At 54.1% G+C, this 46,679-nt stretch carries 38 protein-coding genes and 1 pseudogene; 25 read left to right on the forward strand and 14 right to left on the reverse strand.

Translation table 11 applies throughout. The features are described from left to right. Positions 1-114 precede the first annotated feature (114 nt). From G461_RS0105475 to G461_RS0105490, 4 genes are all read left to right on the forward strand, one after another. Entirely contained in the window at positions 115-1,398 is a 1,284-nt protein-coding gene (locus G461_RS0105475) for a carbohydrate porin (protein ID WP_026971068.1), read from the forward strand. Between the two features lie 425 nt (positions 1,399-1,823). Beyond that, positions 1,824-3,170 (forward strand): carbohydrate porin, encoded by a 1,347-nt coding sequence (locus tag G461_RS0105480; protein ID WP_026971069.1) that lies wholly within the window; start codon positions 1,824-1,826, stop codon positions 3,168-3,170. Between the two features lie 411 nt (positions 3,171-3,581). Then, entirely contained in the window at positions 3,582-4,901 is a 1,320-nt protein-coding gene (locus tag G461_RS0105485; RefSeq protein WP_026971070.1) for a carbohydrate porin, read from the forward strand. 249 nt (positions 4,902-5,150) lie between these two features. Then, positions 5,151-6,101, forward strand: coding sequence for a MalM family protein (locus G461_RS0105490; RefSeq protein ID WP_157360243.1), 951 nt, complete (start codon positions 5,151-5,153; stop codon positions 6,099-6,101). 62 nt (positions 6,102-6,163) lie between these two features. Here the strand turns inward: G461_RS0105490 and G461_RS23410 are convergent, their stop codons facing one another. Next, positions 6,164-7,354 (reverse strand): ROK family protein, encoded by a 1,191-nt coding sequence (locus tag G461_RS23410; RefSeq protein ID WP_035479463.1) that lies wholly within the window; start codon positions 7,352-7,354, stop codon positions 6,164-6,166. Between the two features lie 375 nt (positions 7,355-7,729). Further along, the gene (locus G461_RS23415) at positions 7,730-8,977 is read right to left on the reverse strand and encodes a family 43 glycosylhydrolase (protein WP_157360244.1); all 1,248 of its coding nucleotides are present in this window, start codon (positions 8,975-8,977) and stop codon (positions 7,730-7,732) included. 490 nt (positions 8,978-9,467) lie between these two features. Here G461_RS23415 and G461_RS0105505 point away from each other — a divergent pair, with 490 nt between their 5' ends. Next, complete coding sequence (locus tag G461_RS0105505) at positions 9,468-10,199, forward strand: type 2 periplasmic-binding domain-containing protein (RefSeq protein WP_084429028.1); 732 nt, start codon at positions 9,468-9,470, stop codon at positions 10,197-10,199. Here the strand turns inward: G461_RS0105505 and G461_RS0105510 are convergent. Both G461_RS0105510 and rep read right to left on the reverse strand, forming a co-directional pair. Beyond that, a complete protein-coding gene (locus tag G461_RS0105510; protein WP_026971073.1) occupies positions 10,189-11,292 on the reverse strand; it encodes a protein kinase family protein in 1,104 nt (367 codons plus the stop codon). The two genes, G461_RS0105505 and G461_RS0105510, sit on opposite strands and share 11 nt — an antisense overlap. Before the next feature lie 307 nt (positions 11,293-11,599). Then, positions 11,600-13,624 carry a DNA helicase Rep gene (rep, locus tag G461_RS0105515; protein ID WP_026971074.1) on the reverse strand — a complete coding sequence of 675 codons (2,025 nt, stop codon included), beginning with the start codon at positions 13,622-13,624 and terminating at the stop codon, positions 11,600-11,602. 296 nt (positions 13,625-13,920) lie between these two features. On the opposite strand from rep, the gene G461_RS0105520 reads away from it, so the two are divergent. From G461_RS0105520 to arfB, 4 genes are all read left to right on the forward strand, one after another. Beyond that, positions 13,921-15,036 carry an efflux RND transporter periplasmic adaptor subunit gene (locus G461_RS0105520; protein ID WP_026971075.1) on the forward strand — a complete coding sequence of 372 codons (1,116 nt, stop codon included), beginning with the start codon at positions 13,921-13,923 and terminating at the stop codon, positions 15,034-15,036. 9 nt (positions 15,037-15,045) lie between these two features. After that, a complete protein-coding gene (locus G461_RS0105525) occupies positions 15,046-18,114 on the forward strand; it encodes an efflux RND transporter permease subunit (RefSeq protein ID WP_026971076.1) in 3,069 nt (1,022 codons plus the stop codon). A 72-nt stretch (positions 18,115-18,186) separates the two neighbouring features. Next, positions 18,187-18,579, forward strand: coding sequence for a DUF2750 domain-containing protein (locus G461_RS0105530; protein WP_026971077.1), 393 nt, complete (start codon positions 18,187-18,189; stop codon positions 18,577-18,579). Between the two features lie 3 nt (positions 18,580-18,582). Continuing rightward, on the forward strand, positions 18,583-18,993 hold the full coding sequence (gene arfB, locus G461_RS0105535; RefSeq protein ID WP_026971078.1) for an alternative ribosome rescue aminoacyl-tRNA hydrolase ArfB: 411 nt from the start codon (positions 18,583-18,585) through the stop codon (positions 18,991-18,993). A gap of 16 nt (positions 18,994-19,009) precedes the next feature. Here the strand turns inward: arfB and G461_RS0105540 are convergent, their stop codons facing one another. Together G461_RS0105540 and tcdA are read right to left on the reverse strand one after the other, a co-directional pair. Further along, positions 19,010-20,647, reverse strand: coding sequence for a methyl-accepting chemotaxis protein (locus G461_RS0105540; protein WP_026971079.1), 1,638 nt, complete (start codon positions 20,645-20,647; stop codon positions 19,010-19,012). A gap of 80 nt (positions 20,648-20,727) precedes the next feature. After that, positions 20,728-21,516 (reverse strand): tRNA cyclic N6-threonylcarbamoyladenosine(37) synthase TcdA, encoded by a 789-nt coding sequence (tcdA, locus tag G461_RS0105545; protein ID WP_026971080.1) that lies wholly within the window; start codon positions 21,514-21,516, stop codon positions 20,728-20,730. 353 nt (positions 21,517-21,869) lie between these two features. Here tcdA and G461_RS0105550 point away from each other — a divergent pair, with 353 nt between their 5' ends. The 4 genes from G461_RS0105550 (at position 21,870) to G461_RS0105565 (ending at position 27,471) form a co-directional block, all read left to right on the forward strand. Beyond that, complete coding sequence (locus G461_RS0105550; RefSeq protein WP_026971081.1) at positions 21,870-22,400, forward strand: DUF4136 domain-containing protein; 531 nt, start codon at positions 21,870-21,872, stop codon at positions 22,398-22,400. A 96-nt stretch (positions 22,401-22,496) separates the two neighbouring features. After that, a complete protein-coding gene (locus tag G461_RS0105555) occupies positions 22,497-23,525 on the forward strand; it encodes an acyltransferase (protein WP_026971082.1) in 1,029 nt (342 codons plus the stop codon). A 144-nt stretch (positions 23,526-23,669) separates the two neighbouring features. Continuing rightward, the gene (gene putA / locus G461_RS0105560; RefSeq protein ID WP_026971083.1) at positions 23,670-26,783 is read left to right on the forward strand and encodes a bifunctional proline dehydrogenase/L-glutamate gamma-semialdehyde dehydrogenase PutA; all 3,114 of its coding nucleotides are present in this window, start codon (positions 23,670-23,672) and stop codon (positions 26,781-26,783) included. Between the two features lies 1 nt (position 26,784). Continuing rightward, the gene (locus G461_RS0105565) at positions 26,785-27,471 is read left to right on the forward strand and encodes a hypothetical protein (RefSeq protein ID WP_026971084.1); all 687 of its coding nucleotides are present in this window, start codon (positions 26,785-26,787) and stop codon (positions 27,469-27,471) included. Here G461_RS0105565 and G461_RS0105570 read toward each other — a convergent pair. Beyond that, positions 27,468-28,331 (reverse strand): transporter substrate-binding domain-containing protein, encoded by an 864-nt coding sequence (locus tag G461_RS0105570; RefSeq protein WP_026971085.1) that lies wholly within the window; start codon positions 28,329-28,331, stop codon positions 27,468-27,470. The two genes, G461_RS0105565 and G461_RS0105570, sit on opposite strands and share 4 nt — an antisense overlap. 518 nt (positions 28,332-28,849) lie before the next feature. Here G461_RS0105570 and putP point away from each other — a divergent pair. The 3 genes from putP to G461_RS23420 all read left to right on the forward strand — a co-directional run bounded on the left by putP (position 28,850) and on the right by G461_RS23420 (position 33,437). After that, a complete protein-coding gene (gene putP, locus G461_RS0105575) occupies positions 28,850-30,352 on the forward strand; it encodes a sodium/proline symporter PutP (RefSeq protein WP_026971086.1) in 1,503 nt (500 codons plus the stop codon). 395 nt (positions 30,353-30,747) lie between these two features. Continuing rightward, a complete protein-coding gene (locus G461_RS0105580; protein WP_026971087.1) occupies positions 30,748-32,868 on the forward strand; it encodes a metallophosphoesterase family protein in 2,121 nt (706 codons plus the stop codon). Positions 32,869-32,912: 44 nt separating this feature from the next. Beyond that, positions 32,913-33,437 carry a DUF3299 domain-containing protein gene (locus G461_RS23420; RefSeq protein WP_084429029.1) on the forward strand — a complete coding sequence of 175 codons (525 nt, stop codon included), beginning with the start codon at positions 32,913-32,915 and terminating at the stop codon, positions 33,435-33,437. A gap of 38 nt (positions 33,438-33,475) precedes the next feature. Here the strand turns inward: G461_RS23420 and trxC are convergent, their stop codons facing one another. Continuing rightward, positions 33,476-33,907 (reverse strand): thioredoxin TrxC, encoded by a 432-nt coding sequence (trxC, locus tag G461_RS0105590; protein ID WP_026971088.1) that lies wholly within the window; start codon positions 33,905-33,907, stop codon positions 33,476-33,478. A gap of 146 nt (positions 33,908-34,053) precedes the next feature. On the opposite strand from trxC, the gene G461_RS0105595 reads away from it, so the two are divergent. Together G461_RS0105595 and G461_RS0105600 are read left to right on the forward strand one after the other, a co-directional pair. Beyond that, positions 34,054-35,043 (forward strand): succinylglutamate desuccinylase/aspartoacylase family protein, encoded by a 990-nt coding sequence (locus G461_RS0105595; protein ID WP_035479520.1) that lies wholly within the window; start codon positions 34,054-34,056, stop codon positions 35,041-35,043. Between the two features lie 94 nt (positions 35,044-35,137). Then, positions 35,138-35,992: a helix-turn-helix domain-containing protein gene (locus G461_RS0105600; RefSeq protein WP_026971090.1), complete on the forward strand. Its 855-nt coding sequence runs from the start codon at positions 35,138-35,140 to the stop codon at positions 35,990-35,992. 43 nt (positions 35,993-36,035) lie between these two features. Here G461_RS0105600 and G461_RS0105605 read toward each other — a convergent pair whose 3' ends face one another. After that, positions 36,036-36,872: a substrate-binding periplasmic protein gene (locus tag G461_RS0105605; protein WP_169727232.1), complete on the reverse strand. Its 837-nt coding sequence runs from the start codon at positions 36,870-36,872 to the stop codon at positions 36,036-36,038. 214 nt (positions 36,873-37,086) lie between these two features. Then, the gene (gene ilvC, locus G461_RS0105610) at positions 37,087-38,568 is read right to left on the reverse strand and encodes a ketol-acid reductoisomerase (RefSeq protein ID WP_026971092.1); all 1,482 of its coding nucleotides are present in this window, start codon (positions 38,566-38,568) and stop codon (positions 37,087-37,089) included. A 204-nt stretch (positions 38,569-38,772) separates the two neighbouring features. Here ilvC and G461_RS23425 point away from each other — a divergent pair, with 204 nt between their 5' ends. The 6 genes from G461_RS23425 (at position 38,773) to G461_RS0105640 (ending at position 43,270) form a co-directional block, all read left to right on the forward strand. Continuing rightward, positions 38,773-39,273 carry a GNAT family N-acetyltransferase gene (locus tag G461_RS23425; protein WP_245587155.1) on the forward strand — a complete coding sequence of 167 codons (501 nt, stop codon included), beginning with the start codon at positions 38,773-38,775 and terminating at the stop codon, positions 39,271-39,273. Then, positions 39,260-40,141, forward strand: a complete 882-nt coding sequence (gene ilvY / locus G461_RS0105620; RefSeq protein ID WP_026958435.1) for an HTH-type transcriptional activator IlvY — start codon at positions 39,260-39,262, stop codon at positions 40,139-40,141. The genes G461_RS23425 and ilvY overlap by 14 nt, the downstream gene beginning before the upstream one ends. Before the next feature lie 13 nt (positions 40,142-40,154). Continuing rightward, complete coding sequence (gene ybaK, locus G461_RS0105625; RefSeq protein WP_026971093.1) at positions 40,155-40,634, forward strand: Cys-tRNA(Pro) deacylase; 480 nt, start codon at positions 40,155-40,157, stop codon at positions 40,632-40,634. A gap of 10 nt (positions 40,635-40,644) precedes the next feature. After that, entirely contained in the window at positions 40,645-41,376 is a 732-nt protein-coding gene (locus G461_RS0105630; RefSeq protein ID WP_026971094.1) for a substrate-binding periplasmic protein, read from the forward strand. An 87-nt stretch (positions 41,377-41,463) separates the two neighbouring features. Further along, complete coding sequence (ubiK, locus tag G461_RS0105635) at positions 41,464-41,718, forward strand: ubiquinone biosynthesis accessory factor UbiK (RefSeq protein WP_026971095.1); 255 nt, start codon at positions 41,464-41,466, stop codon at positions 41,716-41,718. 205 nt (positions 41,719-41,923) lie between these two features. Further along, positions 41,924-43,270: a class II 3-deoxy-7-phosphoheptulonate synthase gene (locus G461_RS0105640; RefSeq protein ID WP_026971096.1), complete on the forward strand. Its 1,347-nt coding sequence runs from the start codon at positions 41,924-41,926 to the stop codon at positions 43,268-43,270. A gap of 112 nt (positions 43,271-43,382) precedes the next feature. On the opposite strand, the gene G461_RS0105645 is transcribed toward G461_RS0105640, so the two are convergent. The 4 genes from G461_RS0105645 to G461_RS0105660 all read right to left on the reverse strand — a co-directional run bounded on the left by G461_RS0105645 (position 43,383) and on the right by G461_RS0105660 (position 45,659). Then, a complete protein-coding gene (locus G461_RS0105645) occupies positions 43,383-43,577 on the reverse strand; it encodes a hypothetical protein (protein WP_026971097.1) in 195 nt (64 codons plus the stop codon). 60 nt (positions 43,578-43,637) lie between these two features. After that, positions 43,638-44,861 carry a sodium/glutamate symporter gene (gene gltS / locus G461_RS0105650; protein ID WP_026971098.1) on the reverse strand — a complete coding sequence of 408 codons (1,224 nt, stop codon included), beginning with the start codon at positions 44,859-44,861 and terminating at the stop codon, positions 43,638-43,640. A gap of 41 nt (positions 44,862-44,902) precedes the next feature. Beyond that, entirely contained in the window at positions 44,903-45,223 is a 321-nt protein-coding gene (locus G461_RS0105655) for a heavy metal-binding domain-containing protein (protein ID WP_026958428.1), read from the reverse strand. A 79-nt stretch (positions 45,224-45,302) separates the two neighbouring features. After that, positions 45,303-45,659, reverse strand: a complete 357-nt coding sequence (locus G461_RS0105660; RefSeq protein ID WP_026971099.1) for a hypothetical protein — start codon at positions 45,657-45,659, stop codon at positions 45,303-45,305. Between the two features lie 313 nt (positions 45,660-45,972). On the opposite strand from G461_RS0105660, the pseudogene G461_RS26605 reads away from it, so the two are divergent. Continuing rightward, positions 45,973-46,679, forward strand: a pseudogene (locus G461_RS26605) (hypothetical protein); the annotation flags it as partial.

Raw genomic sequence — 46,679 nt, forward strand, 5'->3', positions numbered from 1 at the left:
TCAAAATAAAACCGGTTTCAAGTTCCTATAATGCCAACTGTTCCCCACTTCCAAGGAAGCGCTGTATTGGAGAAATCGGGGGATCTATAAGGATATAATTAGGGAGCTAAAAAAATGAAATTGAAAGCACTATCAATTGCCTGCTCAGCTGCACTCGTTGCAGGTACATTCGCGCCTTCTGCAATGGCCTTAGAAGGTTTTGAATTCCACGGCTACTTCCGCTCAGGTACTTTATTCAGCGTTGAAAATGACCTTAACCAAGCTGCATTCCCGGGTTCTAAAGAAACCTTGGGTCGCTTGGGCCTTGAATCTGATGACTTCTACGAGCTAGCTTTCAACAAAGGCTGGGAACTGGAAGATGGCAAGAAAATCACCATCAAAACCCGCCTAGGTGAAAACAACGTATTTGGTCAGCAAGAGCACCTCGATGCTATGTTGGGCTACTCGATCGATGCTAAACCAACCGGTCTGATTGAAGCTTACGTTGAGTTTGAAGGCCTGACGTCTTCTGGCGTTATGTGGGGTGGTCAGCGTTTCTATGGTCGTGATAACTACAACTTCCTAACTGACTTTTTCTATACTGACTGGTCTGGTACTGGTTTAGGTGTGCAGAAAGTTGAGATGGGCTCGGGCCAGTGGGATTTTGCTTATCTAGCGTCAAACCGTTCTAACAACGGTTGGTATGGCACTTCAACCAACGCGCCAATGCACATGCTACATACTCGCGGACAGTTCGGTAAGTTCCGCATTGATGTGGTAGGTAAGTACATGGCAGAAAACTTTGTTGATGGCGATGACTCTGGCAACGAATATGCAACTTCTGGTTTTGAAACAGCCCTTAGCTACGCGCCTTCAGGCTTCTTCGGTATCAGCGATAGCGGCTTCTCAAACGTGATGCTGCAAGCCGGTAAAGGCTTGGGTGGCGGTACCATGCTGGGCCGTGGATTCTCTAACTACAACGTGTTCGCGCCAGGCGGTTCAGGCTCACAAGCCACCATGGCTGCCGTTGATGATGGCACTACTTCGTTCCGTTTGAACGCTTGGGGTGGCTGGTTCGGTGATGGCTTCCTGGTATTGCCTTGGGCTCAGTACGAGTACAGCAGCTTTGACGGCTTGAACGGTGATGACAGCAACTACTTCTGGTCTGTTGGTGCGCGTCCGGTGTTTACCTTGCCATCTATCGAGGGCTTCGCGATTGCCACTGAGTTGAGTTATGCAGATGCGAAGGGTGATGACAACGACAACTTCAAGCTGACGTTTGCGCCAACTTGGTCGCTGGCTACTGGTACTGGACCGGCACCTGAGATCCGTGTGATGGCGAGCTATCTTGATAAGTCAGGCACCAATGCTGGTGATGACGACATCTTGTTCGGTATTCAGGCAGACATGTGGTGGTAGGCTAAGCCGCTACTTGCACAAAGGTATGCATCTTAGGGTGGAGCGAACTATTTAGTTTCACCTGCGGCAAGCAAAACAGTAAAAGCACCTCTATTGAGGTGCTTTTTTGTGCGGATAGGAAGAGCAAGCAAAGATTATCGTGGTTATTTTTGAGTTGGCAATATGTAACCGGTTACTTGAGGGTGGCGGGTGATATGAGTCATTTAAATGTGATTATTATAAACTGCACATAAAATTATAATAAAAGTTCAACAGCCATGGCGTAAAAGTGTGACTTCTGTTTCATTGCGGCTGAAGAATTTTGAGCGGCCTCACAATGATACCGGTTTCAGATCCCTATAATCGCGAATGTCCCCAATCCAAGGATGAGAAGTATTGGACGCAACATGGGGACCTATAAGGATATAATTAGGGAGCTAAAAATAATGAAACTGAAAGCACTTTCGATTGCGTGCTCAGCGGCCTTTGCTGCTTGCGCAATTTCACCTTCTGCAATGGCCTTAGATGGCTTCGAATTCCACGGTTACTTCCGTACAGGTACTCTATTCAGTGTAGAAAATGATCTTAACCAAGCCGCTTTCCCTGGCTCGAAAGAGAACATGGGTCGCCTTGGTCTGGAGTCAGATGATTTCTATGAACTGGCCTTCAACAAAGGTTGGGAGCTGGAAGACGGTAAGAAGATCACCATTAAAACTCGCCTGGGTGAGAACAACGTTTTCGGTGATAACGAGCACAACTACGCTATGCAAGGTTACTCCATCGATGCGAAACCTGCTGGTTTGCTGGAAGCGTACGTAGAGTTTGAAGGCCTCACTTCTACTGGTGTTATGTGGGGCGGTCAGCGTTACTACGGTCGTGACAACTACAACTTCTTGACTGATTTCTTCTACACTGACTGGTCCGGTACTGGTTTGGGTGTGCAACGCATCGAAGCGGGCGGTGGTCACTGGGACTTCGCTTACTTAGCATCCAACCACTCGAACAACCCAAGTACCCCAAGCTGGAATGGTGGCGAGGACTTCAATATCTTCGGCTTGGAGTGGAATGCTCCACTGCATATGGCACATGTTCGTGCTGAATATGGTGCATGGCGTATCGACTTGGTCGGTAAGTACATGTCTGATAACGAGCTATATGATGGAGACTGGGATTACGTTGAAGGCACTAACTTTGCCACTTCTGGTTTTGAAACAGCCATCACTTACACGCCAAAAGGCTTCTTCGGTATCAGTGATTCGGGCTTCTCTAATGTACGCTTCCAAGCTGGCCAAGGCCTAGGTGGTGGTACCATGCTGGGACGTTCGTTCACCAACTACAACCTGTTCTCTCCGGGTGGCGCGGGCGGCTTTGGCGGTGGTCAGGGTGCGATGTCTCTTGTTGACAGCAGCACTTACTCCTACCGCGTAAACGCAATGGGTGGTTGGTTCGGCAGTAACATGGTTGTACTTCCATGGTTGCAGTACGAGTACCAAGACTTTGGTGATGACTCAGCGTTCTTGCCGGGTGAGAGCACTTACTTCTGGTCTGTTGGTGTTCGCCCTGTGTTCACCTTGCCATCTATCGAAGGCTTTGCTGTTGCAACAGAGCTGAGCTACTTCGATGCTAAAGGTTCTGACCGAGATGATTTCAAACTTACCATCGCACCGACTTGGTCGCTGGCGACTGGTACCGGCCCTGCACCTGAAATTCGCGTGATGGCCACCTACCTGGATAGTGCAGACGGTGGTGACGGTGATGTGTTCCTAGGTGTTCAAGCCGACATGTGGTGGTAACCACCAACACGCGGAAAGCGGGCAAGTTTATCTTGCTTAGCTGAAAGCTCGATTGGTTTTTTGAAAGCACAACCTTTGGGTTGTGCTTTTTTGATCTCTGCGTTTGGCGCTCCAGTGTTTAGCTCTGCTGTTAACTTCAGATTAGTTCGTTGAAACTGATAAATAGTTTATTTTTCTGTTGGTTATATAAACTGTATAAGTTTGTTTTTACGATATTTAATATCGCTTTTCTTAGCTTTGGCAATGTATTGATAGTGTGATCAAGGCACGCTGAAACCGGTATCAACTGTGATTGCTTTCAAGTTATTTCTGAAACCGGATTCATATAATCCTTTTCACCAACCATTTAGTAGTGGTTTGCACGGATGCTTAAGGAATTTTCAGGGAAATATAATTAAGGAGTTAAAAATAATGAAACTGAAAGCGTTATCCCTTGCATGCGCCACCGCTATGGCCACCGGTGCATTCACGAATGTTGCAGCCGCTGAAGAAAGCTTTGGCTTCCACGGTTACTTCCGCTCTGGCACCCTGTTCAGCGTTGAAAACGACTTAAACCAAGCGCCCTTTCCTGGCTCAAAAGAAAACATGGGTCGCCTGGGTCTGGAGTCTGATGACTTCTTCGAGCTGGCTTTTGATAAAGGCTGGGCTCTGGAAGATGGCAAAACCATTACCATCAAAACCCGCTTAGGTGCTAACAACGTATTTGGTGACCAAGAGCATACTTGGGCCATGCAAGGTTACACCGTTGATGCTAAACCAACTGGCCTGATTGAAGCCTTTGTTGAGTTTGAAGGTATCACCTCTACCGGCAAAATGTGGGGCGGTCAGCGCTACTACGGTCGTGATAACTACAACTTCCTAACCGATTTCTTCTACACCGATTGGTCCGGCACTGGCTTGGGTGTTCAGCAAGTTGAGCTTGGCGGCGGTAAGTGGGATTTCGCTTACTTAGCATCAAACCGCTCAAACAATGGTTGGTGGGGCACTGAGACCAATGCACCTTTGCACATGGCACACATGCGTGCAGAGTACGGTGCGTGGCGTCTGGACTTTGCCGGTAAGTACATGTCAGACAACTACATCGACTTGGATGGCGACGGCGATCTGAGCCGAGAGTACGCAACTTCAGGTATTGAAACCGCGATTACCTTCACCCCAAGTGGTTTCTTTGGTATCAGCGATTCTGGCTTCTCCAACGTACGTGTTCAAGCCGGTAAGGGCTTGGGGGCTGGCACCATGCTGGGCCGTTCATTTACTAACTACAACGTATTTTCTCCGGGTGGTGCTGATTGGGCTGGTCAAGCTGCCATGTCTGGTGTAGATAGCAGCGACACCTCGCTGCGCCTAAATGCGATGGGTGGGTGGTTTGGCGACGGTATCTTGCTATTCCCTTGGATTCAGTATGAGTACAACGATCGTGATGCAAACTCTTACTTTGTAGAGCACCATGACTTCGATAAGAAAGACTACTTCTGGTCTGTCGGTGTGCGCCCAGTGTTCACCCTGCCATCGGTTGAGGGCTTCGCCATTGCGACCGAGATGAGCTACATGGACGGTAAAGGCGATGACCGTGACAACTTTAAGTTCACGGTTGCGCCGACCTGGTCACTGGCTACCGGTACCGGTCCAGCTCCTGAAATCCGCGTAATGGCGACCTACCTGGATCGTTCTGGCACCAATGATATGAAGAGCGATGTGCTGGTTGGCGTTCAAGCTGACATGTGGTGGTAAGCGCTTAGCCTGATAAGTCAGACTAAATGCAATAGATAAAGAGCGTCCTGTGACGCTCTTTTTACTTTTTGAACTTTTCCCTTGAATTAGTGCGCGTGAGCGTACTTAATAACAGCCTGTGGAACCGGTTTCTTGGCCAGCTTTAATATTACGCAGCGGGTGCAATAAGGAGTATGTGTGAGAGTTTTAAGTAGTGTTTGCTTATTGAGTGTTGCTTTACTGGCAGGCTGTAGCTCTGCGAGCAAGACCATGGATGTTTTCAGTAAGGATGCCCAGCGAGCGCAGCCGTCTAGCCCTGAGGTGGCATATGCCCAACTGGATTCTGCTCCGCTATGTTGCAGAGATTTGAGAGAGTTGGACTATCAACTGATCACTGAGGCGGGTTCGGTGAAAGTGACCATGGGCCCTAATATGCAAGCCTTTCGTTTTGCTACCGGCAAGAGCTTTGTAAAAGGCTTTGAGTTGCCGGAGTTTGCCAAAGATAAGATGAAAGTGTCGGTCGAAAGTCCGGTTCTAGAGATGGTGTTTATGCCGAACGTATTGTTGCTGGATGAGAACTACCAGCCTGTGCGTGTCTATGGCAATGATGAGCTTCGCTTTAGCAAGCGCGGTGTTGCATCTGCCAACCGATACACCTTAGATATCAGGATTGATGTGGACCGAGAGCAAGCCTTGGAGGCCCGTTACTTGGTGCTGTTTACTACCGATGAGCAAATGCAATCGGCGACCAAGCTAGATAAGAAACTCGATACCGAGTCTGCAGAACGTCTGGGCAGTGAGATGCAGATGATTAAGGCCATGCGTGGCGAGTATGCCGCTCACGTGCCTGCAGGTTTAGTGAAGTTTAACTTCCAATATGAGCCATCAGATAAGCAGAGTGCCACTAAGGCGCGTCAGGTTCTGGCTGAGACAAGCACTGAGCAAAATAAAGCGGCCAGTGTGTTAGTGGCCACTGAGGCGGCGACTGTTACCCCCGCGCCTCAGACTGTGGTTGTGGACAATAAACAGCCCGTTTCACAAAACGTGTCTCGTACCGGGCGGACCATCCAACCGGAAACTGAAGCGATGTTTATCAGCCTGATTGAGCAAGCGGTTGCCAACGATGACCTGGATACCGCCCTGCAGTTCGTTGAAGAGGCGGAGCGTTTGGGCTCAACCAAGGTGCGTGGTGCATTTATCGACGCGTTTAAAAGTCGGTAATTGAGCAATCGACAACTGAAAACGGGGGCTGATGCCCCCGTTTTGCTATACACAATTAACGACTAATCACTCATCTTCTGCAGCATGGCGATAATGCCTTTACCGGTCAGATCTTCATTCCAGTGATGGGTCTCTACGCAGTCGGTGTCGCGCAGATAAGGCAGCAGGCTCTCTTGCAGTGCCTCTTGGATCGGGTCTTGGGAGAGTGGTGCTGCTCGCACACCCGGCCCGGAGATGACTATTTTCTCTGGGTTATATAAGGCCATCAAATTCGATAGCCCCAGACCCAGCATGCGCCCAGCCTGCTGGTAGATATGCAGGATATTCTCATTGCCCAACGAGGCCTGTTTTTGAATGTACTGCATCTGCTCTTCGCTGGGGTGCATTGGATCGCCGGGCGGCAAGGTGACAAAAGCGGATGCGTCGCGCAGCAAGGCATAATCACCTAGATAGGCTTCCAAACAACCGCGTGCGCCACAGCGACACAGCGGGCCATCAAGGCTTACCTTGGTATGACCAAACTCGGCGATTGCGCCGCGACTGCCCAAGTAGAGCTGGCCATTTTGAATCAGCCCCATGCCGACCCCGTAGCCGAGCTGGATGGCGATAAGATCCTTGGTGTCGCGATAGCGAGGCTGAGTGTGTAGCGCCAGTGCCAGACAGTCGGCATCGTTGGCGATTAATGCTGGTAGGTTAAAGCGCTGACTTAAAGCCTCGGCCAACCCCGGCTGAGCTTGGCGAAACGCTGGGCTCCACAGGATACCGCCGTGTTGCTGGTCGACCACGCCCTGTACCGCCAAGCCAATCCCTTTTAGCTCTGCCATCTGTAGGTGGTGCTTATCGATAAACCGTTGCACTTCACCGCTAAGCTCATGCACCAACTGCTGAGGACTGAGTGCGCTGGTGTTGAGCTGCACGGAGAACTGCTTGGTGACCTCACCGGCGTAGTTGCCCAGCATCAAGCGGATCTCATTAATCGAGATCTTAATGCCGATGTAGTGCGCTGAGTCTGCAACCAATGACAGTGCGACTCGCGGGCGGCCTCGGCCGCTTGGTTCTTCGCTACTACTTAGCTCCTGAAGATGGCCTTGGGCGACCAGTTCGGAGGTGATCGCGGTGACAGTGGCCGGACTGAGGGAGGTAATGGCGCCGAGTTCGACTCGGGCTAGCGGACCTTGGTGGCGCAGTGTTTCGACCAACAGGCGGCGGTTTTCACGACGGATTTGCTCAGTATCGGTTTTAGGGCTGACCAATTGTTAGTTACCTCAATAATTTGACTGCTTAATTAAGAATATAACGTCCACGGTAAGACCTTTGTTAGTTTGGTCACGTCATTACGAAAAATGCTGGTTGGATCGCTTTTGTAGCGGGGCTCTATCCGTGGCTATGTATGAAATATTATCCCTTGCAGACTGGTTTAATATGCGTAAATTTTGTACCAGCGGGCCAGCAATCTAACATAGACTCTTGCTGCAAATAAACATACTGGTGAATTACTCTGTAAGCACCCTCAATGCGCAATTCTTGGGAGCTTCATTTGAGTTCATGCCAATACTGCGCTGTATTGGCATAGTTACGTCACCGTTGGCAGTTGTTGGCGCTTAAAAGCCATCGTTACGTGGCAAATACTAAGCGACAAAACGCAAGCTAAGGATATCGCCCACTCTCCCTGCTGGCCCAACAAAACGCAGCCGCAAACCATGGATGCCAGATGGACAGTGTTTGAGCGCTACGCGTACCTGCTGCCAGTCCTGCCAATGACGACCTCGCGGAACATCAACACAGGCTAGCTCTTGTCCATCTGCGAGCTCAAGCAGCAGCTTGCCGCCGGCGATGGCGCTGGCCATGGTCAGCTCTAGATGGGTTACTGGCTGAGTGAAATCGAGATAACGAAACAGCGCGCTGTCTCCGTTTTCCGCGCCACTTAGCCAGCACTGCTGCGTGGCCGCCATGCTAACCCGCACCTGACCTTGCAACTCGCATGCTAGGTAGGCCATTAAGGGCAATAGCGGATTGAGAGGCTCGGAGACGCCTTGGGTCGTCATGGGTACTTCTGCAATCAAGCCCTCGCTATCAAACATAATCGGCTCGATACAGGCGCGCCGGTTAAAGTGCGAGGCCTCTGAAGAGCGGTGATAGACGATGTACCACCGGTCTTGGAACTCGAAGATGGAACCATGGTTGTTCCACGACTGTGGATCACAGGCGGCGTTGTCGATAATCACCCCTTGCTTTTCAAAGGGCCCCAACGGCGAGCGGGCGGTGGCGTAGGATAAGCAAGTAGCGCGGCCTCGGGAGATATCGGTATACACCAAGTAGTAGGTGCCGTTGCGCTTGCGCATAGAAGGCCCCTCATGAAAACCGTGCTGTGCTTCGCTCAGTAGCTCCTTGTTTAGGCTGCTCGGGTCGATGGCTGACAGGTCTTCGCTGAGGCGTGCACCGCGCAACTGAAACTGTCCCCAATAGAGGTAGATCTGACCATCGTCGTCTTTAAACACTGCAGGGTCGATGGCATCGCCGTCTGCCCCCTTAATTGCTTGGGCACCGGCAAAAGGGCCGTTTGGCGAATCCGCACTAGCCACCCCTTCGCTGTTGTCATCCGCGCAGTAAAACAGGTGGTAGCGCTGGTTGTGGTACAAGCAATCGGGAGCAAATAGTCGGCCTGCGTTCGGGCAATGGCTGGCTGCCAGCGCGAACGATTCGCCATGAGCTTGCCAGGTGACTAAGTCATCGCTTGAAAAGCTCAGATACTGATCGGAGCAATACCAAGTATCTTGATGAATGTCGCTGGAGCCATAGAGATAGGCGCGGCCATCTGGCCAGATCCGCATTTCTCCGTCGGGGATGAAAAACTCAGGGGATAAGATGGGATTCACTGCGAATACCTGCTGCAGAGAGAAATTGGGTCGATGCTCTCAAAGTATTGATAACAGGCACAGCTGACTGAGCAAAAAGCTTGGAGTAGTTCACTGTTTACCCGCGAACTTTGAGAGGTAAATACTGCGACAGGGAGCGGCGAATGCGGCCAAGAAAAGCTTTTCAAAAAAAAGCCCGTACTATGACGGGCAGGGATAATTAATCCACTTAAAGGAAAGGAAAATGCTAAGTACGACATTGACGGCTGTCGAGGGCCGCTAGAAAGTAACAAAGTAGTGGTCCCTCAAGGAGCTCACTTGTCAGTAAGTTACTGACACTCAAAGAAAGATCTCTACCATGCGGCTTTAATTCTAGAGCCTATAATTTGAACAGAAAATTATGAAAGTTGCTACCTGTATTAAGAGTTTTATCCCTGTGCGCCAGATCACATCTGGACGCTGACCGGTAAAACAGTGGCCTGGCGTGATTCAATGATTCTTTAGGAGCCAAATGATTAAGGCAAGGATGCATAAACGACGTTGGTTGGTGTGGCGTTGTTTGATAATCGTCGGAATGTTTAGTGTAGGTCCTCTAAGTGCTGAGTCATTAAGGCTGCTCACCCACCCCTTAGAGCCCTATCAACGACCCACCCTTTCTGGGCAAGCTGGCGGGTTTTCGGTGGAAGTAGTCAACTGCGCCCTAGAGCAGATCAATCAAGACTATAGCCTTAAAATACAGCCGCTTAGTCGAGTTATACGGAGCTTCCAGCTCGCTGAGGTGGATGGTTTTTTCTTGGCAGTGGAGAACCAAGAGCGCAACCAATACGGTCAAATTAGCGAGCCCTTTTATGTGGTTCGAAGAGTGCTGGTATCGAGAGAGCAGCTCGAGCCGCCACTCGCCGCCAATCACCAGCATCAACGAGTTGGGGTACTACGCAATTCTGCGCTGCATAATTGGCTGGAAAGCAAAGGCTTTTCTAATATCCACGCGCGCGACAACTACCACATCCTGTTTGAGATGCTCGAGCGTGAGCGGCTGGATATTGTGGCGGCCAGCGACGGCATCTATCAGCAGGAACGGGTTGATGGGCATCTTTCCGAGGATATGTACCTGACCAAGCTCGACGAGCGAGCGCTAGGGGTGTATTTCACCCACGACTGGTTATCTAAAACACCGGATTTTCTGAAGCGTTTTAATCCCGCCTTAATCGAGTGCGCCAAAGGCGCTGAGCTTAGTTACTGAGTAGGTATTGCTCAGCTTGCTTGCGGCATGCTTGATACTTGTGGATCAGGTCGTGCTGACCGAGGTCTTTATTATCAAACAGCAAGGCGTCGCGCGCTTTCAGCTCCAGGTAGTGGGTTGCCAAGGTCTCAATTACCGCGTCGATACGCAGTAGCGTGGTGGGCGTGCAACTCTTACCGCTGAGGTCATCGGCGATATCCAGGCAGTGGCTACGGAAGCTCTCGGCGCGGTACAGGCACGCAAGGGCGGTGTCGCAATCCAGCGCCTTCTCCCAACGGGCGATGATGGTGGTGACCCAGTCGATGATCTGGGTTTTGGCGTAGTTCTGGCGTAACCAAATGCGCTTTTGGGTGTAGCTATCTAGGGCTGCTTCTTTGAGTTCACGATACAGGGCGAGGCGATCGCTTTCGGTCATGCTGTCTTGGTAGCGCAGCAAAAAGCCAAACAGGTTACGGGTTTCGAAGCGTTCTGCTGCGTGAAACTCGGGCAGTGTCAGACCATCGCTGTTGTACTCGGCCAGCGGATCGAAGCGATACATGTAGCCAAAATCGAACAGGTGAATATTGTGGCCATCGTAGAGAATATTACCGGGGGAGAGGTCCCACTCCATTAGCCCGGCTTGCTCTAGAGCAAACAAGGTTGAGAATAGCTGGTTAAAGATCTCCCGACTAAAGCGGTCGAGGATCGTCCCTTCAATCCACGGGGATAGGATAATTCCCTCCCGGTAATTGGCGTACAAGGTCGGAACAATATGTTTAAACGCGGCCGATGTTGCTGGCCGTTGTTTTAGCGCTTGAAGATCCTGGCGACGCTGTACCTCGTTGAGGAACGACGTGGCACCGTCTGCGTTCTTTACCAACGCGGGCCGACGTTGCTGTTTCAAGCAGTAGTGCGAACCATCAACTTCCAGGTGGTAGACTTTAGCGGTCAGCCCCCCGTCAAACACCTCCCGCACATGGGGCGAGTGTTCGTCTATTTTGGCTAACTCGGCCACTGCTAACGGACAAGCAGAGGCTAAGCCAACCTCAATGTTCTGGTTGCTAGCTTGAAAAGCGAGTTGTTGCTGCTGGCGTTGCTCGGCACGCGCGGTCATGTTTCCTCCGTGATCTACACAGCGCCAGAGGATTGTAAGTCTGCCTCTGCGGCGCGTCAGTGCTCAGGCAAAAATGAAAACCCTTTCGATCACAGTTCCTTAGCGGTAAGTTTGCTTAACACGCGGTAGATCACATTAATCTTGCAGCGATCGGGCGGCTTCTTTGTGTTCTGGAGTGATAAAAAACTCAATTTAATGGCAGGGAAACCAGTAAGAATTGTCGTATCAAAGTCTGTTCGTTACTCCCGTGGGAGGGGAGAGACCCGCCAGTTCGCGCTAATGGCCGCGAACTGGCTAGGGTGAGGGGCTACTTTTTATTGCCTTGGTTCAAGGCCGCGCGCAGTGCCGCGATACCTTTCTCGCCCTTGGCTTGGCGCTCCTCGGCGCTTTCCACCTTGCGGCGACGCTCCCACTCCAAATCATCTTGCGGCAACTCATACAAGAAGCGGCTCGGTTCTGGTTTGATTAGCTCGCCAAACTGGCGGCGTTCGCGGGTCAGGGTGAAGGTCAGCTCTTGCTGGGCGCGGGTAATCCCTACATAGGCAAGGCGGCGTTCTTCTTCCACGTTGTCTTCATCGATGCTGCTCTGGTGGGGCAGCAGGCCTTCCTCCATACCGATCAGGTAGACGAAGGGGAACTCCAGCCCTTTTGAGGCGTGCAGGGTCATCAGCTGAACTTGGTCGAGCTCGTCATCATCTTCGCCGCGCTCCATCATATCGCGCAGGATCAGCTTATTGACCACCTGCTCGAGGGTCATCGGGTCGTTGTCGTTATCGCCTTCCAACATCCCGGATACCCAACGGAACAGCTCGGAAACATTCTTCATCCGCATCTCCGCAGCCTTGGCGCTGGGGCTGGTTTCGTAGAGAAAATCCTCGTACTGAATATCTTTAATCAGGTCACGTACCGCCTGCAGCGCATCGTTACCCTCGACTCGGCGACGCAGCGTGTTCATCCACTCGGTGAACTCCTGCACTGCGGCCAGACTGCGGCCGCTCAGCACCGTGGTGAGCTGCATCGAGCAGGCTGTATCGAACAGGCTCTTGTGATTCTCGTTGGCCATGTTGCCGATCTTTTCCAGCGTAACTGGGCCGATTTCCCGGCGTGGGGTATTGATGATACGCAGCAGGGCGTTATCGTCTTCTGGATTCACCAGCACCCGTAGATAGGCCATTAGGTCTTTAATCTCGGCTCGGGCGAAGAACGAGGTGCCGCCGCTGATCTTATACGGCACCCGGTTGGTCATCAGCGCTTTTTCCATCAACCGCGACTGATGGTTACCGCGATAGAGAATGGCGTAGTCGCGATAGCTGGCGTTATTCATAAAGCGATGGCCGATAAGCTCTGCCACGACCCGCTCGGCTTCCTGTTCTTCGTTCTTGGCAAACAGGATCTTAATGACCTCGCCATAGGGCATCTCGGAGAACAGGCTCTTGGTGAAGATATGCTCGTTGTTCTCGATCAGAATGTTGGCGCATTTTAGGATGCGTTGGGTCGAGCGGTAGTTTTGCTCCAGCTTAATCACCCGCAATGACGGAAAGTCCTGCTGCAGCAGCATCAGGTTCTTCGGCTGGGCGCCACGCCAAGAGTAGATACTCTGGTCATCATCGCCCACCACGGTGAAGCGGGCGCGCTCGCCAACCAACAGCTTCACCAACTGATACTGGCTGGTGTTGGTATCTTGGTATTCATCCACCAACAGATAGCGCACAGTGCTTTGCCAGCGCGCACGCACTTCCTGATTATTGGCCAGCAGCAGTGTTGGCATCAGGATCAGGTCGTCAAAGTCCAGCGCATTGTAGGCGGTTAGCTGGCGTTGGTAACGCTGATAGAGATGGGCAAACAGCTGATCCTTTTCCCCCTTGGCATGGCCAACCGCCTGCTGGGGGAGAATCAGGTCATTCTTCCAGTTGGAGATGCAGCTAAGCAGTTGCTTGAGCAGATCCTTATCGCCTTCCAGCTCCTTTTCGGTGAGCTCTTTGAGCAGGGCCATCTGGTCCTGATCGTCAAACAGCGAGAAGTTGGCTTTCAGCTTCAGGTGCTTGTGCTCGCGGCGGATAATATCCAGCCCCAAGGTGTGGAAGGTCGACACCCGCAAGCCACGGCTCTGCTTACGTCCAAGGGTTTGCCCCACCCGCTCTTTCATCTCTCGGGCTGCTTTATTGGTAAAGGTCACCGCCGCAATATGCTTGGGGTTGTAATCGCAGTTCTGCACCAAGTGGGCAATCTTGTTGGTAATGACTCGAGTTTTGCCACTACCAGCACCTGCCAGCACCAGACACGGGCCAGAGATATAGTTCACTGCGTCAGATTGAGCGGGATTGAGTTTCACGGTGTCACCTCTTTGTTGGGCGGTGATTTTAGCGTATCGGAGAGTAAGATCTAGGGCGCGGTCTAACTGAGTTTAAATGTCGCAGCACCTTGCTCGCCTTTCAGCCTTAAATTCATTGCGAAAATATGAGCTAAACCCACGATCTTTAAGCGGTTATTTGTTGCTGGTTTATATATAATCAATCGCTGGAATTACGGCCTTGTTCTAGGGATGGACACAACTCGCCTACCTCGATACCCGCGCTTCCTATTTACACCCTTAACTGCTCATTTCGTTGTTTGAATGGAGTCAATCCGATGAAGAAGTTCTTTGCCATTGTGGTGATGCTGCTGTTGGCGGCCGCCATGTTCGGCAGTGTGTTTGGTTTTAAGTTTCACCAGTTTGGTCAGATGGCCGAGCAGATGGCGGCGCGCCCGGAGCCGCGCTTTCCGGTGGAAGTGGTTGAGGTTGAGGCGCGCGAGTGGCAGCCATCGATTGCTTCGATTGGCCTAATTGAGCCGCGCCAAGGCGTGGTGGTGGCCAGCTCGGTATCCGGTTCTATTAGCGAGATTCACTTTCGCTCGGGCCAGTCGGTAAGCAAAGGGCAGTTACTAGTAAGTCTGGAATCTGAGGTGGAGCGCGCCAATTTGGCCAGCGCGAGAGCCCGTCTGCCCTCGGTCAAGCGTCAGTTGGAGCGCCATCAACAGCTACTCGAGCGCGGCTCGGTATCGCAGACCCAGTTTGACGATAGCCAGGCTGCTTATCTGGCGTTGGAAGCCGATATCGCCGCGCTGCGCGCGACTATCGCGCGTCGCGAGATTCGAGCTCCCTTTGCCGGCATTATCGGGTTGCGTCAGGTTAATCTTGGTGAGTTTATTCAGGCGGGTCAACAGATTGCCCACTTGGAAGACTTGAGCCATATGCTGCTGCGCTTTTCGGTGGCCCAGACCCAACTGCCACGGATTGCGCTCGGCGGCGAGGTGCAGCTAAGCAGCGATGTCTATCCTGAGCGAGAGTTCCTCGGCACCATCACCGCGATTGAGCCGATTGTTGAAGCACGCAGTGGGGTGGTGGAGGTGCAGGCAGAGATCCCCAATGCCGAAGGGCTACTGCGCTCCGGGATGTACAGCGATGTGCGGGTACTGCTGCCGCTGCTGAGCGAGCAAGTTGTGATTCCCCAGCAAGCCATCAGCTTTAACATCTATGGCCAATCGGTGTTTGTGATTGCCCCGGATGAGGCGGGCGAGCCACGGGCGCAACGGCGCGATATTAAGGTGGCGATGCGCCAAGGCGATTGGGCGCTGGTGGAGCAAGGCCTGGAGATTGGCGAGCAGGTGGTGCGATCCGGTCAAGTACGCTTGCGCAACGGCACGCTGGTGGAGCTGGTGGAAGACAGCTTTGTGCAGCGCCCTGCTACGCTGCCAAAAAGCTAGGGGGCGATGATGCGTTTTACCGATGTCTTTATCCGTCGCCCGGTGATGGCCTTTGCCTTCAGTGCGTTGCTGCTGATCATTGGCGTGCAAGCCTTGCTTAAGCTGCAGATCCGCGAATATCCGGAGCTGACCAACACGGTGATCACCGTCGACACCGCCTATTTCGGGGCGCCAGCCAATGTGATTCAAGGCTTTATCACCCAGCCCTTGCAGCAGGCGATTGCCGAGGCGGATCACCTCGATTACATCCTGTCGTCTTCGGCCATGGGGCGCAGCTCTGTATCGGCGCATATGAAGATTGGCGCCGACCCCGATGCCGCACTCTCTGAGATTATGGCCAAGGTGAACTCGGTGCGCGCCCGCTTGCCTGCCGAAGCCTTGGACCCGAATATCTCCCGCTCTACCGGCTCGTCGACATCGATTCTGTACATCTCCTTGCGCAGCGATCGCCTAACTCGCCCTGAGGTGGCCGACTTTGCCCGCCGGGTAATCCAGCCGCAAATGGTCACGGTAACCGGCGTGGCCAAGGCCAATGTGTATGGCCCCGAGATGGCGATGCGGATCTGGCTCGACCCGGTCAAGTTGGCGAATTACGGCCTAACCGCCGCTGAGGTGGTGGATGCGCTGCGCCAGAACAACTATCGCGCTGCGCCGGGGCAGGCTGAAAGCCGCTTTATGGTGTATGACGTGGAAGTAGACACCGACCTGAAAACCCAGGCGCAGTTTGAGCAGTTGATTATTTCACGCAGCGATGCCGGCTTGGTGCGCCTGCGCGATGTGGCCGAGATGGAGCTGGCAGCGGCGCGGGAAACCGTGATAGCCAAAGCCAGTGGGGATGATTCGATCACCATTGCGATTGACCCAACCCCCACCGCCAACCCGATCAACGTGGCCAAAGGCGTCAAGCAACTGCTGCCGGGGATTGCCGATAACCTGCCAGAAGGGATGACTTTAGAGCCGCTGTACGATGCTACCGAATACATTGAGGCATCGATTAAAGAGGTGTTGATGACCATCGCCGAAGCGGCGGTCATTGTGGTGGTGGTGATCTTCCTGTTTATGGGCAATCTGCGGGCGGTGATTATCCCGGTGATTGCGATTCCCTTGTCACTGATTGGCGTCTGTCTGGCGATGCAGCTACTTGGCTTTTCGCTCAATCTGCTCACACTGCTGGCGATGGTATTGGCCATCGGCCTGGTGGTAGATGATGCCATCGTGGTGGTGGAAAACGTCGACCGGCATATCCGCCAGGGTATGACCCCGTTCGAGGCCGCCATCGTCGGTACCCGCGAGATCGCCATGCCGGTGATCGCCATGACTATTACGCTGGCGGCGGTGTACGCACCGATTGCCATGGTAGAGGGGATGACCGGGGTGTTGTTCTCTGAGTTTGCCCTAACGCTGGCGGGGGCGGTGTTTGTCTCCGGCTTTGTGGCGCTAACCCTGTCGCCGATGATGTGCTCCAAGCTACTCAAGAAAAGCGAGCAACCGAAGGGCTTTGAAGAGGCGGTGCATCGCTTCCTAGATAAACTGGATGCGGGCTACGACTACCTGCTGGGTGGTGCACTTAAGCTACGTGGGGTCATCCTGAGTTTTGGCTTTATCGTGCTGGCGATGCTGCTGCCGCTTAACATGCTGATCCCCAGCGAGCTGGCACCCACCGAAGAGAAGGGCGCGGTGATGTTGATTGCCAATGGCCCGGCCGGGGCCAACCTGGATTACATGGACCAGCACACCACCGAAATCGGCCGTCGCAGCCTGGAGGTGCAAGATATCGCTCGGGCCTTTACTCTGGCCGGTATCCCCAGCTCCACCCAAGGTTTGGGCTTTTTAAGCTCGGTGCCGTGGGAGGAACAGTCCACTAATCAGGCTGAGCAGATCGAAAACCTGACCGCGGCGATCAGCGATATTGCCGGGGTCAGCGCATCCATCTTCCCGCTGCCGGCCTTGCCCGGCTCCGACGGCTTCCCGATGCAGTTTGTGCTGCAGAGTCAGGCCGACTATCGCAGCATGGTCCAGCTCGCCGATCAGCTAATGCAGCGCGCCTGGCAAAGTGGGCTATTTGTGTTTGTCGACAGCGATACCAAGTTTGAAAGCCCGCGGCTGAACATTCGCGTTAACCGCGACAAAGCCGGTGCCTATGGGGTACGAATGGCCGATATTGCCACTACCCTGTCGACGCTGATGGGCGATGGCTACGTTAATCACATCAACTATGATGGGCGGGCCTATGAGGTGATCCCGCAGGTGCAGCGCAGCTATCGCCTTAGCCCCGAATCGATTGGCCAGTACTACGTAAAAGCCGTCGATGGCAAGTTGGTGCCGCTGGAGAATCTGGTGGACTGGCACCTCGATGCTCAGCCAGCGGCGCTGCTGCAGATGAATCAAATCAACGCCATCACCATCAACGCGGTGATTATGCCGGGCCGCTCCTTGGGCGATGCGATTGCCTATATGGAGCAGCAAGCGGCGGAACTGTTGCCGGTGGGCTACAGCTTCGACTTCAAAGGCGAGGCGCGTCAGTTCAAGCAAGAAGGTGCGGCGCTCTACACCACCTTTGTGTTGGCACTGGCAATCATCTTTTTGGTGCTGGCGGCACAGTTTGAGAGCCTGCGCGACCCACTGGTGATTATGTTCACGGTTCCCTTAGCGATTTGCGGCGCCTTGCTGATGATGGCCTGGGGCTTTTCCAGCATGAACATCTACACCCAGATCGGTTTAATTACCCTGGTGGGGCTGATTGCCAAACACGGCATCTTGATGTGTGAGGTGGCCAAGGAGCGGCAGATGAATCAAGGCGAAGATCGGCTCACTGCGATCCGCCACGCGGCGCGGGTGCGCCTGCGGGCAGTGCTGATGACCACCATCTCGATGGTGGCGGGTTTGGTGCCGCTACTGATGGCCAGCGGGCCCGGGGCGGCGGCGCGCTTTGATATTGGGCTGGTGATCTGTGCCGGGCTGTCGATTGGCACTCTGTTTACCCTGTTTGTGTTGCCAGTGGTGTATAGCTATCTGGGCTCCAAGCACAAGCCCTTGCCCGAGGTGGACTACCTCGATGCTTTAACGCCGAAAGCCTGATCCTGATGGCTTGGCCTAGGGGCGGTTTTCCCCTAGGCTATAGCCATGATTTCCCCACAACAAGGAACTGCCATGAGTGCGGCCCTTAGCGCAGAGCGCATCCAGCAAATTCTCGAGTTCGATAATGACCAACGCCTTCGCTACCTGGTTAAGCAGGTGGTTGAGCACCAAGAGGTGTGGATCCTCTGCGATGAACACGGCTCGGTGATGCTAAACAGCGAAGACGAGGACTGTGTACCGGTCTGGCCAAACCGTGAGTTTGCCGAGTCTTGGTGCGATGAAGAGTGGCAGGACTGCCATCCCAAGGCGATCCCGCTGAAACAGTGGATGAGCCGCTGGATCCCGGGCCTGGAAGAAGACCAACTGGCGGTGGCGGTATTCCCCAGCGATCAGGAAGACGGCGTGGTGCTCTACCCTGAAGAGCTGGAGTACGAGCTACGCCAACAACAGAAGAAGATGCGCTAAACCGTGTTAAAGATCTCCAATACCGTAGAGCTGGCGGACGATGAAATCGAGCTGCAAGCAATCCGTGCCCAAGGTGCAGGTGGTCAGAACGTCAATAAGGTGAGCTCGGCGATCCATCTGCGTTTTGATGTGGCGGCCTCCTCCTTGCCGGAATTCTACAAGGAGCGACTGCTGGCATTGAAAGACAAGCGGATGACCAAGGATGGGGTATTGGTGATCAAGGCGCAGCAATTTCGCACCCAAGAGATGAATCGGGAAGATGCCCTTAACCGACTGCGCGAGCTAATCCAATCGGTGGCGGTGGTGCAGAAAACCCGCAGGGCGACCCGTCCAACCCGCGCCTCCCAGAAGCGGCGCTTAGAGGGCAAAACCAAGCGCAGCCAAGTGAAAGCGCTGCGCGGTAAGGTTTACTAGCCACTGGGGCGCGGGGCTACTCGGTCTGAAAGTTTTTCAGCTTGGAGTTAAACTCGTCTGCCAGCATGTGTAGTTGTGAGCTCAGCTGGCTCGACTCTTCCACCTGCTCGGCATTTTGATTGGCCACCTCGGCGATCCGCTCCACCAAGTTGGCAATCTCTCCGGCAACGGTAGTTTGCTCCTTGGCGGCCGAGGCGATCTGCAGGTTCATATCATTGATGCTGCCAATGGCCGTGACGATCTCGCCCAACAGCCCTTCGGCGGTGGAGACATGATCGACCACTTCGTCGGTGCGCTGCTGGCTTTGCTCCATTGCGCCCACTGCGTTGTTAGCGCCCTCTTGGATCTTCTCGAGGATGTTCTGGATCTCGGTGGTGCTCTGTTGGGTTTTTTGCGCCAAAGTGCGCACCTCGTCGGCCACCACCGCAAAACCGCGGCCTTGATCGCCAGCACGGGCTGCTTCAATGGCGGCGTTCAGCGCCAGCAGGTTGGTTTGCTCGGCAATCCCGCGGATCACATCCAATACCGCGCCCACATTGCTGGTATCGCCCGCCAGCTTTTTCACCACCTCACCAGCGCTGGCGATATCTTCCACCTGCTGCTGAATACTCTTGGTCACTTCCTGCATGGCAGCAGAGCCTTGGGCGGCGGTTTGGTCGGTATCGTTGGTGGTCTCGGCAGTGGTGGCGGCGTTTTGCGAGACTTCATCGGCCGAGTGCGACATCTGCTGAATGGCGGTGGCGACCAAGTCGCTACTCTCGCGTTGCTGGTGGGTGCCGGTGGCGATATCTTCCGACATGCCTTTCAGGCTCGAGGAGGCATCATCCAGTTGCACGCCAGAGTTACGCAGGTCGCTGACCGTGGCTTGCAGGAATTGCTGCAGGGTTTGGGTGGCCTTGGCGAGGCGACCTAGCTCGTCGTCGCGCTTGGACTCCACCTGGATGTTGAGTCGCCCCTTGGCCAAGGTGCTGACATGGTCGATCAGCACGTTGAGTGGGCTGATAAACTGGCGATCCATTAATAGCGGGCAGCCAATCAACATGATCAGCGCCACTATCGCGATTACCCAATAGGTGAGGGTGACAGCGGATTCTGCGCGGTTAATCACTGTTGTGACTCGTTCGGTGCTGAGGGCACTGAGCTCTTCACTCAGCTGGTCCATCGCCTTGGACGGAGCTCGGTCGATGCCCTTGACTGCCGCATCGCCGCGCTCGAAGTTAAAGTTGGCGTTCTCGTACTCTTGCTTGCCTTGGGCATAGGCCTTGCCCATGGTGCGATGATCGTTGAGAAACTGTTTGGCAATCTGGGCTTGTTGGCTAAAACCGGCGGCGCTGAGGCCTGCCTCGAGTTCGCTAACCAACTGTTGCACCTTCTCTTGCTGGTCCTGGAAGCGCTGCCAGTACTTGCGGTTTTGCTCTGGGTCGTGGCCGCGAAGCAAGACATTCTTCCACTCCTGAACTTGCCGTTTAAACTCGATATTGGCACGCAGCGCCAGCTGGTTGAGGGCAACCTCTTCCTCGCTGACCTCTTCAAAACGGGCGCTGGCAACATCCAGTTGCACGGCACTGTAGAGCGCGACGCCAGTCAGCGAGAGCAGAGCCAGAAAGAGCAGTAGTAAGACTTTGAAACGTAGGCTGGTAGTGTTTTTTAACATAACAAGGCTTCTTTCGGTTATGCAGTTGATTAACCATAGAAGCCTTATTGCATGACGGCCAGTGAAGGGGGGCCTGTGACTCAGTTTTGCTGGGCTTTTTGTGCCAACTTACTCAACACTTTGGACACGGCGGCAAAGGCAAAGCTGGCGGTCACATGGGTGACGGCGCCAAAGCCGGAACTGCAGTCCATGCGCATGCTACCGCCGGCATCGGGCTTGGCCATGCAGGTTTCGCCCTCGTTGTCGGGGTAGATAAGCTGCTCGGTGGAGTAAACACAGTCGATGCCGAACTTTCGCTTGGGGTTTTTCGAGAAGTTATAGAAGCGGCGCAGCTCGTTGCGTACCTTGGCGGCCAGCGGGTCTTGGATGGTCTTGGCTAGGTCGCTGATCTGGATCTGAGTGGGGTCGATCTGTCCGCCTGCGCCGCCGACCGTCACCAACTTGATCTTGTTGCGTTTACAGTGGGCAATCAGCGCTGCCTTGGCCTTCACACTGTCGATGGCATCGATCACGTAGTCGAAGCGCGCGTCCAAGTATTCGGTCATGTTATCGCGGGTAACGAAGTCTTCAATCTCGAAGCACTCGCATTCTGGGTTGATCTGGGCGATTCGCTCGCGCATCACCTCGGTCTTACTTTCGCCCACGGTGTCGGTGAGGGCATGGATCTGACGGTTGGTGTTGGTGGTGCAGATATCGTCTAAATCAATCAGGGTGATCTTACCGATGCCGCTGCGTGCCAGTGCCTCGGCCGCCCACGAGCCCACGCCACCAATCCCCACTACACAAACGTGGGCCTGGCCAAAAGCTGCCAATGCTTTATTGCCGTACAAGCGGCCAATGCCACCGAAGCGCTGCTGATAAGAACTCATACTGCCACCGAAGATAAAAAGGGCCGCGATTATAGCAAAGCTGCGCAGCTTTTGAACTGTTCCAGCAATCCCGGGTCTATTGAACGTGTTTACCAACTCTCTCACCCGGTCCCTGGATTCAGAGCGGTGTAATTTAGCGGCGATTGTTGGTATTTTATCCGCAATGCTGTAACGCGCGTGAGTTATGACGCCATAGTCGGGTCTGTCTTAATTGAGCGCCCGTGTGTTGGTCGATGCCCGATTAAGCGAAATGGAGATAACCTCCGTTGTTAAGGTATCGACACGTTTTTCGCCACCCTGCTAGATGAAGGATCAACCTGTAGGCGCTGCAACGTTTCTGCGAGGAGACCCTTATGAAGATTTGGATTAGTGCTTTTATGGTGTTGTTGCTGGCCGGTTGTACCGTCAAACCAGCCACCGACTTCGACGCCACTCAAGATTTCAGTCAATACCGAAGTTTTGACTTCTTGGCCTTCCCGGAAGGACAGCCGAAAGGGCTGGATGACCGCCGTTTGGAGAATGCGCTCGGCCAGCAGCTGCAACTCAAGGGCTTTGCTCGCGAACAGCAAGACCCAGATCTGCTGGTAGCCTATCGCATCGATGAGGCCTTTATCTTGGAAGAACAGGGCGGGGCCAGCGTATCCTACGGTATTGGCTATGGTTCGCGCCGCAGTGGCGTGGGCATGGTGATGAGCAGTCCGGTGCGCTTGCAAGAGCGCCGCTACGGCAAACTGGTGGTAGAGCTTATCGACCCCGAAGCCGAGAGCGTGGTGTGGTCGTCAATCTCGCAAAGTCAGTTGCGCGAGACCATGAAGCCTGAGGCGCGCGAGCAGTTTATCCAGCGCCAACTGGAGTTGATGTTCGAAGCCTTCCCACCGCAATAAGCGGGTTACTCGGGTATCGCTACAAAGCAGCGCTTAGGCGCTGCTTTTTTATGTCCTAAACCGTACAATAGCTAAAAACCGTTTAGCGAGAGACCCATGTCCCGGCCGGCTAACACCCCCTTGTTTTTCATCGAATTACTGCGCTGTATTGCGGCCATCGCTGTGGTTGGCATTCATGTGTTGGGCCCTTATCGCCATCAAGTCGGGCTAAGCGATTTCCACTATTGGGTCTTCCCGGTGGGGCTGAATGCCATCAGCCGCTGGGCCGTGCCGGTGTTTATGTTGATCTCCGGGGCGTTGCTTCTCTCGGATGCTCGCCCGTTTAACTGCCGCCACTATCTGACACGCCGCCTTGGCAAGGTGGTGGTGCCCTTTGTGACCTGGACGCTGATCTACGCCTTTGCCGCCAGCCTGCTGGGCGGACACTGGGATGTAAACGGCATGCTGAAACTTATCGAGCTGAGTCCTAATCAGCCGGTCTGGTATCACCTGTGGTTCTTCTACGATTTTATCCCGCTGTACTTTGTGATCCCGCTGCTAGCGCCGCTTTTAAACAAGATGGACGAGCAGCGAGTGAGACTATTGCTGGCCGCTTGGCTGTGCCTGACGCTGATGCACTGGCTAAAGGTTGATACCCCGCTGCGGCAGAATCTGATTCTCTACTCCGGCTATCTGGTAGCGGGCTGGTATCTGTTTAACCACGACCAGAAGGATCAATTGAACCTGTGGAAGATGCTGCTGGGCTTTAGCTTGGGCAGTAATCTTCTGGTGACCCTGTGGCTGGATTGGCGGATGAGCGAATATCAGACGGTGATGATGAGCTACAAGACCCTGAATACTGCGCTGATCGCCTGTTCGCTGTTTGTCTTGGCCAAGTACTACGCCGAGCAGATCCCGCAAGACTGGCGCAAGCCGATTCAGCTGATTTCCAAGTACTCTTTTGGCATCTATCTGTGTCACCCCTTGCTGCTGATCCCGGCGCGCGAGCTGGATTTGGGGATCTATCAGTGGTTTGCTCACCCGGTCTTGGCGCTGCTAGTGATGATCCCGCTGCTGCTGGCCATCGCGATGCTAGTTAGCGCTTTGCTCAGCCGCAGCCGCTTTACCGCTTGGATGGTGCCCTAGCCTTTGTCACAGAGTTGAATAATCACCGGTGTAAGTTGTTGATCTAAATCAGCCTAGCTGCCGACTTGTTGGCTACAAACTTGTGTAAATCGCGCGCTTGCCTAGCTTTATAGGGAGACTTCGAGCCTTTAAGGAGGGTCTTCGATGTTTAACCCTGCTCAGGTGTTCAGTAGTGATGCCTTGAATACCCCGCTGGCGAGCTGGTGGCAGGCGATCCCTGCCCTGCTCAGCGCCGATGAAAGTGACTATCTGGCCAAGCTCCAGCCTTTTGCACGCGCCAATCTCTCTGAAAAACCGCTGATAGACAGCGTCGCCCGCCATCTGGTGGAAGCGGTGCGTGCCGACAAGCATGCCTTGCACATCCTCGATCAGCTACTGCTGGAGTACAGCCTCGACACCGAGGAAGGGGTGTTGCTGATGTGTCTGGCGGAGTCCTTGCTGCGCATTCCCGACCGCGCCACCGCCGACGCCTTGATTCGCGATAAGCTGAGCAGCGCCAATTGGCAAAGCCACCTCAAACGCGACAAATCGATACTGGTGAACGCCTCTACCTGGGGCCTGATGCTCAGCGGCAAGATCATCGAGTTTGACCACAGCCTATCGGCGAATTCGCGGCTGCAACGGCTGCTGGCCTCCACCTCTGAGTCTTTGCTGCGGGGGGCGATCAATCAATCCATGAAGGTGATAGGCCGCCAGTTTGTGCTAGGGGAAACGCTGGACCAAGCCATTGCCAATGGCGCGGAGCTGCGCATGCAGGGCTACTGCTTCTCCTACGATATGCTTGGCGAAGCCGCCCTGACCATGGATGATGCCGAGCGCTACCTCAAGTCCTATTTTCGCGCCATTGAGCAGGTGGCCGACACCCAACAAGGCAGTGTATCGATCAAGTTATCGGCACTGTTTCCCCGCTATGAACAGGCCCAACGCGAGCGGGTGCTGGGGGAGATGTTTGAGCGCATCCTGCCGCTGTGCCAAAAGGCCAAGCTGTTGGAGGTGCCGCTGACCATCGATGCCGAAGAGGTGGACCGGCTGATGCTCTCCATGGAGCTGTTCGAAAAACTCTATCGCCATCCGTCGCTGCAAGGCTGGGGGCAGCTGGGCATGGTGGTGCAGAGCTACCATAAGGCGGCGCTGGCAGTATTAGCCTGGTTGGCTGGCTTGGCCCATCAACAGGGTGATAAGATCCCGGTGCGGCTGGTCAAAGGCGCCTACTGGGACGCCGAGTTAAAACTGGCCCAGCAGCGAGGCCAAGCCTGTTATCCGCTATTTACCCGCAAGGCGGGCACCGACAGCGCGTATCTGGCCTGTGCACGGCTGTTGTTATCGCCCCATATCAAGGGGCTACTCTATCCGCAGTTTGCCACCCACAATGCCCACACCATCGCGGCAATCAGCGCCATGGCGCAGCACGACCACTACGAGTACCAACGCCTACATGGCATGGGCGAAGCGCTCTATCGCGCCACCTCAGAGCTGATCGGCAAAACCGTGCGCATCTATGGCCCGGTCGGTAGCCATCGCGAACTATTGCCCTATCTGGTGCGGCGACTGTTGGAAAATGGCGCCAACAGCTCGTTTGTCCATCGCTTGTTCGACAAGCGCTGCCCGGTGGAGCAACTGATTGCTCACCCTTGTACCGTGCTAGAGGCAATGAGTCCGCTGGCCAACCCACATATTCCGCTACCGCCAGATATCTATCAGGACTATCGACAAAACTCCCAAGGCTGCAACCTAGATGACCCCGCCCAGCTAACGGAGCTGCAACAAGCGATGGCGCCCTATCTACGTGATGACTGCCACTGGCAGGGCATATCACTGCTGGCGGGGGATGAGAGCGAGCATACCTATCTGGAGAACCGGCTGGCTGTGTTCAGCCCCTACCATGTGGAGAAACAGGTCGGCCAGCTTGGCTTTGCCGATAGTGGCCAAGTTGATGAGGCCCTGTTGCAGGCTGAGCGATGCCTGCCCGAGTGGCAACAGCTCGGCCTGAGCAAGCGGGTTGGCATATTAAACCGCTTTGCTGAGCTGCTCGAAGCCCACCGCCCTGAGCTGTTAGCGCTGTGCCAACGTGAGGCGGGTAAAACCCTGCAAGATAGCATTGATGAGCTGCGCGAGGCGGTGGATTTTCTGCATTACTACGGCAGCTGCGCAAAGCGCGAACTGATTGGTTACAGCTTTAGCGATCATCTCGGCCTACAGCAAGTGGCGCGCTATCAAGGCCGCGGGGTGTTCGTTTGCATCAGCCCGTGGAACTTCCCGCTGGCCATCTTTGTGGGCCAGATTGCGGCGGCCTTAGTGGCGGGTAATACAGTGATCGCAAAACCGGCTGAGAGCACCAGCCTTTTGGCTGTGCGCGCCGTAGAGCTTTGGTATCAAGCGGGCCTACCGCGCGCCGCGTTACAGCTGTTGCTGGGACCGGGTAGTGAGCTAGGGCCGCAGCTGTGCCGGGCAAGTTGTGTGGCTGGGGTGGCCTTTACCGGCTCTACCGCCACGGCCAAGCATCTACAACGCTATCTGGCTGAGCGAGAAGGGCCACCGCCGGTACTGATTGCCGAGACCGGTGGGATTAATGCGATGATCGTTGATAGCAGCGCGCTGCTTGAGCAGGTGGTGCGCGATGTGCTGCGCTCTGCCTTTGTCTCGGCCGGCCAGCGTTGTTCAGCTCTGCGGGTGGTGGCGGTGCAGCAAGAGGTGTTGGAGCCCTTCTGCTTGCTACTCAGTGGTGCGATGCAGGAGCTGAAGATGGCTAGCCCACTGGAGTATCGTTGTGATATTGCGCCAGTGATTAGCCAAGGCGCTCAGCAAAAATTGCTGGACTACATCGACAGCTACCATAGCCAAGGCAAGGTGTTGGCGCAGAGCCCTTATTCTAAACAGGCGGAGCTGGGGCACTATGTGGCGGCAACCGCGCTATTGGTGGAGAGCTTCACCGAGGTCAGCGAGGAGCAGTTCGGTCCTATCTTGCACGTACTGCCTTATGAGCGAGAACGGCTAGGTGAGTTAGTGGCGCAGATTAACGATAGCGGCTACGGCCTGACCCTTGGGTTGCATAGCCGCAACATCAGCCACTATCTGGCGCTGGAACAACAGCTGCATGTGGGCAACTGTTATATCAACCGCGATCAGGTGGGTGCAGTGGTTGGGGTACAGCCTTTCGGTGGTCATGGCTTGTCGGGCACCGGCCCAAAGGCTGGCGGGCCGCTGTATCTCAAGCGATTCACCCACTGCGTGGTAAACCCACTGGATGAGGAGGGCTAGCATGGAGCAACTACAATCGCCGATCTGGCTGCAGTGGCAGCAGCTTGGTGCGCAGCAGCGGGTGGCTGCATTGTTGGAGTGGCAGCAGGCGCTGGACTTAGTGCCTGCCCAGTGGCGCCAGTTAGCCGCTTTTCAATGTCGGCAGATGCTGCGCCTAAGTGCGCTTGAGCAGAGCCTGCCCAGCCCCAGTGGTGAGAGCAACGAGTACTATCTCTCGGGCCGGGGCTTGGTGTTCGTATACTCCACGCAAGGCGATGATGATTATCGTTGGTACGTGGCGACCATCGCCGCACTCGCTGCAGGCAATGCGGTGCAGCTAGCTAGTGATTTCCCTGAACTTGATTCGATGCTCGCATCTTTTAGCGAGACCCTATACCTGCGCCAGCTGCCCGCCGATGGGCTGCTGACTGGCTGTGAATGTATCGACCTGCAGCATCAGTTGGCCTCGCATCAATACGCGGCGCTGTGCTATTACGGCGAGGCCGAGCTGGCGCAAGCGATCCGCTTACAGCTAGCGGAAGGCGATGGCCCGATAATTCCGTTTATCTGCGAGGTACTGGGTGACCCTCAGGCCTCGCTGACCCATCCTGATTTTTTGCTGCAGCTGGTTTGCGAGCGCACCCGCACCACCAATCTTACTGCGATAGGGGGAAATACCGAATTGCTAACGCTGGGCAGCAAGGCTTAATCGAGCTGTAGCTGCTCGCGGATCAAGTCTCGATAGCTGCTATGCAAGTTCTCCGGTAGCCATTGGTATTGCAGCTCGTAGTACTCGGGTGAGCGGCTCAGTTGCTGCAACTGTTGTTGCGCGGCCTGCATAAAGCTGTCGTTCCACTCTCCCTTGCTGCAGGCCAGGTGGCCACTGGTGGGATAACGCGAGCCCTGCACTTCTAGGTAGGCGATGCGATCTTCCGGGTCTTGAACTTGATTGTGATAGAACACCTCAGAGGGGTAGCCGATCAGTCCCAGCAGGTTGGGGTGTTTGAGTAGTTGGATCTTACTTTCCAGCTGATATTGCTTTGAGTAGGTGGTCACTCGGCCGCGCGTGTTGGACGCCTCTGCCAGCAGTTGGTCAATGACCGGCGAGTAGATCCGCCCACGCTCGACAAACAGTTTTAAGCCGCCCTGCTCCATGGCTTGTTCAAGGTCAATCTGCCCATTGTCGTTGAGATAAGGCCTGAGCGTTGCCAACTTCCCCTCGCTGACAATCAAGCCGTTACCGAAGGAGTAGGTATGGGCCGGGCTAAAATCGAGGAACTGCTCGCGCTCAGGAGTTCGACGCAGGGTGAAGTGGCAGATGGGTTTGCCCGCTCGGGCATCGTTGAAAAAGCGCGAGAAGGGCGCTTCGCGCAGTTGAAGTTGGAAGCTGTCGGCAAGCGCGTCTCTCACCTGCTGGATGGCAACGTCTATCTGCCCACTTCCCCGAGTCTCTCCGTAGAGGATGTTAAACGGGGGGATATGACTGACATACACGGTCACCTGCTCTTTGGCACTTCCCGGCCAGCAGATTAGTAGGCTCACTAACAAACCAAGGCTTTGTAACTTCATCGCGATCTAACATGCTTTAGTTTTCACTCAAGTGTTGCACAGAACGTGCATTGCTGCTGTTGGAGGGACGCCCGAGCGTTGACTCTGTGACCTGCCGCATTATTGAGCAGTCTTTCGGTAGCACTTGAGTTTGTGCTATCTTGGCACTTTCCTTTTGTACTTCAGAGGCTTGCTTAATTTTGCTAGCCACCATTCTGAGGTAAATCGGAAAACACTGCTGCGCCAAAGCCGATAGAGCGCCAAGGCAGCAAACTTAGGTGCAAATGGTCAACAGGCCTTAAAACAGTAGCGGCTAGCTATGCTCAGGGCCTCGTCATCCCCATGCCGGCAGACGCAGGAGTCTTACTCTGCGCCATGCTGCAACAACTGCGATTTGGCGAATGGATGCATCCAATAACAACCGGGCAGGGTGGTAATTGACCAAGCAAAGCCAGCCAAAGGAGCGGCTAGCACTCAGAGCAACACAACACACAACATAGCAAGCCCCGGCTGGTCAACGCTGGGCATTAGAGGGAATTATGATCGAGAATAGCGGTGCGATCAGCGCCACCTTTATCGCGTACCTGGCCATGATGCTGAGCATCGGGGTTATCGCGTACCGACGAACCAAATCATCCGCCGACTACTTTCTTGGCGGCCGTAGCCTCGGCCCTTGGCCAACTGCGCTGTCTGCTGGCGCCTCCGATATGAGCGGCTGGCTGCTGCTGGGCTTGCCCGGTGCGGCCTTCGCATCAGGTTTAAGCGCCAGCTGGATCGCTATCGGCCTGTTGGTGGGCACGTGGCTTAACTGGCTGTTTACCGCCAAGCGCCTGCGCACCTACTCCATCGTTGCCGATAATGCGCTGACCCTGCCGGAGTATCTGTCGCGCCGTTTCAACGATAACAGTAAGGCGATTCAGCTGATTTCTGCCTTCTTTATCTTACTGTTCTTCTTGTTCTACACCAGCTCGGGCTTGGTTGCTGGCGGTAAGTTATTCGAGACCGTGTTTGGCTTGAACTACACCACTGCGGTGGTTGTCGGTACCGTGTGCGTGGTGTCCTACACCCTGTTCGGTGGTTTTCTGGCGGTGAGCTGGACTGACTTAATCCAAGGTCTGTTAATGGCGGCTGCGTTGCTACTGGTGCCGATTGCCGCCACCATGATCAACGATTTCAATCTTGTGGCAGATGTAAACGCCACGAACCCTGCGCTAATGAACCTGTTTACCGATGTTGAAGGCACGCCGCTTTCGGTAATGGCGACCATCTCGCTACTGGCTTGGGGTCTTGGTTACTTCGGTCAGCCGCATATTCTGGCGCGTTTTAAAGCCATTCGTTGTAACGCTGAGCTACCGACTGCGCGTCGTATCGCGGTGATCTGGACTGGCCTGTCGATGCTGGGCGCTATGGCGGTTGGTCTGGTGGGTATTTTGTATGTGAATGCTCATCATGGCGGCGCGCTAAAAGACGGCGAAACTATCTTTATGTTGCTGGTGAATGCGGTGTTCCACCCGGTGATTGCCGGTATTCTGCTGGCGGCTATCTTGGCGGCGATTATGAGCACCGCTGATTCACAGCTATTGGTATCGTCGTCGGCCTTGGCGGAGGATTTCTACAAGCAGGTGATCCGTCCACAAGCCAGCACCAAGGAAGTGGTGATGGTAGGGCGCATTGGCGTGATCGTGATTGCAGTGCTCGCCTGTGTACTGGCTCTTACGCCCGACAACACCGTACTCGGCCTGGTGTCTTATGCATGGGCTGGCTTTGGTGCCGCCTTCGGTCCTGCCGTTCTACTGAGTGTGTTCTGGAAGGATATGACCCGTAATGGCGCGCTGGCGGGTATCGTGGTTGGCGGTGCTACCGTCGTGCTCTGGCCAACCTTGCGTGGCGCGGAAGCATCAATCTTCGACCTGTACGAGATTGTACCCGGGTTTGTGCTAGCCACCGCCGCGATTATCGGCGTGAGCAAGCTGGGCAAGCCGAGCGATGAAACCACCAAGCAGTTTGCTGCGTTTGAGCAGGCGCTGGTGGATTTGGACTAGATTGACCCGGAGAGCGTGGCTTGCTGCGCTCTCTTTTCATTCCTTTCTCTTTGCTCTTAGTTCTTAATCCTTGGTCCTTTCTCAATCTCTTGAGCTTGGCGATTTTCGTGCTCTTGTTTCGTGAATCTGTCGCTGCCTGCAGGTTAGTTTGCCCAACTCTTACCTCATTTTTTTATCAATGAAGTCCGGGTGTTTTTCGACTATTTGGTAAATGCTAAGTACTTACTGCTAAAGCTGTTTATCTGGCAGTCAATAGTATCGCTGTGTGCTGGAGTTTCGATATTTTATCCCGGTTTATATCAGTGTGATTGAGTTTTAGATCCAGTCTTTTTAGTGCCATCTGTTCGTCATTTTCGCCTTCTATGCTGCGCGCGATTTTAGTCTAGGAGTCAATAATGACCTTTAAGAAAACGGCTTTGGCTGTATTGACCAGCATGGCGCTGGCCGCATGTAACTCTTCATCGAACTCTGAAGATGGGGGCCGCGAGCTCCCTGAGCTTACTCAAGTGAAGATCGGTATCTTGACCGACACCCAAGGTGGTGGAGATGCGGTGGCGCTGCCACAGATGGAGGCAATCCTCGATCTCTATAGCGAGCAGGGAATCAACTACGTTATCGCCGTTGGCGATCTGACCAACTCCAATACCGAGCATGAGTACGAAGACTGGAAGGCAATGGCGCAACGCTACCCAGACATCACCTTCCTACCTTTGATGGGCAACCACGATCGTAAGCCGGGTGATAACTACACCTGGGCACGCATCATGTCTGAGTTTATCCCTCAGGAAAACGTGGTACATATGCCACAACGTAAGTATCAGACCTACGCCTATACCACCGGCAATATCCTGATGGTGCAGATTTCTGACCAAGATAAGCCTTATGCATTCGAGTGGGTTAAAGAGCAGATTGAAGGCCGTGATGCGTCCATCGAGCATGTGTTCGTATCCAGCCACAGCCCCTTTGTGGGTCCATACCGCGGTGGTATCACTTATGAGAATCTGGTCGCGCGTTGGAATAACCAACTGGAGAACGATCTGTTCACCGCCGACTTCGAAGGCTGGCGTGACCTGCTGATCGACAATGACGTGATCTATCTATCGGGTCACGACCATCAATACAGCCGCTCGGTGATCTGGGGGCAAGGCGCTGGTAATGGCAGCGCAAGCTTCGATGAAGAAGCGATGGACGATTACACCGGCAATCGCTTCTTCCACCATATCGTTACCGGTAATGCGTCAGATAAGAGTTACTACCTGCGCATTGGTGAGTTTGAGAAGATCCAAGACATGCTGATGTTCCGCACCACCACGCCGGGTGGCCGCGCTCCCGGCGATGAGCGCGAGTGGACGGAAGAAGAGATTGCTCGCGACGCACAAGGCCCGGGTGTAACCCAGATCAACGCATCGTGGTTTGATATCACCGGTTCAGAGCTGACCTTCCAGGCTTACTACGATGACTGGGTAAGCCCGAGCGATGTGGCCGATGGCGGTGCCGATTGGAAGCTGTTTGACCGCTTTACCCGCTCAGGACGACGCTGTGACAAGGTGGTCCACCCAACCAGTATTGCTGAAGCGAGCACCTATTACAGCGTGAAAGATGACAACTACCGTACCGTTTGGTGTCATTCTAAAAGCGGTGATGAAGCGCGCTTAGTCGATGGTTATAACCAAGTATTTAACCGTGTGGATCAGGCGCTGTATGGTGCCGAGTGGCTGAGCTCAAGCTTGGCGGATCTTGGTTATCTGGAGCGTTTGTCTCGCTACATGAAGATGAGCAGTAAACTGGGAGACAACACCATTGGCTCCGATCGTGATTTCGTGGTTGATGGTCGTAACGCCATCAACGAGTCGCACGGTAAGGCCTATGATGTTACGCCAAACATTATTGGCGGCGGCGTGGGCATCAAGTGGTATCCGCACACGGTTGATATGAAGAAGCTGGTGTCGCTAAGTTGGCTACCCAAGCAAACCGAGACCTTATCTGATGTACTGGTGGTAAGCGGTATTCAGGGCCAGACCGGTATCTACTCTAACCCTTACGGCCGGATGTTGGATATCACCAGAGATGAAGGTCGCCCGGGCACCGGTGTTGAAGATAATCCAGCGGATCGTCGCAACCTGATCCCTCAGAACAAGCCTGCGCTGGACTACGTTGATGTACTGGATGCGAAATCGCCAAACCGTTTGGATGCGTTAAACCAGGATATGGCATTAAGCAGCGACAAGCGCCACGGTGAGGTTCGAGCCGATGACTACGTGCTGGAGTTCAAGCTGCCTGCAGGCGTCGCCGCTGAGCAAGCCCAATTGGCTTATCTGGATAACGGCGAGTGGCTACCGGTTCTAGACAACCCTGAGTGTCAGAGTTCGATGGCTTACGACAGCGAGTTTTTGAATCGCATGCCAGAAGACATTGCTGATTTAGGCTGTGACAGCACCATCGTGGTATCGCAAGCGGCGGGCGGCTTTTGGGCCAAACTCGACTTTGAAGGCCAGTTCGCAATCATCGCCAAGTAACGGCTAAAACGGAAAGCCGCCAGCTTGCTGGCGGCTAGTTAATCATGCAAAAGCAACTCTCAATTCTATGCCTGCTTGTGTCGCTGGTGCTTACTGGTTGCGGCAAGACCGTGACCGCCCCAGATACCGACTGGCAGACCCTTATTCATGCCTCACAGCGCGAAGAGATCGTGCAACTGCTTATCGAGCAGGAGCGCTGGGCAAACCTAAATCACGACGACCTTAAAGGCCCACAAGACCAGTCGCTGGGGCTGGCTGAAGCCTTACTCAATCAAGAAGTCCTGTCCAGTGAAGTGCGCTTGGCGGGCTTTGTGGTGCCGCTAGAATGGCACAATCAACATGTTACCGAGTTTCTACTGGTGCCGTATTTTGGTGCCTGTGTACACGCGCCGCCGCCGCCGGCCAACCAGATTGTTCATGTTCGTTTGGAAGAAAAACACGCGATCCCCTTCGATATCATCCGCGATGCGGTGTGGGCAGAAGGGCTACTTGAGCGTTTTGACGGGGACTTTGATGAGCAAGGAGAGGTGGGTTATACCCTCTCTTCGGCAAAGGTGTCAGCCTACTAAGGCCCCTGTAACGAGGGGCCTGCGGAGAGATTCAGCTATCAGCTAGCGTTTTGATCCAGCCATTGCTGGAACTGCGCGGGTGGCAATGCACCACTTAACTGGGCAACCACCTCGCCTTGTTTAAACACCATCAAGGTGGGGATGCTGCGAATCGCAAATTGTGCGGCCAGCGCTTGTTGGTGTTCGGTGTTGATCTTACCGAAGCGCAGCTTGCCTTGGTTTTGCTCGGCGGCCGCGCTGAATACCGGCGAGAACTGCTTACAGGGGCCGCACCAATCGGCCCAGAAATCGACCACAATCGGCTGTTCGCTCTCGGTGAGTGCGGCGAAATTATCCTGAGTGAGGGTAATTGGCGCACCGTCCATTAGCGGTCGCTTGCACTTGCCACATACCGCATGTTCTTCACGTCGCTCGGTGGCGATACGGTTTTGTGCTTGGCAGTGGGGGCAGCGGGTGATAAAACTCGTCATAGTTTGGCTCCTTCAATCTGCTTGTAGTGTAGGGAACTGCTTTTCTCAGGCCCAAGCGTTTAAAACAATCCGATTGATAGCTGTGACTAATCGATACAAATAAGCCCCCGTTGCAAGGACGCGCTGCTGCGCGAAACATGTTGTTTATGGATACTAGCCTGGCCCTCTCCGCCACTTCGATTATCAATACTCTGGATCTTGAGGCATTAAGCCCCGGCGAGCACTGCTTAGAGCTGCAGCTACAAACCAATGGCTTGGGGCTGCCGCGTCGTTTGCCGCTGCGGGCATTCAAAGCCCAAGCTGCTGGTCCGAAGCTGTTAATCAGCGCCGGTGTGCATGGTGACGAAACCAACGGGATGCTGACCGCCCATGGCATTGCCCAAGTGCTGAGCGACAAGCTGCTAAGCGGCACGGTGGTGGTGGCGCCTATCATTAATCAAAGCGGTGCGCTGCTGCATCGCCGTGAAAGTTACAGCAGCGATCCCGAGGCTGCCTATCACGATATCAATCGCCTGTTCCCCGGCAGCGCCGCCGGTTGCGGCAATCAACGCTTGGTGGCTGAGCTGTGGCAAAAGCTGTTCTCGCTGGGTTTCGATATGGCCATCGACCTGCACAGCCAAACCCGCAGCTGCAATTATCCACTGTTTGTTTTTGCCGATTACCGGGTGCCTGCCGCGCTGCGCATGGCCAAGCTGATGGGGCCGGATATGCTGCTGGATGACCCCGGCGATAAAGGGGTGTTGGAAACTGAGATGAATCGCATCGGTGTGCCGTGTATCACCGTGGAGGTAGGCGAGGGCAAGCAGTATCAACCGCTGCTGATCCAGCGCGCGGTAGAGGGCATTCGGAGGATCTTGGCGGAACACGACATGCTGGAAGGTTTTGAGAGCCACTTGCCGCCTTGTATCGAAGGGACCAAGCTGTCGACCCATCGCGCCGAGGGAGGCGGTTTTGTTATCCCCTCGGTGCAGCTACTAGAGAAAGTGGAGGTCGGCCAAGAGCTGGCGGTGCACTATGACGGCTGGGGCCGAGAGCTGCGCCGTTATCAAGCTAAAGTGCCGGGCTGGGTGGTATCGCTAAATACCGACCCTATCCGTGATGCTGGGGCGCTGGTGGTGAAGCTGCTGTGCAAGTAAGCTCGATGGATAGACTCTAGCGTCGGTCACAACCTTCCGATAGTGATAAGGTAGCTGCTAAACGCTAGCTAAGTCCTCAATAAGAGAAAGCCCTGTGAGTGTCGATCGCCATATCAAGTCCGTCCGTTTGTTGCTCGGTGAGCCCTGCAAAGCCAAGGATAGCCTGAGCGACAACCATCAAGATTTTAGCGACGTACACCGCCATGAATACTGGGAGATTATCTGGTGCTTGGATGATCAAGGCAGCCAAAGCATCGATTTCGTCGATTATCCCAACCTCCCCGGACGCTTCTTTACCATTGCTCCCGGTCAGGTGCACCAGTCTAGCCCACAAGGGCGCAATGCCCGTCTGCTGGTGTTTGTCCAGGGCTTTGTGGAAACCAACAAGCGCAGCACGCAGCTCGTGGAGAGTGTGTTTGGCATTCGCAATCATCGCTTGCCCTACCTTGATTGCGACCAAGAGGGCGAGCAGATCCTGACGCCCTTCTTTCGCCAGATCCAAGCGGAGTGCCAGCGCGAAGAGTGTGACTGGGCCTTGGTAGACTCGTTATTGAACTGTTTCATGCGCTATCTGCTGCGCTTTTCCAAAAGCAGTGACCTGAGCGGCGAACAACGGGACGCGCGAGTGGGACTGTTACTCGATCTTATCGATACCCACTACAAGCAGCAGAAAAAGTGCGACTTTTACGCGGCCAGTCTGTCGCTGACCAGCAAGCGCATCAATGAGATCGTAAAAGCCGATATGGGTAAGACGGTGACCCAACTTATCCATCGGCGGATTATTCTTGAGGCTAACCGCTATCTGATCTTTTCCGATAAAAGCGTTAAACAGATCGCCTTTGATCTTGGCTTTTCTGACCCTGCCTACTTCAGCCGTTTTTATCGCAAGGGGATGAATGAGTCGCCTGCTGAGTTTCGCTTGCGTTGTGTTGATAGTGCGGCGTTGTAGAGCGCAAAAAGCGCGTTTACAGAGCTGCTGAGGCTGCTTCCTCTCAAGTTTCTGGGATATAACTGTCGCGATATTTGTCGAGTATTTGTTGGTAACGGCTATTTTGCTTTATCTGCTCGAGTCCTTGATTGAAGGCGGCTAAAAACTTTGGTGCTAGAGGGTGGCGCTTGGAAAAGAGTACATAGCAGGTGCGCTCGCCCAACCTCAGCTTACTGATTCTCAGGTTTGCGGCCTGAACAGGGTGAAGGCTTTTTAAGTAGAGGTTTGCCAAATAAAGGCTAACTGGAAACGCATCGATTCGACCTGCAGCAAGCTTCGCGAAGTTTTGTTCATCATTGTTAGCCACCTCTAACCGGAAAAACTTCTGCTGTTCTTTGTCGAATAGTTCTTGGGTGTAGGTGTATGCGCGGGTAATGCCGATATTGCTGCCAGCCAAGTCCTCAAGGCTGTTAAGGGGGGCAGGAAAGCGCTCGTTGCGTACGACAAAGACTTCGATATCGGTGAGTAGCGGGGCTGAAAAATAAAAATCCGCCTCTCGATCGCTATGGTAGTACCAATAGGAGCTCGCCAGATATAAACCCGCACGGGTGTGGCGGATGGCTCGTGGCCAAGGCATAAAGTGGAAGTGGGCGCTGATACCGGCCGCCTGAAATCCTTCTACCACCAACTCATTAACGACTCCACTGCGACCGTGGTTGCTGTAGGAAAAGGGTGCCAACTCACCAGATGCCAGCAAGATGGAGTCCTTGGCATGGCTGATACTAGGCTGGGCCAGCAACGCAGTACACAACAACAGTTGCGTGATGCTCGATACATAACGAGTGACGGAAGGGCCGGAGGTGATAAGACAGACTCTGCGTTTTTGAATCCATGACAGCAAACCAAGCCTCCTTTTTCGTATCTGTAGCATGGTTATTGCAACTAAAGCGTAGCTGGTAAGCGAACTGCTAAGTAGTGAGCTTTCCAACCCCATACATACGCAAGTTCAGCGGCTGTGGATTAGTTTAGGTCTGTGGCTACCTCAAATGGCAAACCTCGATAACAAAAAAGCCCCGCGGGTGCGGGGCTTAGTCTGAAAAGGTGTCAGCTAGCGTTTAGCCACCAACCGCAATCTTCTTCATATCGGTCATGTAGCCACGAAGCTCAGCGCCTACCCACTCAACTGAGTGCTCACGGATGGCTTGGTTAACTTCGATAAGACGCATGTTGTCTACGCCGTTGTCAGCTTCCTCGAAGCCTTTACCGATGTACTCCAGGCTCATGTTGTTCACTTTGTCGCGCAGCAGTGGCACGGCAGCGTGTGAGAACAGGTAGCAGCCGTATTCGGCGGTGTCAGAGATAACCACGTTCATCTCGTACAGGCGCTTACGGGCGATGGTGTTGGCAATCAGTGGAGTCTCGTGCAGTGACTCGTAGTAGGCGCTCTCTTCGATGATGCCGGCAGCCACCATGGTCTCGAAGGCCAGCTCTACGCCAGACTTAACCAGCGCTACCAACAGGATGCTTTTGTCGAAGTACTCTTGCTCGGTGATTTCTACGTCAGATACTGGCGCGTTCTCGAAGCCGCTTTGACCAGTTTCTTCACGCCATTTCAGCAGGTTGGCGTCGCCAGCAGCCCAGTCGGCCATCATGGTGCGCGAGAATTCGCCTTCGATGATGTCGTCCATGTGCTTCTCGAACAGCGGACGCATGGTGTCTTTCAGCTCTTCAGCCAGGTCGAAACACTTGATTTTCGCCGGGTTAGACAGGCGATCCATCATGTTGGTGATACCACCGTGCTTCAGTGCTTCGGTGATGGTTTCCCAACCGAATTGAATCAGTTTTGAGGCGTAACCCGCGTCGATGCCTTCAGCTACCATCTTGTCGTAGGCCAAGATAGCACCGGTTTGCAGTACACCACACAGGATGGTTTGCTCACCCATTAGGTCAGATTTCACTTCGGCAACGAAGGAGCTTTCCAGTACGCCTGCGCGGTCTCCGCCGGTGGCAGAGGCGTAAGCCTTAGCGATTTCCAGGCCATCGCCTTTAGGGTCGTTCTCTGGGTGAACTGCAATCAGGGTCGGTACACCAAAGCCACGCTTGTACTCTTCGCGTACTTCGGTACCTGGGCACTTCGGTGCAACCATTACCACAGTGATGTCTGGGCGAACTTGCATGCCTTCTTCCACGATGTTGAAACCGTGTGAGTAAGCTAGGGTTGCGCCTTCTTTCATCAGCGGCATAACAGTTTCAACTACGTTGCTGTGCTGCTTGTCTGGAGTCAGGTTAAGAACCATGTCAGCTTCTGGGATCAGCTCTTCATAGGTACCCACTTTAAAGCCGTTGTCAGTCGCTTGAACAAAAGAAGCACGCTTCTCTTTGATGGCCGCTTCGCGCAGGGCGTAAGAGATGTTCAGGCCAGAGTCACGCATGTTCAGGCCTTGGTTCAGACCTTGTGCGCCACAGCCGACCACGACAATGTTCCAGCCTTTGATGAACTCACAGCCGTTGGCAAATTCGCTGCGATCCATAAAACGGCAGCGACCCAGTTGGTCAAGCTTCTGGCGAAGGTTAAGGGTGTTGAAATAGTTGGCCATCATTAACTCCGTGTTGATGCTAATCCAAAAAATGACAGGTTACGTGTTGTGTTTGCGATGTGGGCTGTGGTTGTTGTTAAAGCCCTGCTCTTTATCGAGTCTGTTTTCGCAGTGACCTTACTATACGAGGGGGATTGCATTGCGTAAAATGAATTATTTGCGATAGTGTATTGCAGAAAATGAAATACAGGATTTGAAGCAAGTATGGAAATGAAGGTCCGTCCCTACAGAACGTCTGATCTTTCTGCGGTGTTAGCGATCTACCGACTATCTAAGTTGGATGAATTGCGTTTCGAAAGCGAAAAAAGCTTTGAGTTGTTGCCGTTAGAGCGCGATGCAAAGCGCTTCGCTGAGCTATTTGAATCGCAGATTGTGGTGCTGGAACAGCAAGGCAAGCTGCTCGGCTATGGGGCCTACCTAGACAATGAAATCCGCGCGCTGTTTACCCACCCCGATGCGCGAGGTCGCGGCGTCGGACGACAAATACTCGAGCATCTGTTGAATGAGGTCGGCGAGAGTGCGCTGTTGTATGTAGCTAGCTCCAATCAACCGGCCAAACGGCTATACCGGCGCTACGGATTTACCGAAGTAGACGCGTTCATGACCGAGTACAACGGTGTTGAGGTAATGGCTAATACCATGCAGCGATGGTCGCAGTCCGGCGATAACCAGATAAACAGCGAGGCTGAGCATGGACCAACGTAGCTGCGAACTGTTCTTACACCTAGCCGGCAGTCTGCACTTCAGCAAAACCAGTCAAGCGATGCATGTGAGCCCCTCAACCCTTAGCCGGGTGGTGCAGCGTTTAGAGGAAGAGTTAGGCGCTGAGCTACTATTTCGCGATAAGCGCAGCGTGAAGCTGACCCCGGCCGGGCGACGTTTTCGCCGCTTTGCCGAGGACTGGCTGGAGCAGTGGCGGATGCTGCAGAGCGATCTGGCCTTGCAAAGCAGCGAGCTGAGTGGCGAGCTTAAGCTGTATTGCTCGGTGACCGCCAGCTATAGCCATCTGCCGGATATTCTCGATAAGTACCGTTTGGTCTGCCCCAATGCTGACATCAAATTGGTGACCGGCGATGTAGCACTCGCGGTGCAAAAGGTTGAGCAGGGCGAGGTGGATATTGCCTTGGCGGCCCGCCCAGATAGCCTGCCACTGAACATGGCTTTTGCCAGTATTAGCAAGGTGCCGCTGTCGATTATCGCCCCCACTGTAAGCTGCAATGTGCGCCGTTTGCTGGAACAGCGGCCGATCCCCTGGGAGAAGATCCCGTTTATTCTGCCTGAGCACGGCCCGGCCCGCTCGCGTATCGATAACTGGTTTACCCAGATGCGGGTGCAGCCCAATGTCTATGCCAAGGTGGTGGGGCATGAGGCCATTGTCAGCATGGTGGCACTGGGCAGTGGCGTGGGCATTGCGCCGGAAGTGGTGGTGGAGAATAGCCCGGTGCGCGAGCGCATCGAGAGCCTGCAACTGGGTATCGAGATCGTGCCCTTCGACCTTGGGATCTGTATGCTAAGCAAACGGCTGCACGAGCCATTGATGCAGCGTTTTTGGCAGATTGCTTCTCGTAGTTAGACAAGGATGAACCATGACCCCCGCAGTACAACTTCTCAAAAAAGCCAAGGCCGAGTTTGAGCTTCTCGAATATAAAGCCGATCCCAAGCTGGGTAACTTTGGCCAAGCCAGCGCCGAAAAGCTCGGCCTGCCCGAAGCGCAGGTATTTAAAACCCTGCTCGCCAGCGACGATAGCCAACCGCGCAATATGGTGGTGGCGGTAGTACCGGTGAGCGCCCAGCTCGATCTAAAGAAGCTAGCCAAGGCCGCAGGTATCAAGAAGATGAGCATGTGCGAGCTAAATTTGGCCGAGCGCACCACCGGCTATGTGAAAGGCGGTATCAGCCCGCTTGGGCAAAAGCGACTGCTACCGACCTTTATCGATGACAGCGCTGAGCAGTTTGCGCAGATCTATGTGAGTGCCGGTAAGCGCGGATTGAGTGTTGGGCTTAACGCTCAGCTACTGGCTTCTATTACTAAAGGGCAATTTACTTCGCTAAGCACCAGCGCCTAGACTCAAGCTTATGCGTGTAGTTGTACTTGTTGCTTGCTTGTTCCAGTTTGCGGCGTTTGCTGAACAAGTGGTGTTTTCGACCAGCTCGGTAAAGCCTTGGGGCTATACCGATGAGCGTGGTCAGGCTCAAGGCTTGCTGGTGGACTTCAGTGAGCGAGTCTCTGAGCTTGCCGGTTATGAGCTGGTAAACTCCATCCGCCCCTATCCCCGTGTGATCCGCGATCTTACCGCTGGCTCTGTGGATTTTGCCGTGATGTTTGCCAGCCCCGGGGCCGAGCAGATTGGTATCGATCTGGGTAAGATCCTTGATTTACAGGTGGTGGCGGTTGCGCTTAAAGGTGCGCTTCCCATTCAAGCGCCAGACGAGCTCAGAGGCAAGCGAGTTGGTGTTATCCGGGGCTCGCGTTATGGCCCGGCCATCGATGACAACCCTCACATCAGCAGGAAAACCTTCATCAGCACAGCGCAAGGCCTGGAGATGCTCAAACTTGGTCGAATCGATGTGATGGTAGCCACCGACTACGCCATATTCCACTCGCTTGATGAGCTCGGTTGGGATGGCAGCGAGATCATGCCGGTGTACGTGCTATCTCGTCCCAGTGCGCATTTGTACTGGTCGCGGCAATCCCCGCAACAGCAGCAAGCCGATGCGCTGGCTAAGGCCTTGCGACAAATGCGCAGCAGTGGAGAGCTGACTGAGCTATTCTCACTGCAGCCGACTGTCGCAGTCATTGAGCCTTAGGGAATACTGTCTTGGAAACGCTGCCCTCTGCATGGCTTGAGGGGCATATAGAGCTTGGCTACAATGGCGCAAAACAAGGAGACGTAGATGATCAACCCCAACAAAATAGAAGAGATCGCCAAGCAAGTCAGCGAGCTGGTGCCTCCGGGCCTGAAAAGCGCGGGCGAAGAGTTCGAGCGCAAAGTTAAGCAGGTCGTACAGGCTAAACTAAGCCAACTCGACGTAGTTAATCGCGAAGACTTCGAAGTGCAAACCCAAGTGCTGCTGCGCACGCGCACTAAGCTCGAAGAGCTGGAGAAAAAAGTCGAAGAGCTGGAAGCGCGCTTGGCGGAGAAAGATTAACGCCGTCTGTCGTGGCTAAACCATTTGCCAGATACGGCTAATTTGTCTGGCAAATCCCCTCGTCGAAACACTATCTATTTCCCTTCAACGCCTGCTTTGACAGGCTGATCCGGGCTATTTTTCGCTTAATTTACGTTAAAGCTTTTCATCATTGTCAGAATGCCTATTATGTTAGGCCAATTAAAACAATGCGTGGACAACATAGATGAGTGAATGGAGCCCCTCGAGCTGGCGTAGTAAGCCAGTTAAGCAATTGCCCAGCTACCCTGATCAGGCAGCGCTGGAAGCCGTAGAAAAAGAACTTGCTGCACAGCCTCCGCTGGTGTTTGCCGGTGAAGCGCGCGCCCTGCGTGACGACCTGGCCAAGGTTGCCCGTGGCGAAGCCTTTTTGCTGCAAGGCGGTGACTGTGCCGAGAGCTTTGATGAGTTCCAGACCAGTCATATCCGCGACACCTTCAAAGCACTGATGCAGATGGCTGTGGTACTGACCTTTGGTGGTCAGAAGCCGGTAGTGAAAGTGGGCCGTATCGCCGGTCAATTCGCTAAGCCACGTAGTGCCGATATGGAAGAAGTGGATGGCGTGAGCCTGCCTTCTTACCGTGGCGATATCATCAATGCGATCAACTTTGATGAGAAGAGCCGGGTGCCGGATCCTGAGCGTATGCTCAAGGCTTACCATCAGTCCACCTCTACCCAAAACTTGCTGCGTGCTTTTGCTAACGGTGGTTTGGCCGACTTGAATCAGGTTCACAAATGGAACCTGGACTTTATCGCCAAGAGCCCGCTGGGCGAGCGCTACGAGAATATCTCCAATAGTATCGAAGAGGCGCTGGCCTTTATGGCGGCCTGTGGCATCAACACCCAGAATGCCCCGCAGCTGCGTGAGACCACCCTTTACACCTCGCACGAAGCTTTGCTACTGCCCTACGAGCAGGCGCTGACTCGCAAAGACAGCCTGACAGGCCGTTGGTACGACTGTTCAGCCCACATGCTGTGGATTGGCGACCGTACTCGCCAGCCAGACCACGCTCACATCGAGTTCCTGCGCGGCGTAGAAAACGCGATTGGTCTGAAAGCCGGCCCAACCACCGACCCAGATGAGCTGCTACGCATCATCGACACCATCAACCCAGAGAACGAAGCCGGTCGCTTGAACCTGATTATTCGTATGGGTGCCGACAACGTGGCCGATCACCTACCTAAGCTGGTGCGTGCGGTTGAGCGTGAAGGCAAGCAAGTGGTGTGGAGCTGTGACCCAATGCACGGCAACACCGTGAAAGCGCCAAACGGCTACAAGACTCGCCGGGTGGATGACATCCTGCGCGAAGTGCAGCAGTTCTTCCAGATCCACAAATCAGAAGGTACCTACGGCGGTGGTGTTCACTTCGAGATGACCGGTCGCAACGTGACCGAGTGTGTCGGTGGCGCCTTCCAGATCACCGAACATGACCTGGCTGCCCGTTACCACACCTACTGTGACCCGCGCCTGAATGCCGACCAAGCCTTGGAGCTGGCCTTCTTGATTGCTGATCACATCAAGGCTGCCCGTTAATCGCTAGCGGCGCTTGATACGAAAAACCACATCCGAGGATGTGGTTTTTTTATGCCTGTGATTTACCGTAACACTCTCGTTATGCGTTATGCGTTAGCGCAGCCCGCGGCGACTAATAATATTGGTCGTGGCGGTAATGGTACTGTTCGTCATCGGGGAACAGCTCATTCATGGAGCGGGTGTGGAATTCCCCGGTATGTTGGTCGCGGATAATCGCTAAGCGATTGATCTTATCGATGCGATCGATCACAGCGTAGCCATGGTCATAGATGCAGCGCATGCCGGTGCGCGCTTTGGTTTGGTCCATGATAGCTTCCTCGTAAACAGTGCCTCACACACTCATTACGCGAAAGCGGCCAACAGCGATCTACGTCAGCCAGCCGATATAGAACTGAAGTACGATCAGGTTCACGATATCGATAAAGAAGGCCCCCACGATCGGCACCACCATAAAGGCTTGCGGCGACGGCCCATTACGCGCCACCAAGGCGCTCATATTCATCACCGCGGTTGGGGTGGCGCCCAAACCAAAGCCACAGTGACCGCCACTGATGATCGCCGCATCGTAATTGCTGCCCATAAAACGGAAGGTGACGATGTAGGCAAACACCATCAGCGTGATGGTCTGCACAAACAGGATCAACAGCAGCGGCAGGGCCAGGTCGAAGATCTCCCAAAGTCGCAGGCTCATCAGCGCCATCGACAAAAACAGTGACAGACTAAGGGTGCCCATGGCGTCCAGGCTTTCGCTGTGCAGCTTGTACTTGCCACTAAGCTCCAGCGCATTGGCAATAAACACCCCAATAAACAGGCCGTAAACGAAATCGGGCATACGCAGGGCGCTGATCTGCAGCTGATTGATCGCCTCGCCCACTAGCTTTGCGCCGGCCACACAAAACAGCATCACAAACAGGGTTTCGCTGAGGCTGGTGGCGGTGACCCGCTCCTCTTCTTTACGATCGAAGGTTACCAAGTCGGGGTATTGCTCGTGATGGCGGTGGTCGTTGCCATAGTCTGAGTTCAATTCGCGGCGGCGCACCAAGCGCTGCCCCACCGGGCCACCAATGATCCCGCCCATCACCAGCCCAAAGGTAGCTGCAGCCATGGCGAACTCTAGGGTTTGCAGGTCGTAGTCTTCCGCGAAGGTTTGCGCCCAGGCCGCGCCGGTGCCATGGCCGCCGGAGAGCGAGATGGAGCCGGCAATCAAGCCCAGCAGCGGTTCTAGCCCCAGCGCGCTGGCCATACTCACGCCGATGGCGTTCTGCACCACGATAAACAGCGTCGCCACCCCTAGGAAGATAAACACTTTAGCGCCGCCCTTGGCCAGCAGCTTGTAGTTGGCGGCCAGCCCCACGGTGCTAAAGAACATCAGCATCAGGGTGTCTTGTAGGGGCAGTTGGAAGTTAACCTCAATGCCAAACTGGCGCATCAGCACCACGGCAAAGGCGACCACCAGGCCACCAATAATCGGTTCGGGGATGTTGTAGCGCTCTAACAGGCTGACCTTGGATGCGATAAATCGCCCCAGAAACAACACCGCAATGGCGACTAAAAACGATTCCAGTTCTGAGAAGGTGTAGCTGTTAGGCATAGGGAAGCTCCGACTAAAAGCGTTCCCTAAGCGTAGTCGGCTTACTCGGCTCTGACAGCGGTGCCGCTAACACTGACCATCAGCATGCCGCCTTGCGCGCCCACCGTTTCATAGTCGATATCGATACCGACGATGGCGTTAGCGCCCATATCGGCGGCTTGTTGCTGCATCTCGGAAAAGGCAATCTCGCGTGCTTTGGCCAGTTCTTTTTCGTAGGCGCCAGCACGACCGCCCACGATATCGCGGATCCCGGCAAAGAAGTCTTTAAACACATTGGCACCGAGGATCGCTTCTCCGGTGACCACACCGAAGTGATGCACGATCTGTTTGCCATAAACTTGAGGGGTGGTAGAAAGCTGCATGGGGAACTCCATTTCCAAAGGGGCTTGTTGCTGATAGTAGCCCTGCCGGATACAGTGCTTCAAGCCTTAGCTTTACGCCTTAGTTCGCTTGATACTGATAATGGCGCAGCTGCTGATAAACCTTATTGGAGAGCTTGCAGGCCGCCAGCTTCATCGCCCACGACAGGCCATCGGCATATAGCAGGGTGGAGAGTCGGGCCAGTAGCGTGTTCAGGGTTTCGAGCGCGTCATCATGGCGCTCCAGCGCTCGCTGAGAGTCCGAGATATTTTGATGGCTCACCACATAGGCAAACAGCATCTCTTCGCTGGTTAGTCGGTCCAGTAGATGGCGCTCGGCCAGCCGGGCTGCCCAATTGTAGTAAGCAAAGGCCCCGCGGTAGATCCCACGCTGGTAGTAACCGTTGCCTTCGTCGATCAGTGCTTTCCATTGTTCCATAACGGGCCTGCCTTGCTGAGTGTGATGAAAATGATAATCATTACCATTAAAGCTTCGTATAAAAGAAAATACAAGCGTTTTTTTGAGCGAAACAGTGAGCTCAAACTTGCAAAATACCTCTTATGAGTTAGCTATAAATATTTGATAGCTAAAAGAAAAAAGACTTGTTCAAGGCTGTCAGAGTTTTTTACACCTTATGTGGATAACGTTAGAGAGCGCATTAAAAGTCTATGATTAATAAGCGGTTTTACTTGTGGAATAGTTGATGCATTAACAGTGTGTTAACAACTACAGGCAAAGGATAAAAAGAAAAATGAAACGCTGGCTAATCGCAATATCCGTTGTTTTACTCTCGACCGGTCAATGGGCGAATGCAGCTGTTGTTGAAATTGATTGTGATCGTAATTCCGCAACCTTAACCTCGATTAAAAAAGTTGAACAAGGTGGAGGAGTGGGGTCTGAGCTACTCTCCACTCCCTACAGTGCGTCCAACTGTATTAAACAGTCAGGAAACGATGGGCCTTATGGGCCGGATCCGGTAGTGGTTGAGCATCATTTGCTCGGAGAAGATATAGCCTATTACAACGTGGGCCTTAGAGATAACGGCTTACTTAATGGCGGTGATGGCCCATTTGGACAGCTTTTTACTGGGGATGAGTTTATTACACCTGACCAGCTTCAAGATTTGGACAATGATGGACAAATTAACGATCCAGGCTGGATTCATTTAGCGCATGTCGGTGATGGAGGTATTAGTTATGATTCGGCAACTGTTGGGGATTTAACGCTTGAGATTTCGGACTTGCTCACCATTACCTTTGATTGTGGTAATCCCCTTACACAGAACTCTTGTGGTTGGACACTTAAAACTAACCCTGACATTATCGGGGCCGTACAGGACTTACTTGGCGCTGCCACATTTGACCACTTAGCAATTGTTTTCAAAGCGGGTAGTGGTAATGCTGGCGGTCAAGGCGGTCAAGGCGGTCAAGGCGGTCAAGGCGGTCAAGGCGGTCAAGG

Source organism: Aliagarivorans marinus DSM 23064 (assembly GCF_000429485.1).
Lineage (GTDB): Bacteria > Pseudomonadota > Gammaproteobacteria > Enterobacterales > Celerinatantimonadaceae > Aliagarivorans > Aliagarivorans marinus.

Excerpts from the sequence above, each read along its gene's own strand:
- gltS (WP_026971098.1), bottom strand. The coding sequence starts at position 44,861 with ATGCCTAACAGCTACACCTTCTCAGAACTGGAATCGTTTTTAGTCGCC.
- G461_RS0105520 (WP_026971075.1), top strand. The coding sequence starts at position 13,921 with ATGAAGAAGTTCTTTGCCATTGTGGTGATGCTGCTGTTGGCGGCCGCC.
- G461_RS0105540 (WP_026971079.1), bottom strand. The coding sequence starts at position 20,647 with ATGTTAAAAAACACTACCAGCCTACGTTTCAAAGTCTTACTACTGCTC.
- G461_RS0105530 (WP_026971077.1), top strand. The coding sequence starts at position 18,187 with ATGAGTGCGGCCCTTAGCGCAGAGCGCATCCAGCAAATTCTCGAGTTC.
- G461_RS0105475 (WP_026971068.1), top strand. The coding sequence starts at position 115 with ATGAAATTGAAAGCACTATCAATTGCCTGCTCAGCTGCACTCGTTGCA.
- G461_RS23425 (WP_245587155.1), top strand. The coding sequence starts at position 38,773 with ATGGAAATGAAGGTCCGTCCCTACAGAACGTCTGATCTTTCTGCGGTG.
- G461_RS0105565 (WP_026971084.1), top strand. The coding sequence starts at position 26,785 with ATGGAGCAACTACAATCGCCGATCTGGCTGCAGTGGCAGCAGCTTGGT.
- G461_RS0105640 (WP_026971096.1), top strand. The coding sequence starts at position 41,924 with ATGAGTGAATGGAGCCCCTCGAGCTGGCGTAGTAAGCCAGTTAAGCAA.
- G461_RS0105550 (WP_026971081.1), top strand. The coding sequence starts at position 21,870 with ATGAAGATTTGGATTAGTGCTTTTATGGTGTTGTTGCTGGCCGGTTGT.
- G461_RS0105630 (WP_026971094.1), top strand. The coding sequence starts at position 40,645 with ATGCGTGTAGTTGTACTTGTTGCTTGCTTGTTCCAGTTTGCGGCGTTT.
- ilvC (WP_026971092.1), bottom strand. The coding sequence starts at position 38,568 with ATGGCCAACTATTTCAACACCCTTAACCTTCGCCAGAAGCTTGACCAA.
- tcdA (WP_026971080.1), bottom strand. The coding sequence starts at position 21,516 with ATGAGTTCTTATCAGCAGCGCTTCGGTGGCATTGGCCGCTTGTACGGC.
- G461_RS0105505 (WP_084429028.1), top strand. The coding sequence starts at position 9,468 with ATGATTAAGGCAAGGATGCATAAACGACGTTGGTTGGTGTGGCGTTGT.
- ilvY (WP_026958435.1), top strand. The coding sequence starts at position 39,260 with ATGGACCAACGTAGCTGCGAACTGTTCTTACACCTAGCCGGCAGTCTG.
- G461_RS0105485 (WP_026971070.1), top strand. The coding sequence starts at position 3,582 with ATGAAACTGAAAGCGTTATCCCTTGCATGCGCCACCGCTATGGCCACC.
- G461_RS0105580 (WP_026971087.1), top strand. The coding sequence starts at position 30,748 with ATGACCTTTAAGAAAACGGCTTTGGCTGTATTGACCAGCATGGCGCTG.
- G461_RS0105555 (WP_026971082.1), top strand. The coding sequence starts at position 22,497 with ATGTCCCGGCCGGCTAACACCCCCTTGTTTTTCATCGAATTACTGCGC.
- G461_RS0105645 (WP_026971097.1), bottom strand. The coding sequence starts at position 43,577 with ATGGACCAAACCAAAGCGCGCACCGGCATGCGCTGCATCTATGACCAT.
- G461_RS0105510 (WP_026971073.1), bottom strand. The coding sequence starts at position 11,292 with ATGACCGCGCGTGCCGAGCAACGCCAGCAGCAACAACTCGCTTTTCAA.
- G461_RS0105480 (WP_026971069.1), top strand. The coding sequence starts at position 1,824 with ATGAAACTGAAAGCACTTTCGATTGCGTGCTCAGCGGCCTTTGCTGCT.
- G461_RS0105490 (WP_157360243.1), top strand. The coding sequence starts at position 5,151 with ATGGATGTTTTCAGTAAGGATGCCCAGCGAGCGCAGCCGTCTAGCCCT.
- ubiK (WP_026971095.1), top strand. The coding sequence starts at position 41,464 with ATGATCAACCCCAACAAAATAGAAGAGATCGCCAAGCAAGTCAGCGAG.
- G461_RS23420 (WP_084429029.1), top strand. The coding sequence starts at position 32,913 with ATGCAAAAGCAACTCTCAATTCTATGCCTGCTTGTGTCGCTGGTGCTT.
- G461_RS0105660 (WP_026971099.1), bottom strand. The coding sequence starts at position 45,659 with ATGGAACAATGGAAAGCACTGATCGACGAAGGCAACGGTTACTACCAG.
- putP (WP_026971086.1), top strand. The coding sequence starts at position 28,850 with ATGATCGAGAATAGCGGTGCGATCAGCGCCACCTTTATCGCGTACCTG.
- trxC (WP_026971088.1), bottom strand. The coding sequence starts at position 33,907 with ATGACGAGTTTTATCACCCGCTGCCCCCACTGCCAAGCACAAAACCGT.
- G461_RS0105570 (WP_026971085.1), bottom strand. The coding sequence starts at position 28,331 with ATGAAGTTACAAAGCCTTGGTTTGTTAGTGAGCCTACTAATCTGCTGG.
- ybaK (WP_026971093.1), top strand. The coding sequence starts at position 40,155 with ATGACCCCCGCAGTACAACTTCTCAAAAAAGCCAAGGCCGAGTTTGAG.
- G461_RS0105525 (WP_026971076.1), top strand. The coding sequence starts at position 15,046 with ATGCGTTTTACCGATGTCTTTATCCGTCGCCCGGTGATGGCCTTTGCC.
- G461_RS0105655 (WP_026958428.1), bottom strand. The coding sequence starts at position 45,223 with ATGCAGCTTTCTACCACCCCTCAAGTTTATGGCAAACAGATCGTGCAT.
- putA (WP_026971083.1), top strand. The coding sequence starts at position 23,670 with ATGTTTAACCCTGCTCAGGTGTTCAGTAGTGATGCCTTGAATACCCCG.
- G461_RS0105595 (WP_035479520.1), top strand. The coding sequence starts at position 34,054 with ATGGATACTAGCCTGGCCCTCTCCGCCACTTCGATTATCAATACTCTG.